Origin of the sequence: Pseudomonas fungipugnans (assembly GCF_029955235.1) — a bacterium.
GTDB lineage: Bacteria > Pseudomonadota > Gammaproteobacteria > Pseudomonadales > Pseudomonadaceae > Aquipseudomonas > Aquipseudomonas fungipugnans.
This window is the reverse complement of record NZ_JARBWL010000001.1, coordinates 3,097,521-3,155,191: the sequence shown is the minus strand read 5'-3', so window position 1 is coordinate 3,155,191 and position 57,671 is coordinate 3,097,521. Positions and strand designations below refer to the sequence as shown.

Sequence of the window (57,671 nt, the reverse complement as noted above, 5' to 3'; positions counted from 1 at the left end):
AGCGTTTTGGGCGCGACATGATAAGCAGGTTGGGGCGACAGGCCAAATCGGCGGTGACGAATGTTTCACTTTTGCGGGGGTATGCTTGAGTGGAATGATCAGTTGGATTGCTGTGGTGATTGATCTGGCCCCTTCGCGGGCAAGCCCGCTCCCACAGGGTTTTGGGTTGGGCCCAGCACCAATTCCCTGTGGGAGCGGGCTTGCCCCGGGCGGCGTTCCGACGAAGCGATCTGACGAACGAACCAATTCATCACTGGCGGTCTAAAATCCCACATTCGACGCCCTCATTCCCCAAGGAACCCGACTACGTGAAATCCCTCCTTGCACTGCTTTCCCTCGTGGCCCTGCCGGTCCTGGCCGCCGAGCCGACCCTGTACGGGCGCTACGAATACATCGCGCTGCCGGAAATCGGCGGCGAAGTGCTCAAGGCCAAGATGGACACCGGCGCCCTGACTGCGTCGCTGTCAGCCAAGGACATCGAAACCTTTAGCCGCAACGGCGAAGACTGGGTGCGTTTCCGCCTCGGCACCAAGGACGGCGGCAACAAGGTCTATGAACACAAGGTCGCACGAATCAGCAAGATCAAGAGCCGCGCCGACGAGGGTGACGATGACAACGGCACCGAAGTCGCCAAGCGCCCGGTGGTCGATCTGGAGCTGTGCCTGGGCAACGTCAAGCGCACGGTTGAGGTGAACCTGACGGACCGCAGCAGCTTCAATTATCCGCTGCTGATTGGGGCCAAGGCGCTGCGTGAATTTGGCGCGGCGGTGAATCCGGCTCGACGGTTTACGGCGGACAAGCCGGATTGTTGAGGTGCTGTGAAGTAAACAGCAGTTCATTAGCGGCGTATTCGACCCATGTTGCCTGACAGGACATCCTGACCGCCAAAGCCTGTCGAGTCTGCTTGCTCTGCTAACATCCGCTGCCATTCTGCCTCCACTTGTGCTGGGGAAAGTTGTGGTTGCGGAGCGCTGCTCATTGTTCCTCGAGAGGGGTCGGTAGTCCCTCGCGTAAGGGTGGATTCGGTGGGGAGTAACCTGACGCGAGGTCCGTTCATTCCACCATTGCCATACATTGTTTGGCCCGGCAGGAAAGTGTCTGGCGTTCGTGCAGATCTCGAAATATCCTGGAAACGGTGACCGGGACTGGCTGGTACGGGGGAGGGTAAATCGATCTCCAAATGAACGGCGTGATAATTGACTTGCTCGGTTGGTACTCTCGTTAGAGTCGGTGTCTGACTGGCCAACGAAGTAACGTTTGTTGATGACGAAGTGGCTGTTTTTGACATTTTTGGCAGGGCTTGAGGGCCTGCTGATATCACAGTTGTTGTGTGTGTTGAGACTTTAATTGATCGACTGAACGTTACTGCCTCTGATACGCGATATGAGGCCCGTCGCACTGTGCCAAACGGAAGCTTTGGCCCAAGATGCCCACTCGGATCACTGCGATTGACCGGATCCCCACCACAATACGCATACGCATTCACCCCACCCTCCCCAAACGGACTCCAACTGTCCGGGCTGTTGAACCGCATCAACACCGGATTGAACTGCCGATACCCCTTGCCCAAATGATAATGCCCGGTCACCGGGTCCGGCCGTTCGCCGTTGAACCCCAGCAAACTGAGCAACCCATTCCCCTGTGGCCGATGACCATAGGGCGAATAGGCGAAGGGATTGGGCTGGGTGGCGTCGAGCGCATTCAACGCCGAGCGCTGCTGATCGGTCGCCAGCAGCGTGGTGTCGAACCTGCCGCTTTGGGCCTGGCGTTGCGCCAGCAACTGGTCTTCATGTTGAAAGACGCTGGTCTGCACCGCGCCTTGTACTTCAGTGGCCAGGCGGCTTTTGCAGTAAAAGCGTTGGATGTCGGCCTGCGCGGATGGCTCGCAGTCGGCCAGGCGATCCAGCGGGTCGTAGCGGTAGCGGCACAGTATGGTTTCGCGAGGTGAGTCAGGCATTGACATAGCTCCGTGCACGTCCAAAAAGACGGACCTCCAGCATCCGAGCTTTTTCAGCCGTTGCCTACTATCAGAACTGCTAGGGATTACAGACCGCGCCGCCAATTTGCATACCCTGCGATTGACGGCGATTGCCCCTTGGTTCACCGTTCGCCCCACTTAACTGCCGGGCTCGGACGTCATGCCTCATATTCTGATTGTCGAAGACGAAGCGGCGATTGCCGACACCCTGATTTTCGCCTTGCAGGGCGAAGGCTTTACCACGTCCTGGGTGAGCCTCGGCGCGGTGGCGCTTGAGCATCAGCGGCAGACGCCGGCTGACCTGATCATTCTCGACATCGGCCTGCCGGACATCAGCGGCTTTGAAACCTGCAAGCAACTGCGGCGTTTCAGCGAGGTGCCGGTGATTTTCCTCAGTGCCCGTGATGGCGAGATCGACCGCGTGGTGGGCCTGGAAATCGGCGCCGACGATTACGTGGTCAAGCCGTTCAGCCCGCGAGAAGTGGCGGCGCGGGTCCGGGCGATTCTCAAACGCATGGCACCGCGAGTGACGGTGGCGGATGTTCCTTCGGCGATGTTTCGTATCGACATCGAACGGGTGCAGATCAGCTATCGCGGCCAGGTGCTGACGTTGACCCGCCACGAGTTCCGTCTGCTGCAATGCCTGCTGGAACAACCCGAACGGGTGTTCAGCCGAGAACAATTGCTCGATGCGCTGGGCATCGCTGCTGATGCCGGTTATGAGCGCAGTATCGACAGCCATATCAAGAGCGTGCGCGCCAAGCTGCGGCTGGTGAGCACCGACGCCGAACCGATCCAGACTCATCGCGGCATTGGCTACAGCTACAGCCCGAGGCACAGCTGATGCCATTGGGGATCCGCATCTTTCTGGTCTATGCGCTGTTCATCGGCCTGACCGGTTACTTCGTGCTCAGCACCGTGATGGAGGAAATCCGCCCCGGCGTGCGCCAGTCCACCGAAGAAACGCTTGTGGATACGGCCAACCTGATGGCCGAGATTCTGCGCGACGATTTCAAGACCGGCACCCTTAACCAGAATCACTGGCCGCAACTGCTCAAGGCCTATGGCGAGCGGCAACCGAACGCCACTATCTGGGGCTTGCCGAAGAACCAGGTTAACCACCGTATTTACGTTACCGACGCCAAGGGCATCGTGGTGCTGGACTCCAGTGGCGAGGCGGTGGGGCAGGACTACTCGCGCTGGAACGACGTTTATCTGACCCTGCTGGGCGAATACGGTGCGCGTTCCACCCGCAGCGACCCGAACGATGCGAACTCTTCGGTGATGCACGTCGGCGCGCCGATTCGTGACAACGGTCAGATCATCGGCGTTGTCACCGTGGCGAAACCCAACAGCTCGTTGCAGCCTTATATCGATCGCACCGAGCGACGATTGCTGATTTATGGTGCCGGGTTGATCGGCCTCGGCCTGCTGTTCGGCGCGCTGTTGTCCTGGTGGCTGAGCGCGGCACTGCGACGGTTGACGGTGTACGCCCAGGCCGTCAGCGAAGGCCGCAAGATCGAGGTGCCGCACTATCGCGGCGGCGAACTGGAGCAACTGGCCACGGCGGTGGAGCAGATGCGTACTCAGCTGGAAGGCAAGGCCTATGTCGAGCGCTACGTCCATACCCTGACCCACGAACTGAAAAGCCCGCTGGCGGCGATTCGCGGTGCCGCGGAGTTACTGGAAAGCGATATGCCGTTGGCGCAACGCCAGCGGTTTGTCAGCAATATCGACAGTGAAAGCGCGCGGATGCAGCAGTTGATCGAGCGGTTGCTGAATCTGGCGCAAGTCGAGCAACGGCAAGGGCTGGAGGCGCGTGTAACCGTGCCATTGGCAGCGTTGGTCGACACCTTGCTGGATGGCCAAGTGGCGCGGATTGAAGGCAGGCAGTTGCGGGTTGAGCTGCTGATTCCAGATGACCTGGAGGTGCTGGGCGAGCCGTTTCTGCTACGTCAGGCACTGGGTAATCTGCTTGAGAATGCCTTGGACTTTACCCCGGTTGGCGGGCTGCTGCGTTTCAGTGCCGAGCGGGTGGGGGAGCAGGTTGAGTTCACGTTGTTCAACCAGGCTGAGGCGATTCCTGATTATGCGTTGCCGCGCTTGAGCGAGCGCTTTTACTCATTGGCGCGTCCGGACAGCGGGCGTAAAAGTACCGGGCTTGGGCTCAATTTTGTCGAGGAAGTGGTCAAGCTGCATAAGGGTGAGTTTCGCATTGGCAATGTCGAGGGTGGGGTGCAGGTCAGGTTGCGCCTGCCTTAGGACCGACCTGCTCGCGAAGCGGCTCGCGCAGACTCCACACAAATCCCACATTCGCGCCACAGATCTCCCACACACACCTTTCAAACTCTCCCCCATTCGAACAGGGAGAAACCCATGAACCGCAGCCTGACCCTAAAACTCGGGGCGATTGCCCTATTGATTCTGCTACTGCTGATCCCGTTGCTGATGATCAACGGCATGATCCAGGACCGTCAGCAGCGGCGCGACGGCGTGCTCGAAGACATCGCCCGCAGTTCCAGCTTCAGCCAGCAACTCAGCGGGCCGCTGATGGTGGTGCCGTATCGCAAGGTGGTGCGCACCTGGAAGCTCAACGAGAAAACCAACGAGCGTTATCAGGAAACCGGCGAAGAGCGCGGGCGATTGTATTTTCTGCCCGAACGTTTCGAACTCGACGGCGAGGTGAAGACCGAGCTGCGCTCGCGTGGCATTTACGAGGCGCGGCTGTTTCACGCGGACAATCGAATCAGCGGGCATTTTTCGTTGCCGGAGCAGTTGGGCATCAAGGAAAACTTCGCTGACTATCAGTTTGATCAGCCGTTTCTGGCGGTGGGCATCAGCGATATTCGCGGCATCGAAAATGCGTTGAAGCTGGAGCTCGATGGTCAGCAGCTCGACTTCGTGCCGGGTACCCAGGTGGGCTTGCTGGGCGAGGGCGTGCACGTCACGTTGCCGGCGCTGGACACCACTCACGCCACTGAATTGAACTTCGCTTTCAATCTGACCCTGCAAGGCACCGGTCAGTTGCAGGTGCTGCCGGTGGGCAAGACCAGCAACGTCTCGCTGAGCGCCAACTGGCCGCACCCCAGCTTCATTGGCAACTACCTGCCGGCCCAGCGTGAAATCACTGAAAAGGGGTTTAGCGCCAACTGGCAGACCTCATTCTTCTCCACCAACCTGCAAGAAGCGCTGAGCAGCTGTGTGTCCGGTGGCGGTTGCGAGGCGTTCAATGGCCGCAGCTTCGGCGTTAGCTTCATTGACCCGGTGGATCAATACCTGAAAAGCGACCGGGCGATCAAATATGCGCTGTTGTTCATCGTCCTGACGTTCGCCGGTTTCTTTCTCTTCGAAGTACTGAAAAGCCTGGCGGTGCACCCGGTGCAATACGCCTTGGTGGGCGTGGCCCTGGCGTTCTTCTATCTGTTGCTGCTGTCGCTGTCCGAACACATCGGCTTCGCCCTGGCGTATCTGCTGTCAGCCAGTGGGTGTGTGTTGTTGATCGGGTTCTATGTCTGCCACGTACTGCGCAGCGTGCGTCATGGCTTGAGCTTTTCGGCGGGGCTGGCAGCGTTGTATGGCCTGCTCTACGGCTTGTTGAGTGCAGAGGATTATGCGTTGTTGATGGGCTCGTTGCTGCTGTTCGGGGTGCTGGGTGTGTTTATGGTGCTGACTCGCAGGCTGGATTGGTATGGCATTGGGCAGAAGGCGGCCAAGCCGCTGGAATTTGATACGGGAGCGGTGCAATGAGCCGGTCGTTGGGGTTGCGTGAGGATCAGCGGGTGGGCACTGAGTTGGCGATGCTGATTGCCGGGTTGTTTCCTGTACGTCGACTTCAGTATTCGGCCCTCTATATGCGCTTTTCTACTGCGTCATTGCCCCGTACGACCTGTTTTCACTCACCTTGAGGTGTTTATGCTGTTCTTAATTTGGCGGCGCTCTCCTGCCAGAATTTCACATTGAAATATGGGGTGTCAGCCCCATCGCGCAGACCTGTCAAATACGAAATCTCGTTACTTAAATCATTGGTGTTGGTAAGTAGGTCTTGTTTTAAGTTTCGCACGCCGGTTTCGTCAAGGTATTTGATATAGGGGTTTTCCGAGAATAACAGTTCCTCGCTGACGTTCTTGTTTTTCAGAAGAACCCTAAGTCGTGATTCTTGCTGCTGCAGATACAGCAGTTTGTCCTCTGGCGGATCGATTTCTCTGAACGCAATGGTCGGCTTTTCTGGAAGTAAAGTGTCGAGCATAAGCCTTTCGGGGGTTACGCCTTTGGCGTCGGCGAGTATTTTAAATTTTTTCGATCCGCCGAAAAGTTCGGTTGTTTTGTTTATGGTTGCGTCGAATTGGATCTTGGGATAGCCGGAACGTCTCATGAGTAACTGGGTATTTCCGAATACATCATCAAAAATAGGCGCGGGGATTCGAATATGTCCCGTCGGGTCTCTCCGGTTAATCGGATCCCCCGCACAATACGCATACGCATTCAACCCGCCATCCCCAAACGGACTCAAACTGTCCGGGCTGTTAAAGCGCATCAACACTGGGTTGAACTGCCGATAACCATTACCCAAATGATAGTGCCCAGTCACCAGGTCCGGTCGTTCACCGTTGAACCCGAGCAGGCTGAGCAGGCCATTGCCCCGCGGTCGATGGCCATAGGGCGAGTAGGCCAGGGGATTGGGCTGATTCGCGTCGAGCGCGTTCAGCACTGAGCGTTGCTGGTCCGTCGCCAGCAGCGTGGTGTCGAGCCTGGCGTCGCCGACTTGCTGTTGCGCGAGCAACTGGTCTTCATGCTGGAAGAAGCTGGTCTGTACCGCGCCTTGTATTTCGGTGGATAAACGGCTTTTGCAGTAAAAGCGTTGGATGTCCGGCTGCTGCGGGGGTGAGCAGCTATGCTGGCGATCCAGGGCGTCGTAGCGGTAGCGACACAATACGGTTTCGCGGGAGGAAGTAGGCACTGGCTGAGCTCCGTTCAAGGTCCGATTAACGAGGCCTTTAGCATCGGAGATTTGCGAGCCGTTGCCTACTAGCAGAACTGCTAGGGTTTTGGGCGTTGGCGGTTCAAACCTTGGGCAGGGTCGCCAGCATTGAAGCGCGCTGACTCACCTCAAAAAACCACGCAGCCAATTGCGGATTCGCCTCGCGCCATTGCAGGTCTGGATGGCGCAAGTCCAGATAACCCAAGGCGCAGGCCACGCTGATCGCCGCCACATCGAAATGGCTGGTCAGCTCGGCAATCGCGTCTTTTTCGAGCATGACCAAGGTGCGTCGGATCTTGTCGCGCTGGCCGTCGAGCCATTCGTCCCATTGTTTTTCAGGGGCGCGCAGGGCGACTTCGTAACGAATCAGCACTGCCGCATCCATGATGCCGTCGGCCATGGACGCCAGGGTCAGGCGGCGCCAGCGGGCCGAGCCGTCCCGTGGGATCAGCGGGTTGCCGACGTGTTGGTGATCGAGGTAGTCAAGTATCACCCGGCTGTCGTGGATGACGTTGCCGTCGGCCAGGCGCAGGGCCGGGATCTTGCCCAGGGGGTTGTCTTCATTGAGGGCCAGATCCGGACTGACCGGGCTGAGCACACTGCTTTGCAGCGCCACGCGGTCCTGTTGACCGGTTTCATGCAGCAGCACCAGGACTTTGCGGACGAAGGGCGACAGCGGGTTGTGGAACAGGGTCATGCTCGGGGCGGACATGGCAGCGTCTCGGTCGGTGGCAGTGTGGGGCAGCATAGCGTGTTGCCCTGATAGCTCAAGATCAGAAAACACACTGATGCCACAGCGGTTAGTGGCGTTGCAGGAGGCCGCGCAGGGCTAGGACGGCCGGAATGCCCAAGCCAACCCAGCTCAACGCATCCCACACACCATCCCCCAACAATGCCGCGAACAACCCGGCGGCACTGAGCAGGCCAATCACCGCTGGCGTCGCAAAGACCTTCCAGAAGTTTGACTGACGTGGCCTCATGCTGGCACCTGCGTCTTGGTGAGTACAGGTTTGGCGGCCTTGCGCCGTACTACCCACAAATACACGCCGCTGCCGAGCACGATGATGGTCAGCCCATCCAGCGTCGCCCAGAGGATTTTCATCGGCATGGCGCCGTAGTCGCCAAAGTGCAGCGGTTGCGACATGCCCATGGCGTCCATGTACCACGGCCGCTCGGCCACGGCAGTGACCTGCAGGGTGGCGGCGTCGATCAGCACCGGTGTGAGCAGGTGCGAAGTCAGGTGGGTGCTGCCTTTCATGAACACCGCGTAATGGTGCTCGCTGGAGAAGCGTGTGCCGGGAAAGGCGATGAAATCCGGCTGCATGCCCGGCGCGACTTCCTTGGCAATGTCGAGCAATCGCGTGGCCGGTGCCAGCTGCGTCAGCGGCGGCGCGTCACGGTACGGCGCGACCATCGCGCTAAGGCTGTCGGTGCGCCATGCGGCAATGATCAGGTCGGCGCAGGCGCTGATCACGCCGGTTACACCGACCACCAAAGCCCAGGTCAGGGTCACGACGCCAATCAGATTGTGCAGGTCAAGCCAGCGCAACCGGGTGGATTTGTCCTGGCGCACGGTGGCGAATTCCAAGCGACGCATGAACGGCAGGTACAGCACCGTGCCGGAAACGATCGCCGCGACGAACATCAACCCCATGAACGCCAGCAGCAACTTGCCCGGCAGCCCGGCGAACATGTCGACGTGCAGGCGCAGCATGACCATCATCAAGCCGCCGTTGGCCGACGGCATTTCCAGCGCTTCCCCGGTGCGGGCGTCGAGCATGAACGTGTGCGACGAATTCGGCTCGGTGCCGGCGGTTTTCGCCATGATGGTGACAACGCCGTTCGGATCATCGTCCTCCCAGCCGAAGTACTGCATCACCTCGCCCGGCCGGTGTTTTTGCGCCGCCACGACCAGCTGCTGCAAATCCAGCTGGGGCGTATCGGCCGGCATCTGCTTCAGCTCGGCGGAATCGCCCAGCAGGTGGTCGATCTCGTGATGGAAGATCAGCGGCAGGCCGGTCAGCGCCAGCATCAGCAGGAACACGGTGCAGATCAGGCTGGTCCAGGTGTGGACGAAGGACCAGCGGCGAATTGTTTTACTTTTCATTTCATGGCCTTCAGAAAAACCAAAGCCGTCCACGAAGGACGGCCTTGATCTTGGGGCGTGTTATGTCAGGAAATTACCACTTGTAGGTGGCACTGGCGACGACACTGCGCTGGTCGCCGTAGTAGCAGTAGAAGCCGTCGCAGGTGGAGATGTAGTCCTTGTCGAACAGGTTGGTGGCGTTGACGGCAACGGACGCGCCTTTGAGGCTGTTGTCCAGGCGGCCGAGGTCGTAATGCACCGAGGCGTCGAACACGGTATAGGCGTCGGCCTTGCCCAGCCAGGTGTTGGCCTGATCGCCATAGGTGTTGCCGGTGTAGCGCACGCCGGCACCGACACCGAAGCCGTCCAGCACGCCGGTGTGCCAGGTGTAGTCGGTCCACAGTGAGGCTTGCTGGTTGGGCATCAGTTGCAGGCGGTTGCCAGCGAAGCTGCCTTTCTGTACTTCGGATTTGGCCAGGGTGTAGGCGGCGATGACCTTGAGGTTGTCGGTCACGTCGGATACGGCTTCCAGCTCCAGGCCTTTGACTTTCACTTCGCCGGTCTGGCTGGTGATCGGCACGTCATTAACTGTCGTGGTGACCGAGACGTTTTTCTGGGTCAGGTCATACACGGCGGCGCTGAGCAGGGTGTTGCTGCCTGGCGGCTGGTACTTGATGCCCAGTTCCCATTGCTTGCCTTCGGTCGGCTTGAACGAGTCGGTCGGCGAACTGCTGGCATTGCTGGTTGGCTGGAATGACTCGGCATACGACAGGTAAGGCACGAACCCTGAATCGAAGACGTAGCTGATCGCCGCGTTGCCGCTGAATTTCTTGTTGCGATCGGTGTTGGTCGCGTCGCCCTTGTTGAAGTAGGTGGTGGCGGTGTGGATCCAGTCTTCGCGACCGCCGAGGGTCAGGCGCCATTGGTCGAGGGCCATCTGGTCCTGCACGTACAGGCCGGTCTGGTTGGTCTTCTGGTTGTAGTCGTAGTACGCGGTGGAGCGCGCCGGACGCTCGATCGGCTGGCCGTAGATCGGGTTGAGGACGTTGGTCTTCAGGCCGTCACCGTAGATCGAGGTGTAGCTGGAATCGCTGCGCTGGTGATCCAGACCGATCAGCAGGGTGTGGCGGATGTCGCCGGTGGCGAAATCGCCCTGGAAGTTGTTGTCTACGGCGAACTGGCCGATGTTTTCGTCAACGCTGGTGGAGGTGCGGTTGACGTTGCCCTGGTCATCAACTTGGGTAAACGGATACGAACCGACGGTCAGCGCCTGGAAATCCAGTTCGGTCTTGGTGTAACGCAGGTTCTGCTTGAACTGCCAGACATCGTTGATGCGGTGTTCAAACGCGTAGCCCAGCGCGTAGTAGGTACGGTCGTAGTACTCCCAGTCCGGGTCGCCCAGGTTTTTGTGATGAGAGATGTCGCCGAACGGCATCTTGATCTTGGTGCCCTGCACCGGCAGGAACTGGCTGGTGATGCCGGTATCGTCGCGGGTGAATTGCGTCAGCACGGTGAGTTTGGTGTCTTCGTCGATGTTCCAGGTCAGGCTCGGCGCGATGTTGTAACGCTTGTTGTCGATGTGATCGATCTGCGTGTCGCTGTCACGCAGCACGCCGCTCAGGCTGTAGAGGAACTGGCCGGCATCGTCGATCTTGCCGGTGCTGGCGAAGTTGATCTGGCGATAGTTGTCGCTGCCGTATTGCAGCTGCACTTCGTTGCTCGACTCGGCCGTTGGACGGCGGCTGACCATGTCCAGCAGCCCGCCTGGCGGGGTCTGGCCGTAGACCGAAGAGGCCGGGCCGCGCAGCAGGGCAAGGCGGTCCAGGTCCCAGGTTTCAATTTTCGGCATGGCGTACACGCCTTTTGGCAGCGGCAGGCCATCGAGGAACTGGGTCGGTTCGAAGCCGCGTACGCGCAACCAGTCGGAGCGGGTGTCGCTGCCATAGCTGCTGGCGACGATGCCGGGCATGTAGCGCACAGCGTCATCGAGGTTCTGTACCTTGCGGTCGTCCATCTGCTGGCGCGTGGCGACGGAAATCGAACGTGGCGCCTCGACCAGGGCGGTGTCGGTCTTGGTGCCTGCCGCAGTGCGAGTGGCGACATAGCCGTCCACCGGGCCCCAGGCGCTTTCAGTGGTGCCGGCGCCGATGATCGCGGTTTCCGGCAGGACCATCGCCCCTTCCGGCACGGCCACCAGGCTGTAGGTGCCGGTGCTGCTTTGTTCCAGTTGCAGGCCGGTGCCGCGCAGGGCCTGACGCAAGGCGCCGGTAGCGTCGAATTGACCGTTGACCGGGGCTGAGGTCTTGCCGGCCGCCAGCGACGGGTTCAACGACAGGGCGAGGCCGGCCTGGCTGGCGATCTGGTTCAGCGTGCTGGCCAGTGGCGCAGCCGGCAGGTCGTAGGCGCGAACGCTGGATGCCTGTTCGGCGGCGATCAGTTGGCTACTGATCAGCGGGGTGCAGAAGGCAATGGCGACCGCCAGCAAGCTGGGGCGCAACAAGGTGTCGAGCGAACGGGACATACAGCGGCTCCTGAATGGAAATACTTCTCAATTGCCTGTGAGCCGGACGAGAATGGGAAAGTGATAGGGCTGGATGAAAATAATTTCGATTCAGCAGGGGAATGGGGTTCAGACTGCTCAGCCTCTGTGTAACTGATGGCCTCTTCGCGGGCAAGCCCGCTCCCACATTGGATCCCAGGTGTTCATAAATCAGGTGTCCACTGGAGATCCCCTGTGGGAGCGGCTTGCCCGCGAAGGCGGCTTATCTGGCGCTATAAACCTCAGCGTTTGTTATCAGCCTTGGCCACCGTCACCCACCACGCCGTGTGCTGTTCAATCTGCACCGGCAAGGTCGGCAGCAGGGCGCTCAGCGCCTTGTCGGTGTCATTGAGTGGAAAGCTGCCGGTGATGCGCAATTCGGCGACTTCAGGCGCGACGCCCAGATGCCCACGACGGTAGCGACCCAGTTCGTGCACCAGGTCTGCCAGCCGTGCGTTTTCCATCACCAGCATGCCGCGGGTCCAGGCGTCGGCGCCCGGATTGAGGGCGACGATGGTGCCCAGGCCATTGTCGCGCATCAGCACCTGCTGGCCTTCGCGCAGAATCTGCTCTTCCTGGCTAGCGTGCGGATGGGCCGCCACCGCCGATTTCAATACGCTCAAACGTGTGCCGTCGGCTTCACGCCTGACCAGAAACGTTGTCCCCAGCGCACGCATGCTGCCTTCGCGGGTCTCGACGATAAAAGGCCGGGCATCGCCATGCCCGGTCTCGACGAGGATTTCCCCTTCCTGCAAGACGATCCGTCGTTGTTTCTCGTCGAACCGCACATCCACGGCGCTGTGGGTGTTGAGGTTGATCAGCGTGCCGTCGGTCAGCCTCAAGGTGCGCTGCTCGCCAGTGGCGGTGCGCTGGTCGGCCAGCCAGTAGTCGACGGGCAGATAATGCTCGCCGGCAAACAGTGCCAAACCGATCACCGCGACCACGCTGGCCACGCCGCTGCCGAGCTTGCGTACGCGACGGCGAATGCTTTCTCGCGATTGCAGCAACGCGGTGCGCGCCGGGCCGCTGGCCACGCTGAAACGCTGGTCGAGCATGCCCAACTGACGCCAGGCACGGGCGTGTTCTTCGTGGGCGGCGTGCCATTTGGCGAACTCTTCGCGTTCCACCGGGCTGCTGGAATCCAGGGACAGTTGCCAGGCAATCGCCGCGTCCAGTACCTGCGCCGACACCGGTTTGGAACTGACGGGGCTCATACCGGCTCACCGTACAACGCGATGTAGCACTGGCGAATGCCTTGAGCCAGATACTGGCGTACACGCGGCACCGACACGCCCAGACGTTCGGCGATTTCGGCATGGCCGAGGCCGTCGAGGCGGTTATAGAGGAAAGCAGCACGGGCTTTGCTCGACAGTTTGCCGAGCAGGCGGTCGATGGCCTTGAGGTCTTCGAGGATCAGTTGCTGCTCTTCCACCGACGGTTGTTCGCCTTCGGGGATCAGCATCAACTCGCTGAGGTAGGCCTGTTCCAGCGCAGCGCGGCGGAAATAGTCGAACAGCAGGCCCTTGGCGATCGCCACCAGAAACGCCCGGGGCTCGCGCGGTTCCTTGAATTCATCCCGGCCCAGCAGCCGCACGAAGGTGTCCTGGCTCAGATCTTCGGCCCGTTGCGGGCAGGCCACGTTGCGCCGCAGCCAGGCCAATAGCCAACTGCGATGGTCGCGATACAACGCACCAACGAGCTCACTGTGGGGGCTTGGGACTGACGACACGCGGCATCACCGTTTGGGAAGTATCGTGTCTGTTGACGTTTGGTGGCGCCCGCGACGCAACTCATTTGGCGTACAACGTGGCCGCCACCAAACGTCAACAGACACAGGTTAACGAGAATTGTTCGCGATTGTGACAGAGGCAGGGAGGGTAAGCAATTGGCGTTGGTCGGGTGAATGTGGGTGTACATACCCCACAGGAATCTCGCTTGGCTGATGGGCAATAGGACAAGTGCCGCGCCACAGCAGGCCTCGGGTCATTTGAGTCTTTGCAGGTACTTAGAAAGAAGGCGCCTGTTGCCGCCGTTTCCACTGGCTCAACCGCTGCTGCAAATACAACGGGCTATGAATCTGCTGTTGCCGCGCCCGGCTGAACAGGATCAGCGCCAGCTCCGCCGTGGCCAGGGCGTCGGCACTGGCGTTGTGGCGTTCGAACACTTCGAGCTTGAACCAGTTGATCCAGTCGTCCAGCCCGGCCTCGCGCAGGCTGGCTTGCGGGCACAGCAGCGGTGCCATGGCCGCGACATCGAGAAAGGCATGCTGCAACTTGAAGCCCAGGTGATCTTTCAGGGCCCGCCCCAGCATGTGTTGATCGAACGGCGCATGAAACGCCAGCAGCGGGCTGTCGCCGACAAACTCCATGAACTCCAGCAGCGCCTGCACCGGGTCGCTGCCGGCAGCAATCGCACTCGGGCCCAGCCCGTGAATCAACACACTCGGCGCCAGTTTCAGGTCGGTGCATTGCAGCGTGCGTTCGAACTGCTGGCTGAAATCGATTGCGCCGTCTTCGATGACGACGGCGCCGATAGACAGCACCCGATCCTTGTTCAGGTTCAGCCCGGTGGTCTCCAGGTCCAGCACCACCCAACGTTGTTCACGCAGGCTGCACTCATTGAGTTCGGTCACGACGGGCAAGCGTTGCAATCGCAGTTGCTGTTCAGCCCCCAGCACCGGTGTGGTCGGGCGCAGCCAGGAAAACAGGCTCATAGCTGATACCGCAACGTCAGGCTGTTTTGCAGACGCTGAGCCTGGCGCAGGGATTCACGCAGGATGCGCCGGTCCAGATGGTTGAGGCTGTCGGGATCGACGCGGTTGGAGTAGGGCAGGTTGTGCCGGGTCTGCAACTGATGTTGCTGCATGCGGGTTTGCTGGATGAAGTGATACGCCTCTTCGTACGCGGCGCCATCCAGCCGTTCGATGACCTCTTTGGCCACCAGTTGGCGGAAGCGCTCCTGGGTATTGTTGACGTCGATGCCGTTGGCCAGCGCCAGCAAGCGGGCGCCATCGACGAAGGGGGTCAGCCCTTGCACCTTGAGATCGAGAGTGGCTTTCTCACCGTTTTTACGCGCCAGCACAAACTCACGAAAACGCCCCACCGGTGGTCGGTTGCGCAGGGCGTTGTCCGCCATCATGCGCTGGAACAGGCGGTTGTCGCCGATCTGCGCCAGAATCCCCTGGCGCAGTTGCGCGCAGCCTTGCTCGTCACCCCATACGACGCGCAGGTCAAAATAGATGCTCGAAGCCAGCAGGTTCTCCGGCGTTGCTTCGCGGATAAACGCCGCAAATCGGCGCGCCCATTCGGCCCGGGACAAACACAGCTCGGGGTTGCCGGCCATGATATTGCCTTTGCACAGGCTGAAGCCGCACAGCGCCAGGCTCTGGTTGATCTGCTGGGCGATGGGCAGCAACTTGCCGCGAATCTCGGCGGCCTGGGCCGCATCTCGGGCCTCGAACAGGATGCCGTTGTCCTGATCGGTATGCAGCGTCTGCTCGCGGCGGCCTTCGCTGCCAAAACACAGCCAGCTGAACGGCACACCGGGATCGCCTTTCTCGGCGAGGGTCAGTTCGATCACGCGGCAAACCGTGTGATCGTTGAGCAGGGTGATGATGTGGGTGATCTGCGTCGATGAGGCTCCGTGGGCCAACATGCGCTCCACCAGTTGGCCGATTTCGCCGCGAATCGCAATCAGGTTTTCCAGCTTCTGCGCGCTGCGAATGGTGCGGGCCAGATGAACCAGATCCACCCGTTGCAGGGAAAACAGATCGCGTTCCGAGACCACGCCGCACAGCCGCTGTTCCTTCACCAGGCAGACGTGGGCGATGTGGCGTTCGGTCATGGCAATCGCGGCGTCGAACGCGCTGTGGTCCGGCGTCAGGAAAAATGGCGCGTGGGTCATGTGCCGTTCGATGGCTTCGTTGAAGTCGCTGCTGCCGTTGGCCACGACCTGGCGCAGATCGCGCAGGGTGAAAATCCCCAGCGGTGCTTTTTGCTCGTCCACGATCACGATGCTGCCGACCTGTTGCTCGTGCATCAGCGTCACCGCCTCGCGCATCGGTGTGAGCGGGCTGCACGTCACCGGATGGCGCATGGCCAGTTCGCCCAGGCGGGTATTCAGCGAGTATTGGGTGCCGAGCGTTTCCACGGCTTTTTGCTGGACCTGCTGATTGACCTGATCCAGCAGACTGCTGACGCAGCGCAGGGCGAAGTTACGGAAAATGTCCGACAGCGAAAACAGGCGGATGAAGGCCGGTTTGTTCAGTTGCAGACAGAAGGTGTCTTCGCCAGCCAGGTGTTCGGTGCGGGTTGCCCGTTCACCCAGCAGCGCAGCGAGGGGGAAGCACTCGCCGGTAGTGATTTCGAACACGGTTTCAGTGCCGCCCTTGGCCGCGTGCGCACGTTCGCCCACCACCCGGCCCTGTTTGACGATGTAGAAGTGTTCCACCGGGCCGTCGGCAGGTTTGATGATGCTCTCGCCGGGCGCATAAAAACGCAGTTGGCATTGCTCAACCAGAAACGCCAGGTGCGCGTGTTCCATTTGATTGAAGGGCGGGAAGCGTTGGAGAAATTGCAAGGTGCCCTGGATGTTCTGCAACACCGCCGTTTTCCCTGCCTGGGTGAAGGCGTCTGCTTTACTCATGACATTACCGCAGTCTTTTTTGAATTGTTGTGGTCGGGTCGTTTCAGCCATGGTCGACCCCCGCGGCCGGGGTGCCCATTGGACGTAAGTCTAGGTCGGGGGTGTGTTTGGTGATGTTTCAGAGATGCCTTACACATCCAGTCGGAAATTCCCTCATTTGCCCCCTTGGAAAAATATCCGACGAAGTGCACATTGAAGGTCTGCTTAGCGATGTCTGACCACTGTGCTAGGGGATTGAATTGAAATCGTAGAGAAAACCATGTCCGACCACGATATTTTGAGCGACGCCGAGCGCGAGGCGCTCAGTGCCGTCATGCAGGAACCCGATTTGCCACCGCAACGGGTATTGATCGTCGATGACGACAAAGACGCCCGCGAACTGTTGTCCGAGATTCTCGCGCTGGACGGTGTGCACTGCATGACAGCGGCCAGTGGCGAGACAGCGCTCAAGATGCTGGAGACAAAACCTTCCATTGGCCTGGTCATTACTGACTTGCGGATGGGGCATGTAGGTGGGCTGGAGCTGATCCGCCAGGTACGCGAGTCGGTGCGGGCGGCACTGCCGATCATCATTGTGTCCGGCGATGCCGACGTGAAAGACGCGATTGCGGCCATGCACCTGAGCGTGGTGGATTTTCTGCTCAAGCCTGTTGATACGATCAAGTTGCTGGGGCTGGTAAAGCGGGAATTGGGAATGGAGCCATAACTCAGGCCTGTCAGGCGCGCGCCTGCCTCTTCGCGAGCAGGCTCGCTTTCAAAGGGGGACTGCATTCGCAAACAAAAAAAAGCCCTGATCGCAAGATCAGGGCTTTTTCGTGTCCGGCATCAGCGATCAGTTACAGGCCATTGGCAGCCTTGAACTCGCGACGACGACGGTGCAGCACCGGCTCGGTATAGCCGTTCGGCTGTCGGGAGCCTTCGATCACCAGTTCGACCGCCGCCTGGAAGGCGATGTTGCTGTCGAAGTTCGGTGCCAGCGGGCGATACAGCGAGTCGTTGGCGTTCTGACGGTCAACCACCGGCGCCATGCGCTTGAGGCTTTCCATCACTTGCGCTTCGGTAACGATGCCGTGGCGCAGCCAGTTGGCGATGTGCTGGCTGGAAATACGCAGCGTCGCACGGTCTTCCATCAGGCCGACGTCATTGATGTCCGGTACTTTCGAGCACCCCACGCCCTGGTCGATCCAGCGCACCACATAACCGAGAATGCCCTGGGCGTTGTTGTCCAGTTCGTTCTTGATCTGCTCTGGCGTCCAGTTCGGGTTGACGGCCAGCGGGATGGTCAGGATGTCGTCCACCGAGGCGCGAGCACGTTTGGCCAGTTCGGCCTGACGAGCGAACACGTCGACCTTGTGATAATGCAGCGCGTGCAACGCAGCCGCAGTCGGCGACGGCACCCAGGCGGTGTTGGCGCCGGCCAGCGGGTGAGCGATTTTCTGTTCGAGCATCGCTGCCATCAGGTCAGGCATGGCCCACATGCCTTTACCGATCTGCGCGCGACCTTGCAGGCCGGTGCTCAGACCGATATCGACGTTCCAGTTCTCGTAGGCGCCGATCCACTTTTCAGCCTTCATGTCGGCCTTGCGCACCATCGCGCCGGCTTCCATGGAGGTGTGAATCTCATCGCCCGTGCGGTCGAGGAAGCCGGTGTTGATGAATACCACGCGCTCGCTGGCCGCCTTGATGCAGGCCTTGAGGTTGACCGTGGTACGGCGCTCCTCGTCCATGATCCCGACTTTCAGCGTGTTGCGTGGCAGGTTCAGCACCTCTTCGATGCGGCCGAACAGCTCGTTGGTGAACGCTGCTTCTTGCGGGCCGTGCATCTTCGGTTTGACGATGTAGATCGAACCGGTGCGGCTGTTCTTGCGCGAGTTATTGCCGTTGAGGCTATGGATCGCTGCAAGGCAGGTCAGCAGACCGTCGAGAATGCCTTCCGGTACTTCGTTGCCGTCTTTATCGAGAATCGCGTCGATGGTCATCAGGTGACCGACGTTGCGCACGAACAACAGCGAACGACCGTGCAGGCTGAGTTCCTTGCCATCGACGCCGGTGTAGGTGCGGTCGGCGTTCATGGTGCGGGTAAATGTCTGGCCGCCCTTGGAAACTTCTTCTGACAGATCGCCCTTCATCAGACCAAGCCAGTTGCGGTAGATCACCACCTTGTCGTCGGCATCGACGGCGGCAACCGAGTCTTCGCAGTCCATGATGGTGGTCAGCGCTGCTTCCATCAGGATGTCTTTGACGCCGGCAGCGTCGGTCTGGCCGACCGGGGTGCTGGCATCGATCTGGATTTCGAAATGCAGGCCGTTGTTCTTCAGCAGGATCGCGGTTGGTGCCACAGTGTCGCCGTGGAAACCGATCAGTTGCGCATCGTTGCGCAGGCCGCTGTTGCTGCCACCTTTGAGGGCGACAACGAGTTTGCCGTCAACGATCTTGTAGCCGATGGAATCGACGTGAGAGCCGGCTGCCAATGGCACGGCTTCGTCGAGGAAGGCGCGGGCGAAGGCAATGACCTTGTCGCCGCGAACCTTGTTGTAGCCTTTGCCTTTTTCCGCGCCGCCCGCTTCGCTGATCGCGTCGGTGCCGTAGAGCGCGTCGTACAGCGAACCCCAGCGGGCGTTCGAGGCATTGAGGGCGAAGCGGGCGTTCATGACCGGCACGACGAGTTGCGGGCCGGCCATGCGGGCGATTTCGTCATCGACGTTTTGCGTCGTTGCCTGGAAATCGGCCGCTTCTGGCAGCAGATAACCGATGTCTTGCAAGAAGGCTTTGTAGGCCACGGCATCGTGCGCCTGACCGGCACGGGACTGGTGCCAGCCATCGATACGCGCCTGGAAATCATCGCGTTTGGCGAGTAGGGCTTTGTTCTTCGGCGCCAGGTCATGAATGACCTTGTCGGCACCGGCCCAGAACTGATCGGCGGTGAGGCCGGTTCCGGGAATGGCTTCGTTGTTCACGAAGTCGAACAGGACTTTGGCGACCTGCAGGCCACCGACTTGAACGTGTTCAGTCATTGCTTGCCTCACTCTGCTCAGCTATTTCGCTTTTCAGCTCTTCAATTTTGACAATGAAGCCTCTGGCCATTTAAACCACAAACCCGTCCGCCAGTACATGCCCTTGCGGGCGGCTGGGTTCGGTCCAATCAACGGCTTGGAGGCCTTGCTGACGGGGCTTTCAGGGTTGCGATTGTGCCGGTGGCAGACATCGATCCAACGTTATGTAGTGCGCGCTGCGGCATACTACATGATGAATTGCGCTTGTGAAAATCAGACTAATTACGTCGTTCTGCGACCCCATGACGCATTGCAGTCACGTCGGGGCACGGGATGTTCTCAAAAAACTATTGGATTGTTCCAGTTAAATATAAAAAGTTGTACACGATTTGTGGTTTCAGTCGAATCGGTGGCGCTCCCATTCGCGAGCAGGCTCACTCCCACAAGGTCATGCGCCATCCCTGTGGGAGCGAGCCTGCTCGCGAAGGCGCCAATCCAGTCAGCATTGAATCCAGGCCAGCCCCAACCCTTGCCTATACTTGCCCTTCCATAACAAAAGTCATGACAAGAGGGCTGCGCCATGGACCATCTCGTACTCACCGTCTTTGCGCCTGACAAACCGGGCCAGGTCGAGCGCATCGCCCAATGCATTGCCGAACACGGCGGCAACTGGCTGGAGAGTCGGATGTCGCGCATGGCCGGGCAGTTCGCCGGGATTCTTCGGGTGGGTGTGCCAGCCGAAACTTACGACGAATTAGTCGATGCCTTACAAGCATTGTCGGCACAGGGCATTCGGGTGTTGATCGCCGAGAGCGGGATCGAGCAGTCCTGTACCTGGAAGCCGATCGCCATGGAGCTGGTAGGCAACGACCGGCCGGGGATCGTGCGCGACATCACTCGTCTGCTGAGTGAGCAGGGCGTGAACCTGGAACGCCTGGTGACTGAAGTGCGTCCGGCACCCATGAGCAGCGAGCCGTTGTTCCATGCCGAAGCGATTCTCGCGGTGCCGCTGACCTTGTCACTGGATGTGTTGCAGTCGCGACTGGAAACCCTGGCCGATGATTTGATGGTCGAGTTGGTGCTGCGCAGCGATCCCTGACAGGTTATCCAGATTAAACGTGCACCTGCCTGTGGATAACCTGTAGAGACAGCCCGCCAGCCCACGGCCGCCGGGCCTCTTCAGGTTCTGATCAAAAAACCATCAGTTTCAACAAGTTGCGCACAAATGGCGGGGATCACGCTGTGGATAACCTTGGGAAGGATCGATACAAGCCACGAAGTGCGTGGCTTGTAGAGGTTTGTACGTTTTTTGATCAGGCGCGGCGGCGCAGATTTATCCACGCATCGACGCTGTAAACCGCCAGACCGGCCCAGATGAACATGAAGGCCATCAGGGTACTGGACGACAGGTGTTCATCAAACAGCAGCACGGCTTGCAGCAACACCAGAGTCGGTGCGAGGTACTGGAGAAAGCCCAATGTGGTGTAGGGCAAATGCCTCGCAGCGGCGTTGAAAGATACCAGCGGTATCAGGGTCACTGGCCCAGCGGCGACCAGCCACCAGGCTTCGGACGAGGTCCAGAACTCGGATTGGGCACTGGCCGCTGTGGGATTGACCAGCAACCAGGCGATCGCAATCGGCACCAGCATCCAGGTTTCCACCACCAGCCCCGGCAACGCCTTGACCGGTGCCTGTTTGCGGATCAAGCCATAGAAACCGAAGGTCAGCGCCAGCACCAGCGACACCCACGGCAGACTGCCAACCTGCCATACCTGTTGCGCCACGCCGACCGCCGCCAGCCCCACCGCGACCCACTGCATGCGCCGCAGGCGTTCGCCGAGGATCAGCATCCCCAACAACACGTTCACCAGTGGGTTGATGTAGTAACCCAGGCTGGCTTCGAGCATGCGCCCGTTGTTCACCGACCAGACATAAGTCAGCCAGTTGGCGGCAATCAAGGTGCCGCTCAGGGCCAGGACAGCCAGCCGTTTCGGGTTGTCGCGCAGCTCACTCCACCAGCCCGGGTGTTTCCAGACCATCAACAGCAAGCCGCCGAACAGCGCAGACCAAAGCACCCGGTGGATGATGATTTCAACGGCGGGCACCGAGGCGATGGCTTTGAAGTAGAGGGGGAACAGTCCCCAGATGATGTAGGCACTGAGGCCCAGAATGTACCCGCGACGCGGGTTGGCGGCTTGCATGCAGAATCCTTGCTTGGGCAACTGACAAAGAGGGGATTGTAAGGAGATTTGTCAGCGAATGCCGTACCTGAATGGGTAGCGCATTGGTGAAACACCGACATCCAATGTGGGAGCGAGCCTGCTCGCGAAAGCGCTAGATCAGTCAACAATGACGTTGAATGTGAAATCGTCTTCGCGAGCAGGCTCGCTCCCACAGGGTTTGTTGGGGATCAAGGAAATTGGGCAATTCAGAACAACTTCAGCGGCTCTTCATTGAGCGCCGACAACTGTTCACGCAACGCCAGCACCTGATCGCCCCAATACCGCTCACTGCCGAACCACGGAAAACTGTGCGGGAACGCCGGGTCATCCCAGCGCCGTGCCAGCCAGGCGCTGTAGTGCATCAGGCGCAGCGCTCGCAGCGGCTCGATGAGTGCCAGTTCTCGCGGGTCGAAGTCGTGAAATTCGTTGTAGCCGTCCATCAGTTCCGACAACTGTCCCAGGCATTCCTGACGATCCCCGGCGAGCATCATCCAGATGTCCTGCACCGCGGGCCCCATGCGGCAGTCGTCCAGATCGACGATGTGGAACATCTCGTCGCGGCACATCATGTTGCCGGGGTGGCAATCGCCGTGCATGCGGATGTTCTGGTGTGGCGTGGCTTTGTAGACTTCTTCCACGCGCTTGAGCAGGTCGCGGGCGACGGACTCGTAGGCTGGCAGCAGGCTTTTAGGAACGAAATTGCCTTCGAGCAAAGTGTTCAGCGAATCATGGCCGAAGTTCTTCACGCCCAACGCTTCGCGGTGTTCGAACGGCTTGGTGGCGCCGACGGCATGCAGGCGACCCAGCAGTTGCCCCAGGCGATACAGCTGATCAAGATTGCCCGGCTCCGGCGCACGGCCGCCACGGCGGGGAAACAGGGTGAAACGAAACCCGGCGTGCTCATGCAGGCTGGCACCGTTGTGAATCATCGGCGCCACCACTGGCACATCGCATTCGGCGAGTTCGAAGGTGAACTGGTGTTCTTCCAGAATCGCTTCGTTGGTCCACCGCTGCGGACGATAGAACTTGGCGATCAGCGGCTCGGAGTCTTCGATGCCGACTTGATAGACGCGGTTTTCATAGCTGTTGAGCGCCAGAATGCGTGCGTCGCTGAGAAAGCCGATGCTTTCGACGGCATCGAGCACGAGGTCTGGGGTGAGGGTTGCAAACGGGTGGGCCATGCTGACTCCTGCGCGCAGCAGGCTGCCGCGTCCGGCCAAGCATGGTAGCGCAGACGGGCCGTCTTTAGGGCCTGACCTTGAGGTGAGTGGCGTTTGGACTGACGCTTTCGCGAGCAAGCCCGCTTCCACAGTGGATGTGTGAACACATAACCTGTGGGAGCGAGCCTGCTCGCGAAGGGGCCCGATCAGGCGCCGACGATCCCGCCATCTTCACGCGTAATCGCCATTACCGAAGACCGCGGCTTGCCGTTCGGTAAATGCTCTGGGAACGTCGAACCCCCGTTCTCCCCCGGATGCTGAATCCCGACAAACAGGGTCTTCTGATCCGGCGAAAAACTGATCCCGGTCACTTCACAGCCTATCGGCCCGACCATGAACCGGCGGATTTCACCGCTCACCGGGTCGGCGCAGAGCATCTGGTTATTGCCCATGCCGGCAAAATCACCGGTATTGCTCGAATCGCCGTCAGTCAGAATCCACAACCGTCCGGCCTTGTCGAAGCCCAGACCGTCCGGGCTGTTGAACATGTTCTGCGGAGTGATGTTCGACGAGCCGCCCTTCGGCGTACCGGCGTGAACACCGGGATTGCCGGCCACCACAAACAGGTCCCAGGCGAAGCTTTTAGAGCCGTGATCGTCGCGCTCGGTGCGCCAGCGCAGGATTTGCCCGTAGACGTTTTTCGCCCGTGGGTTCGGGCCGCCGACCGGTTGACCGTCCTCGCCGCGTTTGGCGTTATTGGTCAGGGTGCAATAGACCTGGCCGTCCTTGGGGCTGACCACGATCCATTCCGGGCGGTCCATGCGTGTGGCGTTCACCACGCTGGCGGCCAGGCGGGCGTGAATCAGCACCTGGGCCTGATCGGCAAAACCACTGCTGGCATCGATGCCGTTCTTGCCATGGGTCAGCTCGATCCACTGGCCCTGGCCCTTGGGGTGATCGGCGTTGCCGTCGCCGGCGTCGAAGCGCGCCACATACAAGGTGCCATGGTCCAGCAGGTCACGGTTGGCCTTCGGATTGCGGTGGTTGATCCTGTCGCGGCTGACGAATTTGTAGATGAACTCGCCGCGTTCATCGTCGCCCATGTACACCACGGCGCGACCGTCATCGGTCTCGGCCAGGGCGGCGTTTTCATGTTTGAAACGGCCCAGGGCGGTGCGTTTGACCGGGGTCGATTGCGGGTCGAACGGATCGATTTCCACCACCCAGCCGTGACGATTGAGTTCGTTGGGGTTTTTCGCCAGATCGAAGCGCGGGTCATGTTGATGCCAGTTGATCTCGCGGCTGGCGGCGGAGGCACCGTAGCGTTTTTGTGCGGCGTCGAAGGTTTGCCCGGCGTTGCTGCTGCCGAAGCAATCGGTGAAGTTCTCTTCGCAGGTCAGGTAAGTGCCCCACGGCGTCTTGCCATTGGCGCAGTTCTGAAAGGTGCCGAGGACTTTCTTGCCGCGCTTGTCGGCGCTGGTTTTCAGCAAGTCGTGGCCGGCAGCGGGACCGCTCAGACTGATTGGCGAATTGCCATGAATGCGCCGGTTGTAGCGCGAGCCCTGTACGAACGCCCACTGCCCACGCCGGCGCTGCACTTCGATCACCGACACGCCTTCGCAGGCCAGCGCCTTGCGCACGTCTTCGGCCGATTGCGGCATGCCGCCATGGGGGTAGAGATAGCGATAGTTGGTGTATTCATTGTTGATCGCCATCAGTGCGCGATCGTGGTCGCCGGGAAAGGCGAAGAGGCTCATGCCGTCATTGTTGTCGCCGAACTGGACTTCCTGGGCGGCGGCGGTGCCGTTGCCACTGGGATCGAACGCGGGACCGTTTTTCTGCAGGGGCTGACCCCAACTGATGAGGACCGAAGACGTGTAGCCGGGTGGCAAGGTGAGGCTGTCACTGGTGGCCGCCGGGATGCTGTTGAACCCCAGCAATTTGCTGTTGCCGGCACTGACGCTGGCGGCCAATACGCTGCGGCTCAGCAGGTTGCCACCGAGGAACATTGCCGCGCCGCACAAGGCGCCTGCACTGATGAAACCGCGACGGCTGAGGCCGACCATTTGTTCCAGATCGGTGGGTTGGTTGTCTTCTAATAGGCTCACATCAGGCTCCCTGCGGGTTTTTGCAGTCACCTTAATGAGCGTCAGTGAACGTTTTGTTTCACAGCGGTGTGCCCAGCAGCACGTTGGAGGGCGAGAACTGCACTTGCACCGGTTGGTCGACCGCCAGGCCCCGGGTCCTTAATTGCAGCGGTTCGGCCAAAGCGCAGAGCGTCTGGCCGTTTGGCAGGCCGATGCGCACCTCGCTGGGGCCGTCTTCAGCGTCGAGAATCTCTTCGATGATGCCCTTCAGGCAATTGTTGCCAAGTGTTGCTGGTTGCTCGATGGCCACCAGATCGAGCCAGCCGGCCTTGATCAGCGCGACCACTTCGGTGCCGGTTTGCAGCTCCAGGCGCAGGGTGCTGTCGTGGGTGATTTGCGCGACGATGCTCAGGCCTTCGGCCAGCCCCAGCTGGATCCGGTCATTGCGCCCCACGGTTTCAATCGCCATGACTTTGCCATGCAACTGATTGCGGGCACTGGTCCTGAGCATCAGCCGGCCCAGCAGGTCGAGGTCGCTGGCGTCTTCGGCGGCTTCCAGCACCTGGGCCTGCAAGGCTTGCAGCTTTTGATAGAGGCGCAACACCCGCTCACCTTCGCTGGACAACCGGGCGCCGCCACCGCCCTTGCCGCCGACGCTGCGTTCCACCAGCGGTTTTTGCGCGAGGTTGTTCAACTCATCGATGGCGTCCCACGCCGCTTTGTAACTCAGGCCGGCGCTTTTCGCTGCGCGGGTGATCGAGCCCTGTTCGGCAATGTGTTGCAGCAGGGCGATGCGCTGCGGACGACGGACAATGTGTTGGGACAACAAGGTGGGCAAGGACATGGCGAGGCGCTTTGTGCTGTGACGATGGAGGGACGTTGGCGGCTTGGGGCGTGGGAGTCAAGTCAGCCTGATTCTCAGCAACTGAAGTGCAGTCCTTGTGGGAGCGAGCTTGCTCGCGAACGCGGTGTAACAGTCACCGATGTTCTTTCTGATACAGCGCATTCGCGAGCAGGCTCGCTCCCACAGAGGATGTGCCCATTTGTCAGACCGTGTCCCCGGGTTTGGGCGTGCGGGCCAGACAATAAACGTCGACCCGTTTGGCGCCGGCGTCCATTAAGAGGCGTGCCAGGGCGTGAGCTGTCGCACCCGTGGTCAGTACGTCATCGACCAGCGCCAGATGACGGCCCTTTACGTCGGCCTCTGGTTCGAGGGCGAAGGCATGACGCAGGTTTTTCTTTCGAGCCTCGGCATTCAGTTCCTGTTGTGCACTGGTGTCCTGAATCCTTAGCAGCAACTGCTCATCGCAAGGAACGCACAGACTGTCACCTAGCCATCGGGCCAGCATCGCCGCTTGATTGAAGCCGCGTTGGCGCAGGCGTTTGGCGGCGAGCGGCACCGGGACCAGTGCATCGGGCCGGTCAAGGTCTTCATCGAAGCGATGTTGCAGCGATTGTGCGAGAAGTTCGCCGAGCAGGCGGCCAAACGGCCACTTCGCATTGTGTTTGAAGCGGGTGATGAGTGTGTCCACCGGGAAGCTGTACGTCCAGGGTACGATCACGCGCTCGAAAGCCGGGGGTTGTTGCAGGCATTGGCCGCACGTCAGACCCGCTGCGGGCAAGGGCAGGGCGCAGGTCTGGCAGTGATCGCCGAGCCACGGCAATTCGGTTTCGCAAGCCATGCAGATCGGCGTTTTGTTTTCAGCGGGCTCTGAACACAGCAAACAATGTTGATCATTGTTTAACCAGTTGTAAACCTGTCCTACGTATCGTGGTTGACAGCGCATCGCTCTTCCTTAAATATGCCGAACATCCGTGTCGCGTCTGTGGGTATTCCATTCCCCAGCCGCCTGCCAAGCATAAACAAGGAAACACCCATGAGCGCCAGCACCACTGCAACCCTGCGTCATGACTGGTCTTTGGCCGAAGTCAAAGCACTCTTCGTTCAGCCATTCAATGACCTGCTGTTCCAGGCGCAGACGGTGCACCGCGCGCATTTCGACGCCAATCGCGTCCAGGTTTCGACACTGCTGTCGATCAAGACGGGCGCCTGCCCGGAAGATTGCAAATATTGTCCGCAGTCCGGTCACTACAACACCGGCCTGGAAAAAGAAAAGCTGATGGAAGTGCAGAAAGTCCTCGAAGAGGCTGCTCGCGCCAAGGCCATCGGTACGACCCGCTTCTGCATGGGCGCGGCGTGGAAACATCCGTCGGCCAAAGACATGCCTTATGTGCTGGAAATGGTCAAAGGCGTAAAGGCCCTGGGCCTGGAAACCTGCATGACCCTGGGTCGCCTCGATCAGGACCAGACCGAAGCCCTGGCCCAGGCCGGCCTTGATTACTACAACCACAACCTCGATACCTCGCCTGAGTTCTACGGCAGCATCATCACCACGCGTACTTACAGCGAACGTCTGCAAACGCTGGCGTATGTGCGTGATTCGGGGATGAAGATCTGCTCCGGCGGTATTCTCGGCATGGGTGAGTCCCTTGATGACCGTGCCAATCTGCTGATCCAGTTGGCCAACATGCCTGAGCATCCGGAATCGGTGCCGATCAACCTGCTGGTGAAAGTCGCCGGTACGCCGCTGGAAAATGCCGAGGACGTCGACCCGTTCGACTTCATCCGCATGCTCGCCGTTGCGCGCATCCTGATGCCACAGTCTCACGTGCGTCTGTCCGCTGGCCGTGAAGCAATGAACGATCAGACCCAGGCCCTGGCGTTCTTTGCCGGTGCCAACTCGATTTTCTACGGCGACAAACTGCTGACCACCGCCAACCCACAGGCCAACAAGGACATGCAACTGTTCGAGCGCCTGGGCATCTTGCCGGAAGCCGGCGAAGGGCACTCCGACGAAGTGCATCAGGCGGCTATCGAGCAGGCGCTGGTGGAGCAGAAGAGCAGCGAGCAGTTTTATAACGCGGCTGTTTAAAGCTTTCCTGATCCTGCTGAAGCAATGCAAGACCCTGTGGGAGCGAGCCTGCTCGCGAAAGCGATCTGACAGTCGGCATTGATGTTGGCTGTGAGGACCTCTTCGTCGCAACGTCGCCCGGACCCGGCTCGCTCCCACAAGGTAATGCGATCACTTCCGAATTCTGATCCACGAGGCCTGCATGTCTTTCGATCTCGCCGCACGCCTTGCTGCCCGTCGTGCCGAAAACCTCTATCGCCAACGCCCACTGCTCGAAAGCCCGCAAGGCCCGCAAGTGGTGGTCGATGGCCAGCCGTTGCTGGCGTTCTGTAACAACGACTACCTGGGCCTGGCCAATCACCCGCAAGTGATTGAAGCCTGGCGCGCCGGTGCGTCCCGTTGGGGCGTCGGTGGCGGGGCCTCGCATCTGGTGATCGGTCACAGTGGACCGCATCACGCACTGGAAGAAGCCTTGGCCGACCTGACCGGCCGCCCTCGTGCGTTGCTGTTCACCACCGGTTACATGGCCAACCTCGGCGCCGTGACCGCATTGGTCGGGCAGGGCGATACGGTACTGGAAGACCGGCTCAATCACGCCTCCTTGCTCGATGCCGGTTTGCTGTCCGGGGCGCGCTTCAATCGCTATCTGCATAACGATGCGGTCAGTCTGGCCAAACGGCTGGAGAAGGCGACCGGCAATACCCTGGTGGTCACCGACGGCGTGTTCAGCATGGACGGCGACGTCGCCGATCTGCCGGCGCTGGCTCGTGAAGCCAAGGCCAAAGGCGCGTGGCTGATGGTTGATGACGCCCACGGTTTTGGTCCGCTGGGCGCCAACGGTGGCGGGATCGTCGAGCATTTTGGTTTGAGTCAGGACGATGTGCCGGTGTTGGTCGGCACCCTCGGCAAGGCATTCGGTACGGCAGGTGCGTTTGTGGCCGGCAGCGAAGAGTTGATCGAAAGCCTGATCCAGTTCGCCCGTCCTTACATTTACACCACCAGCCAACCACCTGCGCTGGCCTGCGCAACGCTGAAAAGCCTCGAACTGCTGCGCAGCGAGCACTGGCGCCGTGAACACCTGAAAACGTTGATCCGTCAGTTCCGCCATGGCGCGCAGCAGATTGGGCTGGAGTTGATGGACAGTTTCACGCCGATCCAGCCGATCATGATCGGTGATGCCGGCCGTGCCGTTCGCTGGTCGCAGATGCTCCGTGAGCGTGGGCTGATGGTGACGGCGATCCGTCCACCGACCGTGCCCGCTGGCAGCGCACGTTTGCGCGTGACCCTGACCGCCGCCCACAGCGAGGCGCAGGTGCAGCTATTGTTAGAGGGACTGGCCGATTGTTTTGCGCAACTGGGACCGGAGCCAAGCCATGCGTAATCGACTGATTCTGCTGCCGGGCTGGGGCCTCGGTGTGTCGCCGCTGGAGCCGTTGGCGGCAGCATTGCAAGGCCTGGATGAACACCTGCGGGTCGAGATCGTGCCGTTGCCCGAGCTCGAATCGAGCGATCTTGAAGAGTGGCTGGATGAGCTGGATTCGATCGTGCCTCAGGACGCCTGGCTCGGCGGCTGGTCGCTGGGAGGCATGCTCGCTTGCGAGTTGGCGGCGCGGCGCGGCGATCGTTGCTGCGGCTTGCTGACACTGGCGAGCAATCCCTGTTTCGTCGCCTGGGCTGGCTGGACCAACGCCATGCACGAGGATGATTTCAATGCCTTCCTCAACGGCTGCCGATTGAACCCTGATGTGACGTTGAAGCGCTTCAGTCTGCTGTGTGCACAAGGCTCTGCCGACCCGCGCGCGCTGGCCCGACTGTTGCTGGCTGGCGCGCCGAAAACGCCGGCCTCAGTACTGCTTGCGGGCCTGGATCTGTTGGGAAAACTGGACACACGCCGGGCCTTGAGCGGTTTTCAGGGACCACAGTTGCACCTGCTCGCCGGCCTCGACGGGCTGGTCCCGGCTGAAGCGGCCGGGGAGTTGCTGGCGTTGTTGCCGGATGTCGAAATCGGCCTGATCGAACAGGCCAGCCACGCGTTTCTTCTGGAAGACCCCCACGGTGTGGCGGGGGCGATCCAGGCCTTTTTGCATGAGTTTGGTGATGACTGATTTATCCCTTCCCAACCTGCCCGGCAGCTTGCCCGACAAGCGCCAGGTAGCGGCCTCTTTTTCCCGCGCGGCGGCCAGCTACGACAGCGTCGCCCAATTGCAGCGTGATGTTGGCAGCCAATTGCTGAGCCGTTTGCCGCCGGCATTTTCGCCTGAGCGCTGGCTCGATCTGGGCTGCGGCACCGGCTATTTCAGCCGTGCGCTGGGCGAGCAGTTTCCAGCCGCTGACGGGCTGGCGCTGGACATCGCCGAAGGCATGCTCAATCACGCCCGGCCATTGGGCGGTGCTGCGCATTTCATGGCCGGGGATGCTGAGCGCCTGCCGCTGCGCGATGCCACCTGCGATCTGATCTTTTCCAGCCTGGCGGTGCAGTGGTGTGCGGATTTCACCTCGGTACTCAGTGAAGCGTTTCGGGCCCTCAAGCCCGGTGGTGTTTTTGCGTTTGCTAGTCTGTGTGCAGGCACGTTGTACGAACTGCGCGACAGCTGGCGTGAGGTGGATGGCCTGGTGCACGTCAACCGCTTCCGCGAGTTCGCCGCTTACCGGCAATTGTGCGCGGCCAGTGGCTTGAATGTCGTCAGCCTGCACAACGTTGCTCATGTCTTGCATTACCCGGACGTGCGCAGCTTGACCCATGAGCTCAAGGCCCTGGGTGCGCACAATCTGAACCCCGGTCGGCCCGGCGGTTTGACGGGGCGGGCGCGGATCCTCGGGCTGATCGAGGCTTACGAGCGGTTTCGTCAGGCACAGGGACTGCCGGCGACTTATCAGGTTGTCTACGCCGTATTGGAGAAACCTCTATGAGTGCAGCCTATTTCATTACCGGGACCGATACCGATGTCGGCAAGACCACCATCGCCGCGGGTCTGCTGCACGCTGCGCGTTCGGCGGGCATGAGTACGGCGGCTGGCAAGCCAGTGGCGTCCGGCTGCGAGGTGACCCCCAAAGGCTTGCGCAATGCCGATGCGCTGGCGTTGTTGGCACAGTGTTCGTTGCCGCTGACCTACGCTCAGGTCAATCCGGTGGCCTTCGAGCCAGCCATCGCCCCGCATCTGGCGGCGCGTGAGGCGGGTGTGGCGTTGACGGTGCAGTCGTTGCTGGTGCCGATGCGGCAGGTTCTCGACATGAACGCGGACTTCACCTTGATCGAAGGCGCGGGTGGCTGGCGGGTGCCGCTGGCGGACCAGGACAACCTGTCGGACCTGGCCATGGCGCTGGGGCTGCCGGTGATTCTGGTGGTGGGGGTGCGCCTGGGCTGCATCAATCATGCGCTGCTGAGCGCCGAGGCGATTGCACGCGATGGCCTGCAGCTGGCGGGTTGGGTGGCCAACATCATCGACCCGAAGACGTCGCGGCTGGAAGAGAACCTCGCGACTCTGGCCGAGCGTTTACCCGCGCCTTGCCTGGGCCGCGTGCCGAAACTCAAATCGGTGACCGCCGAGGCAGTGGCCGAGCATCTGCAACTGGATCTGCTGGATTAATGTTTTTGCCTATGACAAGGCACTGTGCCATTAGTGTTTTTGTCGGGTGTTTTTCGTGTGCGTCTGCTTCAATGAACGCTGTTGATCCTTTGCAAGGACGAGTTCTCCCATGGAAATCTCAGGTAACACCGCTTTTTATGCCGGTCTGAGCACTATTCAGACAGGGCAGAACCGTGTCGATCAGGCTGCCAGCCAGATCGCCAATACCACCATCGACCGTTCGGAAAAGAGTCAGTCTTCCGATGCTCAGGTTGATCGTCTGCGCTCGGTAGACCGTAGTCAGCAATCTGACCTGGCCAGCAATGCGGTCGAGATGACCCAAGGCAAGTTTCAAGTGGAACTGGGCGCGAAAGTCGCCAAGGCTTCCGATGAAATGCTGGGTACGCTGATCGACACCTACGCCTGATTCGTTCGCTGTATTTGCCCCCTTGACGCCGCGACTCTTCGCGGCGTTTTTCTGCGTAAGTCCTTCTTCCTCAACTAATCTTTTCTACACACCCTGTTGCTCTTCTAGCAGGCGGTGCGCTGCTGCGCGGCGGATAGAGGACGGCGCGATGACGAACGGCAAAAGATCGGCGCTTGACAAGATTTGGGCGTAAACGTATGTTTCAAACAACTGTTTGACCGTCACAACAAATCAATGCGGTCGTTCATTCCCGGTTACATCAGCAGAGGTTTATCGCTATGCCTGACTACAAGGCCCCCTTGCGTGATATTCGCTTCGTTCGTGACGAACTGCTCGGCTACGAAGCGCACTATCAGAGCCTCCCGGCTTGCGCAGACGCAACTCCGGACATGGTTGACGCCATTCTCGAAGAAGGCGCCAAGTTTTGTGAACAGGTGCTGGCGCCGCTGAACCGCGTGGGTGACACCGAAGGCTGCACCTGGAGCGAGTCCGGCGTTAAAACCCCGACCGGCTTCAAAGAAGCCTACAAACAATTCGTTGAAGGTGGCTGGCCAAGCCTGGCTCATGACGTGGAACACGGCGGCCAGGGCCTGCCGGAGTCTCTGGGTCTGGCGGTCAGCGAAATGGTTGGCGAAGCCAACTGGTCGTGGGGCATGTACCCAGGGCTGTCGCATGGCGCGATGAACACCATTTCCGAGCACGGCACGCCTGAGCAGCAAGACGCTTACCTGACCAAGCTGGTGTCCGGCGAATGGACCGGCACCATGTGCCTGACCGAACCGCACTGCGGCACCGACCTGGGCATGTTGCGCACCAAGGCCGAGCCTCAGGCTGACGGCTCGTACAAGGTTTCCGGCACCAAGATCTTCATCTCGGCCGGTGAACACGACATGGCCGACAACATCGTCCACATCGTGCTGGCGCGTCTGCCGGATGCACCGGCTGGCACCAAAGGCATTTCGCTGTTCATCGTGCCCAAGTTCATGCCGAACGCAGACGGTTCGATCGGCGCTCGCAACGCGGTCACCTGTGGTTCCCTGGAACACAAGATGGGCATCCACGGTAACGCGACCTGCGTGATGAACTTCGACGGCGCTACCGGTTTCCTGATCGGCCCGGCGAACAAAGGCCTGAACTGCATGTTCACCTTTATGAACACCGCTCGTCTGGGCACTGCGCTGCAAGGTCTGGCGCATGCCGAGATCGGTTTCCAGGGCGGCCTGAAATATGCGCGTGATCGCCTGCAAATGCGTTCGCTGACTGGCCCGAAAGCGCCGGAAAAAGCCGCTGACCCGATCATCGTGCACCCTGACGTACGTCGCATGCTGTTGACCATGAAAGCGTTCGCCGAAGGCAACCGCGCGATGGTTTACTTCACTGCCAAGCAGGTCGACATCGTCAAGTACGGCGTAGACGAAGAAGAGAAAAAGAAAGCCGATGCACTGCTGGCGTTCATGACGCCAATCGCCAAGGCCTTCATGACCGAAGTCGGTTTCGAATCCGCCAACCACGGCGTGCAAATCTACGGCGGTCACGGCTTCATCGCCGAGTGGGGCATGGAGCAGAACGTTCGCGACAGCCGCATTTCGATGCTGTACGAAGGCACCACCGGTATCCAGGCACTCGACCTGCTGGGCCGTAAAGTGCTGATGACTCAAGGCGAAGCGCTCAAGGGCTTCACCAAGATCGTCCACAAGTTCTGCCAGACCAACGAAGGCAACGAAGCGGTCAAAGAGTTCGTCGAGCCCTTGGCTGCGCTGAACAAGGAATGGGGCGAGCTGACCATGAAGGTCGGTATGGCCGCCATGAAAGACCGTGAAGAAGTCGGCGCGGCGTCGGTGGATTATCTGATGTACTCCGGTTACGCGTGCCTGGCCTACTTCTGGGCAGACATGGCGCGTCTGGCTGCCGAGAAACTGGCTGCCGGCACGACCGAGGAGGCGTTCTACACCGCCAAACTGCAGACTGCGCGCTTCTACTTCCAGCGCATCCTGCCGCGTACCCGCACTCACGTTGTCACCATGCTGTCGGGCGCCAACAACCTGATGGACATGAAAGAAGAAGACTTCGCACTGGGCTACTAAGCCTCAGGCGGGACCTTCACAAGCCGCTGCTCTTTCGGGGCAGCGGCTTTTTTGTGCTTGAAACAATGCCCCTTGCCGCAGGGATAAATATTCCCCACTAAAACGCTAAGAAATCCCCGTTTCCTGCCGTTACAGAGGCTGCGATGTGACACGCGTCACACTGTATGTGCTTAACTGCTGCAAATGCAGGCACAATGCCATCTTTGTCTGCCGGGTCGGAGCTCTTACCCCTTGCCGCGTTCTTCTGCTTTACGCTTCAGTCATTTCCTGCCGTCACTACTGCTGTTGCTCGCTGGGCTTGCGGCTGCCTATATCAAAGAACTCAACGTATTCTTCACCTCGCTGTTCAACGTGCTGCCGACCCTGGTGCTGTTGCTTGGCGGTGCTTACTGCGCGGTTTACCGACGTCAGCGTGAATTGTTTCTGATGGTCACGGTGTACATCGCCTACTTCCTGCTCGACACCCAGACCGACTACTACCGTGACAACGGCAAGGTGCGTGAAGACGCGGCCGTGGTCTTCCACCTGTGTTGCCTGCTGTTGCCGTTATTGTTCGGCTTGTTTGCGGCATGGCAGGAGCGCACGCATCTGTTTCAGGACATGGTGGCGCGCTTTGCCGTGTTGCTGGCCTTTGGCAGTGTCGCACTGGGGCTGGAGCAAAGTTACCCACAGGCGTTGCTGATGTGGCTCTCGGAGATCCGCTGGCCGGCGCTGCATGGCGCGTGGATGAGCCTGATCCAGCTGTCCTACCCGGTATTCATTGCCTCGTTCCTGTTGCTGGCCTGGCAATACTGGCGCAACCCGAGGCCTTTGCACGCCGCGCAACTGGTCGGGCTGCTGGGGTTGTTCTGGATGCTGCCGAAGACCTTCATCCTGCCGTTCACCCTGAACATCATGTGCAGCCAGGTGATGCTGATGATCGCGGCGGCGGTAGCGCACGAGGCCTATCAAATGGCGTTCCGCGACGAACTCACCGGCCTGCCGGGCCGTCGTGCCTTGAACGAGCGCATGCAGCGGCTGGGGCGCAATTACGTGCTGGCGATGAGCGACGTCGACCATTTCAAGAAATTCAACGACACCCATGGTCATGATGTCGGCGACCAGGTGTTGCGCCTGGTGGCCAGCAAGCTGTCGAAAATCAGCGGCGGCGGCAGGGCGTATCGCTATGGTGGTGAGGAATTTGCCCTGGTGTTTGCGGGCAAGACCCTTGAAGAGTGCATGCCGCATCTGGAAGTGATCCGCGAGTCCATTGCGAGCTACAACATCCAGTTGCGCAATCCGGACAGCCGCCCGCAAGACGATCAGCAAGGTCGCCAGCGTCGGGCCGGGTCTGGTGCTTCCAGTGTGTCGGTTACTGTCAGCATCGGCGTCGCCGAGCGGCTGGAGCAACGCACGCCGGAACAGGTGCTCAAGTCCGCCGACGAAGCGCTTTACAACGCCAAGGGCGCGGGGCGAAATTGCGTGATAGCGTTCGGACAGAATCGCCGTGGCGCGGTGCGCATGGACGCCGCTGCAGGTTAAGGGCTACTGCGATAGCGCCTCGGCCGGGCGCTAACCATCCAGATCAATCTCCAATGACTAAAAATAACAATTAAGTCACGAGTTGACCCTATGTGTCGTAAAAGTTGTTGAGGTACACTCGGACCCAACAAAAGCACTTTTCCTACGAATCACCTGTATAGATCTTGCGAGGTTTGCCATGGCTGACTACAAAGCGCCCCTGCGCGATATGCGCTTCGTCCTCAATGAAGTGTTCGAGGTCGCCAAACTTTGGGCAGAGTTGCCGGCACTGGCCGACACGGTTGACGCAGAAACCGTCGAAGCCATTCTCGAAGAGGCCGGCAAGGTCACCAGCAAAAGCATCGCGCCCCTGAGCCGTGCCGCTGATGAGGAAGGTTGTCATTGGGCGGACGGTGCGGTCACCACGCCGGCCGGTTTCCCACAGGCCTATCAGACTTATGCTGAAGGCGGCTGGGTCGGCGTTGGCGGTGACCCTGCCTACGGTGGCATGGGCATGCCCAAGGCTGTTTCGGCGCAGGTCGAAGAAATGGTCAACTCCGCCAGCCTGTCGTTCGGCCTGTACCCGATGCTGACCGCCGGCGCCTGTCTGTCGATCAACGCGCACGCCAGCGACGAACTGAAAGCCGCGTACCTGCCGAACATGTACGCTGGCGTCTGGGCCGGCTCCATGTGCCTGACCGAGCCTCACGCCGGGACGGACCTGGGCATCATCCGCACCAAGGCCGAACCTCAGGCCGACGGTTCCTACAAAGTCAGCGGCACCAAGATTTTCATCACCGGTGGCGAGCACGACCTGACCGAAAACATCATTCACCTGGTGTTGGCCAAACTGCCGGACGCGCCAGCGGGGCCCAAAGGCATTTCGCTGTTCCTGGTGCCCAAGTTCATGGTCAATGCCGATGGCAGCCTGGGCGCACGCAACCCGGCGAACTGCGGTTCGATCGAACACAAGATGGGCATTCAGGCATCCGCGACGTGCGTGATGAACTTCGACGAAGCCGTGGGTTATTTGGTCGGCGAGCCGAACAAAGGCCTGGCAGCGATGTTCACCATGATGAACTACGAGCGTCTTGGCGTCGGTATCCAGGGCCTGGCCACCGGCGAGCGCTCGTACCAGAACGCCGTTGAGTACGCCCGCGACCGCCTGCAAAGCCGTTCGCCGACTGGCGCGCAGAACAAGGACAAGGTCGCTGACCCGATCATCGTCCACCCCGATGTGCGTCGCATGCTGCTGACCATGAAAGCCTCGAACGAAGGCGGCCGTGCGTTCTCCACCTACGTGGCAATGCAACTGGACACGGCCAAGTTCAGCGAAGACGCCACCACCCGCAAACGCGCGGAAGACCTGGTGGCGTTGCTGACCCCGGTGGCCAAGGCGTTCCTGACCGATCTGGGTCTGGAAACCACGGTTCACGGTCAGCAGATTTTCGGCGGCCATGGCTACATTCGTGAATGGGGCCAGGAGCAACTGGTCCGCGACGTGCGCATCACTCAGATTTACGAAGGCACCAACGGCATTCAGGCACTGGACCTGGTGGGACGCAAAATCGTCGGCAGCGGCGGTGCGTTCTACAACCTGTTCGCCGACGAGATCCGTCATTTCACCGCAACGGCCAGCGCCGATCTGACGGAGTTCACCAAGCCGTTGAATGACGCGGTCACCACCCTCGACGAACTGACCGCATGGGTGCTCGACCGAGCGAAAAACAATCCGAATGAAATCGGCGCTGCCTCGGTCGAATATCTGCAAGCCTTTGGCTACGTGGCCTACGCCTATATGTGGGCACTGATGGCGAAGGCGGCTTTTGGCAAAGAAGCGCAGGATGATTTCTACGCCAGCAAGCTGGGCACCGCGCGGTTCTATTTCGCGCGTCTGTTGCCGCGTATTCACTCCTTGAGTGCGTCGGTCAAGGCGGGGAGCGAATCGCTGTTCCTGCTGGACGCGGGGCAGTTCTGACAATGTAACGTCATGTAAGCATTCTCTTACGTGACGTACTGCTTTTCTCCCCTATCCGCTCATTGGATCCAGAGCTAATCTACTTCACATGGACGTCGCGCAGGAAGCGCAAAGCAACAACACGGACACGTAGGATTCTGCCAGGATGGCGGAGTGAAATGGATGTCAGGGAAACAGTCTGCAAAGCCCCGCTTCGGCGGGGTTTTCTTTGTCCGCAGAAAAGTGCTCAGCTTATGGCGTCGAGATTCTGCGAGCCATTCAAGCGCTCATCGGGGCCATTCATCACCTCTTCAAGCAGCGTGCGCAGCAAGGCCAGCGAGGCTTGTTGGCGCTGCACATCGCGACACACCAACCCGACCTTCAACGGCACCCGAGGCTCCGTCAGCGGCTTCCACAACAACGTCTGGTTACCGAGCGCCTTTTGCGAACGCCCGGGAAGCACCGTTGCCAATCGGGTGTGGGGCAAACTGTCGAGAATCCCCGCCATGTTGTTCAGCTCGGCCTGCACTTGCGGGCGCCGTCCGAGGCTGGCCAGTTGTGTTTGCCAGATCTGCCGCACCTGAAACTCTTCGCCCAACAGCAACATCGGCAATTCGGCGGCCTGGCTCATGGAGACTTTCTTGAATTCGCGCAACGGATGATCCGCCGGGATGACCAGCGTCAGTTCATCTTCGTACAGCATCACGCCATGCAACCCCGGCTGACGGGGCGGCAGGTAGCTGATGCCGATGTCCAGCGAACCATTGAGCAAGCGCCGTTCGATTTCCAGCCCTGTCAGCTCGTAGATTTGCACCACCAGATGCGGCTGCGCCTTGCGCACCCGTTCGAGCATTTGCGGCACCAGACTGGTGTGCACGGTCTGTAATACGCCGATGGCCAGGGTGCGCAGTGCCTGACCCTTGAAATTGCCCAGCGCTTCCCGCGCCCGTTGCAAGCCGTCGAGTAATGGCAGCGCGTGGTTGTACAGCGTATGCGCGGCCAGGGTCGGCAGCAGTCGTTTGCTGCTGCGTTCGAACAGGGTCACGTCGAGGTTCTGTTCCAGGTTACGGATCTGTTGTGACAGCGCTGGTTGAGAGATCGACAGACGCTCGGCGGCCCGGCCTACATGGCCTTCTTCGTAGACCGCGACGAAATAACGCAGTTGCTTGAAATCCATAAGTGATACTTATCGAAAATGCTTTGAAATCGAAATGGCCCAGAGGCCGGCGTGAGCCTAGTCTAACCGCATTCACAAGGCTTACAGGGCCGAAAAGCGCGATGAATACGGTTAATGTCGAAGGTGTTTACATAGGCAAGACAAAAAACCTCAATGGGGGGGTTTTTGGATGAATCTGTTCAAATCGCGTCGCCATTCGCCCAGCCTTGATGACCTGGTCATGGATCACTCCCGGCCTTGCGAACACCTTTGCAGTGACTACCTGATGCCTGGCGTGGAACGGCCGCAGCAGGTTTTCGTACGAGGGCAGGGCTCGTGGTTGTGGGACAGCGAGGACCACGCCTATCTGGACTTCTCCCAGGGCGGTGGTGCCAACAGCCTCGGTCACAGCCCATCGGTGCTCCTCGAGGCTATTGCGAACCAGGCCCGAAGTTTGATCAATCCCGGTTTCGGTCTGCATAACCGAGGCATGCTCAAGCTTGCAGAGCGTCTTTGCGAAAGTACCAGGAGTGATCAGGCCTGCCTGCTCAACAGCGGCAGCGAGGCCTGTGAAGCGGCGATCAAACTGGCCCGCAAGTGGGGTCAACAGCATCGTGGCGGCGCGTGCGGGATCATCGTCGCCAGCAATGGCTGCCATGGCCGTAGTCTGGCGACGATTTCAGCGTCGGACAGTTCGACCCTGACCAACCGATTCGAGCCGCAGTTGCCGGGTTTCAATCATGTGCCCTTCAATGATCTGCCGGCACTGCACGCAGCGGTGGATTCCCGCACCGTGGCAATCATGCTGGAGCCGATTCAGAGCGAAGCCGGGGTTATCCCGGCGAGCGAGCATTACCTCAAGGGCGTCGAGCGGTTGTGTCGCGAACTCGGCATCCTGCTGATTCTTGATGAAGTACAAACCGGCATCGGCCGCTGCGGTACGCTGCTTGCCGAACAGTCCTACGGCGTGCGGGCCGATATCGTCGTACTTGGCAAAGGCCTTGGCGGCGGTGTGCCCCTGGCGGCGTTGCTGGCGCGGGGCAAGGCCTGCTGTTTTGAGGTCGGTGAAATGACCGGCACTCACCACGGCAATGCGCTGATGACGGCTGCCGGGCTGGCAATTCTCGACAGCGTGCAGGACAGGGGGTTTCTCGATCACGTCGAGCAAACCGGGCAGTACCTGCGCGACGGTCTGCTGCGCCTGGCCCACCGTTACGGCCATGGCCAATTGCGTGGGCAAGGACTGCTGTGGGGACTGACCCTGTCGGAAGACTCAGCCGATGCCGTAGTCAACGCCGCGCTGAACGAAGGCCTGTTGCTCAACGCGCCGCGACCCGATTGCCTGCGTTTCACCCCGGCCCTGACCGTCAGCAAATCCAGCATCGATGAAATGTTGCTGCGCCTGGCCCGCGCCTTCTCCCGCGTGCGCACCGCGCAACTGCAATGCCGCAAAGGCATTGCCGTCTGACCGGACCCGCCCACACGCATTCCCGAACCGTCTCGCGGTAATAACGCATCGCCCCACGCCTGATCTTTTTAGCGTGGGGCGTTTTTTTGTTCCTGCGTTTTGCCAAAGGCACGTTGGTGCTTGAGCGGGAGCTGGATCAGTGGCTTTTTAAAAGGACCGGCATGGAATGCAGGTACGAGTAGAGCGGGATTCTGCGCTTCGAAAAATATACCACTGGGTGGTATACATAATGGAAGGGATGCCTGTGGCTTCAAGACTGTTCAAGACGCAAACGTTTTGCGACTGATGCCAGTAAGGCCTGGATCAGTGACGAGGAGCTTCGGGAGGCATTTTCGCAAATGCTGGCCGGGCAGGCGAGATGGACATCCAGCACTTGCTGGATATGAAAGAGTTTGTGGAGATATCACATGAGTAAGAAATTCAAACGTGAGCTGTCAGAATCGATTCACGAATCGGCCAGTGCCTTGTTTGCCATCGGTGCAATCAGCAAGGCGACCATGCGAAGATTCGATAAGCACCCCGGAAGCGATCCCGGCCGAGCAGATCAAAGCCCTGCGCGAGCGCAACAATGTCAGCCAACCCGTGTTTGCGCGTTATCTGAACACCAGCGCTTCGACGGTCAAGCAATGGGAGGCCGGAGACAAGCATCCCAGCGGGATGGCGCTGAAGTTGCTGAGCATCGTGCAGAAGCACGGTCTTGAAATCCTGGCCTGAAAAGCCGCACTGAACCCTGACCAGCGGCGCGGGTCGATTAGTTGTGTGGCTCGTGTGAGCCAACGTCAATCAGGAGCTGCCCTATGGATTTCATTCGTATCATCATCGCCATTCTGTTGCCGCCCCTGGGTGTGTTTCTGCAAGTCGGTTTCGCCGGGGCGTTCTGGCTGAATATCCTGCTGACGTTGTGCGGGTATATTCCGGGGATCGTGCATGCGGTGTATATCATCGCCAAGCGCTGAGATTAGCGGCGTCAGATAGACAGCTTTCGTCGGAACGCCGCCCGGAGCCGGCTCGCTCCCACAGGTGACGTGCAAATTTGAAATCGCGTTAATCCTGTGGGAGCGAGCCGGCTCGCGAATGCGGCACCGCGACTCATGCACGGTGCACCGGCGTCAGTCCCCCAGCTCCATCACCCGCCGATAAAACAACCACTCCTGCTCCAGCGCATGCGCCTGATTGGCGGCCTTGCGAAACCCATGGCGTTCATCGTCGTAGTAGTGAGCTTCGACCAGAATCCCGTTGTCCTGTAACGCCGTGACCATGTCGCGTGTCTGTTGCGGCACCACCACGGCATCCAGTTCGCCCTGAAAGAAAATCACCGGCACCGCGATGTTGCTCGCATGCAGTAGCGGCGTGCGTGCGGCGTAGCGTTCGGCGTCTTGCAGCGGATCGCCGATCAGCCAGTCGAGATAGTCGCCTTCGAACTTGTGGGTCGCCTGGCCCAGGGCAACCGGGTCGCTGACGCCATACAGGCTGGCGCCGGCGCGAAAAACCTGCCGGAAGGCCAGCGCGCACAGCGTGGTGTAACCGCCGGCGCTGCCGCCACGAATAAACGCCTTGTCGCCGTCGATCAGCCCGCGTTCGGCGAGATGGCTCACCACTGCACAGGCGTCCTGCACGTCAACGTCGCCCCAACTCAAATGCAACGCCTGGCGATACGCGCGGCCATAACCGCTGCTGCCCCGGTAGTTCAGATCGGCCACGGCAAAGCCGCGGTGCGCCCAGTATTGAATACGCGGATCAAGGATCGGGTAGCAGGCCGAAGTCGGGCCACCGTGGATAAACACTACCAGCGGCGGCCTGGCTTCGGTGCCCATCGCCGGGTAGAAGAAACCGTGTGCCTCGCCGGAACCGCTCGGGTAACGCAGGGTTTGCGGACGACTGATCTTCTCTGCGGGCAGAGGCGCCGCGCCACCTGCCAGGACCTTGACCTCCCGGCTGTTGCGGTCGATGGCAATCACCGCCGAAGGGCTGATGGGCGATGCCGCGATGCAATAGATGAACTGCTCATCGAGTGCCAGGTGGCGAAAGCGCGTGTAGTCGCCGGTCAGGTCCTGATCGGCACCGCTGCAAAGGCCCAGGCGACCGAAACCGTCCAGCGTCCAACTGGCCAGATAACGCTCTTCGCCCAGCGGCAACCAGGTGCAGCCGCCCAATTGCCAAGGCGCTGGGCCGTGGTCGGCAGCGGCACTTGGCAGCGGTTCCAGTCCGTGTGCCGAAACGGCCCATGGCTGCCAGAAACCACCGCGATCCGTCAGGCAGTACAGTCGACCATCGGCGTCGTAGCGAGGTTGTTGCAGTGACTCTTGAACACCCTCCCCGGCAATACACCTGATGTGGGCAAGCGTGCCGTCAGACTGGCGGTCGGCAAGCATCAGCCGCGTGGCGGTCCAGGGTTGATCGGGGCGGCTCCACTCGATCCAGGCCAATTGCCGGGCATCAGGACTCAAGGTGGGAGCGGCATAGAAATCAGCGCCTTCGGCCAGCAGGTGGCGTTGGCCGTCTACAAGATCGATGGCCACCAGGCGATGGCGTTCACCCTGTTCCTCAACCGCCAGAACCTGCCCGTTGCCAAACTGCAGATCGCCATAGCGCTTTTCGCCCGAGGTCAACGCCACAGGTGCTTCGCCAACCAGCGATTGCCGGTACAACTGTTGATCCGTCTCGTTGACGAAAACAACCTCGTCATCTGTCAGGCAAAACGCGCCACCACCATATTCGTACACCCGACTGCGCACACTGAAGCCCGGTGGTGTCAGGCAGCGGGCCTGGCCATCACGCCAATGCCAGATCCGGCACGCGGCGTCCTGAGGGCGGTACTCATTCCAGAACAGGCCTTGGGAGCCGAGCAGCAACTCGGCGAAATCAATGCTGGATGCGACGGCTCGGGTGGCGCTCAAAGGTTCAGCCTTTGGCGATGAGGCGTGAGTTTCGTTCATTGCGAAAGGCCAACTGTTCAATGGTCAGGGCGGCGTGTTCGGCTTCTTCGCGGGCCTTGAGAATCACGCCATGATGTTCCGACTTGCTGCACACCGGGTCGGCATTGCTCGCGTCACCCGTAAGCATGAACGCTTGGCAACGGCAGCCGCCGAAGTCCTTTTCTTTTTCGTCGCAGGAGCGGCACGGCTCGGGCATCCAGTCATAACCGCGAAAGCGGTTGAAGCCGAACGAGTCGTACCAGATGTGCTGCATGCTGTGATCACGCACGTTGGGAAACTGCACCGGCATTTGCCGCGCGCCGTGACAGGGCAGGGCGGTGCCGTCCGGAGTGACGGTCAGGAAGATGCTGCCCCAGCCATTCATGCAGGCTTTCGGGCGTTCTTCGTAGTAGTCCGGCGTCACGAAAATCAGTTTGCACGGATGCCCTTCGGCCGCAAGTTTGGCGCGGTATTCGTTGGTGATACGTTCAGCGCGAACCAGTTGTTCCTTGGTCGGCAACAGCCCGACACGATTGAGCTGCGCCCACCCGTAGAACTGGCAGGTGGCGAGTTCGACGAAGTCCGCTTCCAGGGCGATGCACAGCTCGATGATACGATCGATCTTGTCGATGTTATGCCGATGGGTGACGAAGTTCAGCACCATCGGGTAGCCGTGTGCTTTTACCGCACGGGCCATTTCCAGCTTCTGGGCGAAGGCCTTTTTCGAGCCGGCCAGCAGGTTGTTCACTTGCTCGTCGCTGGCCTGGAAGCTGATCTGGATGTGGTCCAGGCCGGCCTTCTTGAAGTCGCTGATTTTCTGTTCGGTCAGGCCGATGCCCGAGGTGATCAGGTTGGTGTAGAAGCCCAGCTTGCGGGCCTCGGCGATCAGTTCGGCGAGGTCCTGGCGCACCAGTGGTTCACCGCCGGAAAAGCCCAGCTGCGCTGCACCCATTTCCCGTGCTTCGCGAAACACCTTGATCCATTGTTCGGTGCTCAGCTCTTTGCCTTGCTCGGCGAAATCCAGTGGATTGGAGCAGTACGGGCATTGCAGCGGGCAGCGATACGTCAGCTCGGCCAGCAGCCACAGCGGCAGGCCGATCTCGGGTTTTGGCGGTAACTTGACCGACGTGGAATCAGGCAAGTTCGATCCAGTGCTGAGCACGGGCAACCTCCATGAATTGCTCGATGTCTTCACCGAGCTCGGGCACACCGGGGAATTTGGCGTCCAGTTCGGCGATGATCGCCGCGACATTACGCTCGCCGTCAATCAGGCCGCCGATCAATGCGGCGCTTTCGTTGAGCTTGATCATGCCTTCGGGGTAGAGCAGTACGTGGCCTTTTTGCGCCGGTTCGTACTGGAAGCGGTAGCCCTGACGCCAGGTCGGGGTCTTGCTGCGATCAAAACTCATAACGCGATTCCTTTGTGCCAGACCCGTTGCCCGGTCACGCTGTGGTACGGCGGGCGGTTCAGTTCGTAAGCCATGCTCATGGCATCGAGCATGCTCCAAAGAATGTCCAGTTTGAACTGGAGAATTTCCAGCATGCGCTCCTGGCCTTCCCGGGTGGTGTAGTGTTGCAGGGTGATCGCCAAGCCGTGTTCGACATCACGTCGGGCCTGACCCAGGCGCGTGCGGAAATATTCGTAGCCGGTCGGGTCGATCCATGGGTAATGCTGCGGCCAGCTGTCGAGGCGCGACTGGTGGATCTGCGGTGCGAACAGTTCAGTCAGCGAGCTGCTGGCGGCTTCCTGCCAATTGGCTCGGCGGGCGAAGTTGACGTAGGCGTCGACGGCGAAACGCACGCCCGGCAGCACCAGTTCCTGGGAGCGCAACTGATCCGGGTCGAGGCCGACCGCTTGGCCCAGACGCAGCCAGGCTTCGATGCCGCCGTCTTCGCCGGGGGCGCCGTCGTGGTCCAGCAGGCGCTGAATCCACTCGCGGCGGATCTCGCGGTCCGGGCAGTTGGCCAGGATCGCGGCGTCCTTCAGCGGGATATTCACCTGATAGTAGAAGCGGTTGGCGACCCAGCCCTGAATCTGCTCACGGGTCGCCCGGCCTTCGTACATCGCCACGTGATACGGGTGATGGATGTGGTAATAGGCGCCTTTGGCGCGCAGCGCGGCTTCGAATTCGGTGGGGGACATTGCGGTGTCAGTCATTTCGGTTCTCCGCGAATAACCGGGGGATTCTTGGGTGTTCGATCTGCCCTCATCGCGAGCAAGCTCGCTCCCACAGGGACTGTGGTAACCCGATCCAATGTGGGAGCGGGCTTGCCCGCGATAGACCGCGCAGCGGTCTCGGCCTCTTACAAAACTATACTCATGCCGTCATACGCCACTTCAACATCACGGCGAACCAGCTCCGCGCGTTCCGGCGAATCTTCATCAAGAATCGGGTTGGTGTTGTTGATGTGGATAAGCACCTTGCGCGGCTTGGGCAGCTGTTCCAGTACTTCGAGCATGCCGCCGGGGCCGTTCTGTGCCAGATGGCCCATTTCGCGGCCAGTGCGGGTGCCGACGCCACGGCGCTGCATTTCGTCGTCGTCCCACATCGTGCCGTCCACCAGCAGGCAATCGCTGGCGGCCATGATCTCCAGCAGCGGCGCGTCGACCTTGCCCAGACCCGGCGCATAAAACAGCTTGCCGCCGGTGCTGAGGTCTTCAACGATCAGGCCGATGTTGTCGCCCGGATGCGGGTCGAAGCGGTGCGGCGAGTAGGGCGGCGCAGCGCTGCGTAGCGGCAGCGGAGTGAAACGCAGGTTCGGGCAGGCCGGGACGGTGAAGCTCTGGTCGAGTTCGATGCGGTTCCAGGCCAGCCCGCCGTTCCAGTGGGTCAGCATGGTGAACAGCGGGAAGCCGGTGCTCAGGTCTTCGTGGACCATGTTGGTGCACCACACCTGATGTGGGCAGCCTTCGCGCAGACTGAGTAGCCCGGTAGTGTGGTCAATCTGGCTGTCCATCAGGATGATCGCGCTGATCCCGGTATCACGCAGGGCGCGGCCCGGTTGCATCGGGGCGAAGCCCTGCAGTTGGGCGCGGATGTCCGGCGAGGCATTGCACAGGACCCAGTTCACGCCGTCATCGGAAATCGCGATGGAGGACTGAGTACGCGCCTTGGCGTTCAGGCTGCCGTCGCGAAAGCCTGCGCAGTTCACGCAGTTGCAGTTCCACTGCGGAAAACCGCCGCCGGCGGCGGAACCTAGAATCTGGACAAACATGACCGCTCCATCATTTCAACGCTGAAAATAAAAACGCCCCGGCGAGCCGAGGCGTTGCACTGCATTTTCCACCGCAAGGGCAGAAATTAACGGCTTGCGAAATACATGGTGACTTCAAAGCCGATACGCAGGTCGGTGTAAGCAGGTTTGGACCAGGCCATGGGAGTGCTCCTTTCGGGTGGGTGGGACAGCGCAGATCTATACATATAGTCCACCTCCAGCCGGAGATGTTCCAGATAGTTAGGTGGCTATGTTACTCAAAATTACAGAGTGGTGGCCCGCGAAACTTTGAAAAAGCTAATTGCAGCGCCGGTAAAGATCATTTTGTCACTTGCCAGGGTGTCGCGGGGCTGCCTGCGTTGGCCAGAACGTGCCAGCCACCTTCGGCCTGATTCAGTCGTCGTGCTGCGAGGAGCAATGTGGATCGTTCGACGTGCAGAATCGCCTCGGGCAGTCGCGTCAGATAATCCGACGAGTGGCCGGCCAGTTTGCCCTGCCAAAGCAGCTCTGCCGCTTGGGCGTTGGGTAGCGTGCTGAGGGCAAATTGATCGGCCAGCGCTTGGCGCCGGCTGTTATAGCTGGCGTCATCGAGGCCGTTGATCAACTCGGGCAAGCCGTTCAAGAAGTATTCAATGTGTTGAAGAATGGTTTGCGGTACGACACTCGGTGATTGCACGCCGAACAGCAGTCCGGTCTGGCCATGAATCTGGCGCAGCCCGCTGAACACGGCGTAACCGAGTTGCAGTTCAACACGCAGGCGCTGGTAGAACGGTGTCTGGCACAGGTGGCCGAGCAGGCGCCAGGCGGCTTCATCGGCCAGCGTGCGGGTGGGGGCCGGGCAGAACAGCAGCAGTGCCTGTTCGCTGGAGCTGCATTCGACATTGCTCCACACATGCTGCGAGTCGATGGTCGGCGCTGGGGGCAGTGCATTGTCCGCTGCGCCGGGAATGCGACTCAGCGCCAGGCCTATGGCCGCTTGGGTCTGCGCCGAAAGGCCAAGCGCCAGACCGTCCCAACGTGCACCCGACCACAGGTGTTGCACGTCGTCCGAGACGGCGCCGGTGCATTGAAGGCAGCGCTCAGGTAACGCCTTGAGCAGCAGCCGGATCGGGATCAGCGCGGCACTTGCCGGTTGCTCCCGTGAGACACCGACATTGGCTGCCGTCAGCGTTTTCAGTGCATGTTCGAGGACGGTCGGCATCGGCTCTTGCAGACCAATCATGTTCAGCAGCCATTCATTGCCCGATGCACTGAAGGAAAAATCCACTGCGGCTTGGCGAGCGTCTTCACGCAACGTTTGCAGAGCGCTTTCCAGGCTTGCCTGAAGATTATTGTCGGGCGCCGAATCGAGGCGCCAGCGCAGATAAATCGCCCCCTCATCGGTGTTATCCGGCATTGCTTGGCTGAACTGCATCGGCGACTGCTCGCGTCGATGGCGTGAGCGATCCTGAGCAAACGTGCGCAAACCACGGTGAGCGCTGGTCTGCCCGCGTATCAAACCGGCGTTGGCGGTGGGGGTTGGCGCCTGCAAAAACGGGTTGGGCGTCGGTAGATGCCAGGCGTCGTTGAAGTTATCCACAGCGCCGATTTTTTTCAGGATGTCCTTGAGGGCTGAGACGCCCTGCTCAGACAAGCCGATCTCCAGTTGCTCGGCATCCAGACGCGCCAGTTGCAAGGCGCTGCTGACCTGCTGCCGGCGTAGTTGCAGGGCGACGTACTCGTGGCGCAGCTCGGGCCAGTCCTGTTGTGCGGCGAAGAAGCTCAGCCAATCAAGCAACTGCTCGCGGATCACTTGTGCGCAGGCGTCAGTCAGAAGGCTGCACTCAATATGCAGAACGGCCTGTCCGGCGAACTGGTAGAGCGGTGTGGCTTTCAAACCGTCGGCCAGCCCGTGCGCTCGCCATTCGGCCAGCAGTCCGCCAGGTTTGGCGCAATTGAGCCAATGGCAGAGGAATGCCAGCGCTTGGGGCGATGTGTCGGGCAGCGACTCGAAGGTGAACAGCAAATTCAGTCGGCGTTCTGCGACCTGTTGATAACTTTCGTCCGGCGTCGCCATCAACGAGACGGGTCTGCTCTGGCAAATTTTTGCTCCGGCGGGGAGTGCGGCGGCAAACTGTTCGGCCATTGCCTTCAACTCATCAAGGCTCTGCGGCCCTGCCAGGCTCAGGGTCATTTGCCCGGTCTGATAAAACTGCTGATGAAAGTCCTGCAAGGCTTGCTGAAACTGCGCCTGCGCCACGGGCAGGCTGTCACGGTTGCCAGCATGAAATCCACGCAGCGGATGAGTCGGCGAGAGTCCGTCGAATAGTGCCAACTGTCGTTGAGCTTCGGCATCCTGAGACCACGCGACAAATTCCGCGTGCAGCACTTCCCGTTCGCGCAACTGATCATCCAGATTCATACGCGGATGCGCGAGCATGTCTGACAGACGCACCAACCCACCGGCGAACGCCTGCTGTGGCAGTTCGAAAAAGAAGTCGGTGCTGCGTTCGCTGGTACGCGCATTCACCTGCCCGCCGTGACCTTGCACGTAGGCCATCAGTGCTCGTTCAGTGGGAAAGCGTGCAGTACCGAGAAACAGCAGGTGTTCCAGAAAGTGCGCCAGACCGGGCCACGCCAGCGGCACATCATGACTGCCGGCAGCGACCCGCAATGCGGCGGCGCAGCGCTTCAGATTCGGGGCATGACGCAGCGTCACCCGCAGGCCGTTGGCCAGGGTTTCAGTGTGAGGGCGAGGGTGATTCAGCGCGGGCATGAGCACTTCCAGAACAGGGAAGTGCCAATGCTAGCGGATTAAGGGGTATCAGCGCTTGTTCAGCTCGCCATAAAGCTCTGGGCGACGGTCGAGGAAGTAGCGATTGGCGGCGCGGGAGTCGACCATCAACTGGCGATCCAGCTCACCGACTATCAGTGCCTCATCCAGACCTGCCTGGGCGATACGGCTGCCATCCGGGGCGGCGATGCTGCTTTGGCCGCAGTACTGGATGTCGCCTTCGTGGCCGCAGTAGTTGGCGTAGGCCACATAGCACTGGTTTTCGAAGGCCCGGGCGCGGACGGTGACGTCGGCGATGAAGTCGTACGGCACCATGTTGGCCGTTGGCACCAGGATCAGCTCGGCACCGGCCAGGGCCAGGCGCCGCGCGTTTTCCGGGAATTCCAGGTCGTAGCAGATCAGGAAGCCGAGCTTCCATCCATTGAGCTCCACGATGGGCAGCTCATGTTCTCCAGCGCTGAACATGGAGCGGTCCAGGTCGCCGAACAGGTGCGTCTTGCGGTAGTTGCACAGGCGCTCGCCGTGGGCGTCGATCAATTGCACCGAGTTGTAGATGTGCCCGTCTGCCGTGCGCTCGGGGTAGCCGTAGGCAATGGCCAGCCCCGCCGCCTTGGCGATGCGGCCGATCTGCTGCGCCCACTCACCGTTGTAGACCTCGGCCAATACGCTGACCGCCTCGCTGCCGATGTTGTAGCCGGTCAGGAACATCTCCGGCAGCACCAGCAGGTCGGCGCCTTTGGCCTCCAGCGCCACTTGATGCAGGCGCTGCAGGTTGGCGGCCGGTTCAAGGGGCAGCGGTGGACATTGGTAAAGGGCTACGCGCATTTCGGATTCCTCTTACTCGGGCAGGGCGATCGGACCGATCTCGTTGAACACATCTCCTGGACCCGGGTTTTCGGCGTGAGTTTCACCGCCGAAGTGTTTCATGATGCCCCACACGGCATTGAGCGAGGTCTGTACCGCGCCTTCGACCCAGGCTGGGGTCCACGAAACGTCGTCGCCAGCGATGAAAATTCCGCGTTGTTCAGCCGGCATATCGTCCTGCATGAAGTGCGCGTACATGCGCTGGTTATAGCGATAGTGGCCGGGCAGGGCGCCCTTGAAGGCACCGAGGAAGTGCGGGTCTGCTTCCCACGAAACAGTGATCGGATCGCCGATGATCCGCGCGGCGATGTCGACTTTCGGGTAGATCTTTTTCAACGCATCGAGCGCCAGCTTCACGCGTTTTTCGACGGGATGCGGCAGCATTTTCAGCGCATCGCTCATCCACGAGTACGACAGGCAAATCACCCCGGGCTTGTCGTCGCCGTTGTCGAACAGATAAGTGCCACGCGTCAGGCGGTCGGTGAGGGTCATGCTCATCAGGTCGCGGCCGGTTTCCGGGTCCTTGTCCTTCCAGAATGGGCGGTCGACCATCACGAAGGTCTTCGACGACTGCATGTAGCGGGTGCGGTCCAGGGCCATCCACATCTTTTGCGAGAACAGGGTTTCGTCACATTCGATCTGGGTGGTCAGCAGCCAGCTCTGGCAGGTGGTCAACACGGCGGCATATTCGCGGGTATCGCCCCAGTTGTCGGTGACGGCAAAACGACCGTCCGCAGCGTGGGCGATTTTCTTCACGCCGGTGCGCGGTGCACCGTTGTGCAGGGAACTGAGGCTGGTGCCTTGCGGCCAGTGCACGCAACGCTCCGGCACGTGACGCCAGATGCCCAGCGGCACCTGTTCCACACCGCCGACCACCAGGTGCTGGTGGTCGTCACAGTTGGTCATCACGACGCGGAAGATTTCCAGCATCGAGTTGGGGAAGTCGGAGTCCCAGCCGCCGGTACCGAAACCAACCTGACCAAACACTTCGCGGTGATGGAACGACAGCTTGGCAAAGGCTTTGGAGGTGGCGACGAAATCGTAGAACGTACGGTCGTCCCACAGCGGCACCAGGGTGTTCCACAGCGCCTTGAGACGTGGCACGTCACGGTCGCGGATCGCTTGCTGGATGTCGGAGAACTGCGAGCCGGCTTCCAGCGCGTCCGCCCAGGCATCAGCCACTTCCTGGAACAATGCAGGAAGATCGGCGAGCTTCTGTGCGTAATGGGTTTTGCCTTCGATGTCGATCACGGTGCTGCCCGAGGCAGGCGTCAGCGGATTCGGGAAGGGCTTGGTTTCGAGGCCGAGCTTGTCGACGTAGTGATAGAACGCGGTGGACGATACCGGGAAGCGCATGCCGCCCAGTTCGGCAATGATGCCTTCGGCGCCATTGAACGCCTGGGAGCGCAAGCGACCGCCCATTTTCGAGGCTTCGTAGACGACCGGCTTGAGGCCCAGTTTCATCAGTTCGTAAGCCGCCACCAGCCCGGCAATACCGCCGCCGACAATGGCCACCTCGGCCCCGTGGTTGTGCGCCGGAATGCTGCCCAGGCCGGCCGGGTGCTCGATCCAGTCGTCGAAGGCGAAAGGAAAGTCCGGACCGAAAATGGTGACCGGTTTTTTACCGTCTGCAGGATGGCGATTATTCTTGTTCATGGCGGACCTTGCTGGCGACCCGACGCGGGATGCGCGTCTGAGTATAGGAAAAGATGGCAGCCATTCTAGAGAGCGCAGAACACGTTAATAAGACGCAATGTGTCGTCATTTTGCCAGTTATTTGATCAATATGACGAAGCATCGCTGCACACCGTCAGTGTGGGAGCCAGGCTGGCCCGCGAAGAGGCCCTCTCAGACACCATAGAATGTCGGTCAGAAAATCTAAACCGGCTGCCCCCGATCAATCTTGCTACTCAAAATAATCGAAGTCGTGGTCTTCTCCACCCCATCCACGCTGCCAATCTGATCCAGCAACTGATCCAGTTGCTCCGGCGAGTCCGTGCGCAGCCACGCCACATAATCAAATTCGCCACTCACCGCACACAACTGCTGCACCTGCGCCATCGCACTGAGCCGGCGCACCACTTCCTTGCCCGAGCGCGGCTGCACGGTGATCCCGACATACGCCTGCAAGCCGCCATCCACCACACGCTGCCCGAGGCGCACGCCGTAACCGGTAATCACCCTGGCTTTTTCCAGCCGCGCCAACCGCGAAGTCACGGTGGTTCGGGCGATGTCCAACTGCCGAGCAAGCATGGCCACGCTTTCGCGGGCATTGATCTGCAGGGCCGCAATCAGTTGGCGGTCGATTTCATCAAGAACGGGCGCGCGAGTGTCAGGCAAAACGTCGTCTCCAGCGGGATGGATCAATGGGGTGGCATGTTACAGGCACGGCCCCACATCGTTCGACTGATTGCTAAAAGCTGAAACGCAGACACGAAAAAGCCGCGCATAAAGCGCGGCTTTTTTGTTTGGTGGGCCCACACGGACTTGAACCGTGGACCAAAGGATTATGAGTCCTCTGCTCTGACCAACTGAGCTATAGGCCCTCAGTAGGGGCCGGATTATAGCGACGGTTTCTCGGCAGTGCTATCCGAAAAGTCTGAAATGGCTATACGAAGAAACGTCGCGGCAAATTCGTCGGGAGGCAGGGGCAGGCTGACGATGTAGCCCTGGATCTGTTCGCAGCCTTCAAGGGCGAGGAATTTCTGTTGAGCCTGGGTTTCGACGCCTTCGGCTATGACGGTGAATTGCATACTGCGGCCCAGGGCGATGATCGCACGCACGATCGCCGCGTCATTGGGGTCATCCGGCAATCCACGGACAAATGACTGATCGATTTTGAGGATGTCGAGAGGCAGGCGTTTCAGGTAACTCAAGGACGAATAGCCGGTGCCAAAGTCGTCGATGGCCAGTTGTACGCCTAGCTGTTTGAGTTGGTGCAGCACCGCCAACGCTTCTTCAGCCTGGCTCATGATGAAGTTTTCGGTAATCTCCAGTTGCAGAAAACCTGGCTTGAGACGGTTGTCCTTGAGCAGTTGTTCGATGCGCCCCAGCAGATTTGGTTGGCGCAGCTGGGCACCGGCAAGGTTGACTGACAAAGGACCCGGTGACTCGTAGAGCTGATTCCATTCGAACATCTGTCGGCAGGCGGTTTCGAGGACCCAGTCGCCTATTTGCAGGATCATGCCGTTTTCTTCGGCCAAGGGAATGAAGTGTTCAGGCGGTACGTCGCCGAAGGTCGGGTGGCGCCAACGGATGAGCGCTTCGGCACCTACCAGCCGGTGGTCGTCCAGGCTGATTTTTGGCTGGTAGTACAGGAACAACTCATCACGCTCGATGGCGCGGCGCAATTCGTGTTCCAGCGCCACGCGTTCGCTGGCCTGGGCGGTGAGGTCGCGGGTGTAGCTCTCGACCCGGTTGCGGCCCTTGGCCTTGGATCGGTACATCGCCGCGTCAGCGTTTTTGACCAGCGTGGCGACGTCGTTACCGTCCTTGGGATACAGGCTGCTGCCAATACTGGCGCTGATGAAAAACTCATGCTCGCCGGCCTGGAACGGCGCCGCGAAGCAATTGAGTAGCTTGGTGGCGATGTTATCGGCATCGCTGGCTTGTTGCAGGCCAGGCAGCAGGATGATGAATTCATCGCCCCCCAGTCGCGCGACGGTGTCGATGTCTCGTAGCTGCTCTTTCAAACGCACCGCGATGCCTCGCAGCAACAGGTCGCCCACCGGGTGGCCGAGGCTGTCGTTGATGTGCTTGAAGCGGTCCAGATCGAGGAACAGCACCGCGCCCTGGCCTCCGTGTTCTTGCTGGCTATTGAGCGCGGCGAGCAAACGGCTTTCAAACAGTGTGCGGTTCGGCAGCCCGGTGAGTGGGTCGTGGTGGGCCTGGTAGTCGAGCTTGGCCTGGGCGTGCTTGAGGCTGGAGATGTCGGCGAACACCGCGACAAAATGGGTGATGAAGCGGTCGCGGTTACGCACAGCACTGATGGTCAGCCAACTCGGATACAGCTCGCCGTTTTTGCGCCGATTGGAAATCTCGCCCTGCCAATGCCCTTCGGCGGTCAATTGATGCCACATGGCCGCGTAGAACGCGCTGTCGTGCAAGCCGGAAGCGAGCAGGCGAGGGGTGTGGCCCAGCGCTTCGCTTTCGCTGTAACCGGTGATTTCAGTGAAGGCCCGGTTGACCGCGCTGATGTGCTGCTGGGTGTCGGTGATCAGCACGCCCTCGGCAGTGCTCTCGAACACGGTGGCGGCCTGTTGCAGTTTCTCCTGCATAAGGTGGCGCTCGGTGATGTCGCGGGCGATGGTCAGCATGCAGTCTTCATCGCCGATCGGCAGCGGCCGACTGGACACCTCGCACAGGCGGATTTGCCCGTCATTGCGGCGAATATGGCAACTGAAGTCGCGGACGAAGCCATCGCGGTGGAGCAGGTCGAGCATCTGTTTGCGTTCGTTGAGGTTGACCCAGATCCCCAGGTCCAGCGCCGAGCGGTCCACCGACATGGCGCTGTTGAATCCGGTAATACGGCTGAATCCTTCGTTGACCTCGATCAGCAGGCCATCACTCTGGCGCGACAGTAGCAGGCCGTCGGGGGAGGCGTGGAAGGCCTTGGCGAATTTCTCTTCGGAGGTTTGCAGTTGTTGTTGGGTTTCCTTGAGCTGACTGATGTCGCGCACCACGACCACCAGCGCCGGGGTGGTATCAAGGTCAAACGGCTCGGCGGAAATCAGCCCGGTGAAAACGTGGCCGTTGTTGCGGCGAAAGGGCATCTCCAGGTTGCGGATGCTGCCGGCCTGCAAGCGTTGCAGCAGACCCGGCCCGACGCCCGGAATACCCCAGATATTGAGGTTGGTGGCCGTTTGCCCGATGACTTCGCTGGCGGTCAGGCCGATCTGCTCTTCGAAGGCTTTGTTGACCTCCAGCAGACAGCCGTCGGACAGTCGTGCTATCACCAGAATGTCCGGGCACTGCTGAAACACCGAGGCGAACTTTTGCTCGGACAGGCGCAACGCTTCTTCGGTGTGTTTGGTTTCGCTGATGTCGATCATCAGCCCGCGCATCACCGGCTCATGACCGTGCTCGATCAAACTGACGATGTCGCGGACCCACAGGCAGCGGCCATCGGCGGTAAGTACCCGGTAATCGAGGCTGTGATCGCGCCCGGCCAGCACTTCGTGATCGCAGAACGTTTGTGCGCGGATCAGGTCGGCGGGGTGGATGATGTTGCGCCAGAAGCCCGGGATCAACCAGTGAGACAAGGGATAGCCGAGCAGGCCTTCGGCGTGGGGCGATACGTAGCTGTAGGTGAAGTCGCTGATCCGCGCTTCCCAGGCAATGGCTTTCAGGCTCTCCACCAGTCCGCGATAGTGATATTCGCTGCTGCGCAGTTCCTGTTCCAGGTCGATCCGGCGGGTGATTTCCGAGCTCAGTCGGCGGTTGATGCGGATGACGACGATCAGCACGATCACCAGTAGCAACAAGCCCGGCAGGCCATAGATCAGCAGGTCGGACCAGAATGTCCGGTGGTCCAGCACGTTACCGACCCAGCGCTCCTGAATGGCGCTGATTTCATTCGGGGTCATGTCGGCCAGGACTTTGTCCAGAATGCCCACCAGCACCTTGTTATTCGGTGGTACGGCCATTGCCAATTGATAGCGGTAGGGCGTTTCGCCACTGACGTAGAGTCCTTCAAGTTTTAGCTGGCGCAGGCTCCAGACGCTTGATGCGAGGTCGCCTACCACCGCGTCCACTTCACCGGTGGCCAGCGCCTGCAGGGTTGAGCTGACGTTGGGCATCGCCACCAGGTTCAAGTCCGGATGGCGGGTGCGCAGCAGTTCGTGGGGCGCGTAGTTTTCGACGACGGCAATTTTCAGCCCGTACAGGTCTTCGATCTTGCGTGGTTGGGCGCCGCCGACGTGGGCCAGGATGACAATCGGAAAGTCCAGATAGGGCCTGGTAAACGACAGGTACGTCTGGCGCTCCGGGGTCGACATGATACCCGGTAGCAGGTCCAGCTTGCCTTGCTTGACTTCTTCCAGGACGACGGTCCAGCTGACCGGCTCGATAGGGGTCAGCTTGATATTCAGGCGTTGGCGGATCAGGTTGATGTAATCGGCTGCCAAGCCCTGGTAACGGCCTTCTTCGTCGCGGAACTCGAATGGCGGCCAGGACGCATCGACACCCAGGCGCAAGTCCGGGTGAGCCGCCAGCCAGCTACGTTCTTCGTCAGTTAGAGTCAGCGCGCCAGCCGTTGCGGTCCAGGTCATCAGCGACAGCAAAAAAAGCACGGTCGGCAGTCTGGGCATAACGGTCTCGTTATGGCTCGGGGGAATGTTTCGAGTGTAGACGGGCAATTCGGAGGGGGTGAAGCGCGGGGGATTTAATCTGTATAAAGCAAAACCCCCGGCCTGGGCCGGGGGTTTTGTGATCACTCGTCGAGGAAGGAGCGCAAATGCTCGCTTCTCGTCGGGTGGCGCAGCTTGCGCAGCGCCTTGGCTTCGATCTGACGAATCCGTTCACGGGTCACGTCGAACTGCTTACCAACCTCCTCGAGGGTGTGGTCGGTATTCATGTCGATACCGAAGCGCATGCGCAGAACCTTGGCTTCACGGGCAGTGAGGCCGGAGAGAACTTCGCGAGTCGCTTCTTTAAGGCTCTCAACAGTGGCGACATCGATTGGCGACTGCATGGTCGAGTCTTCGATGAAGTCACCCAGGTGGGAGTCTTCGTCATCACCGATCGGGGTTTCCATGGAGATCGGCTCTTTAGCGATCTTCAATACCTTGCGGATCTTGTCCTCAGGCATTTCCATGCGTTCGCCCAGCTCTTCCGGGGTCGGTTCGCGACCCATTTCCTGCAACATCTGCCGAGAAATTCGGTTGAGCTTGTTGATCGTCTCGATCATGTGCACCGGAATACGGATGGTGCGGGCCTGGTCGGCGATCGAGCGAGTGATCGCCTGACGGATCCACCAGGTGGCATAAGTCGAGAATTTGTAGCCGCGACGGTATTCGAACTTGTCTACCGCTTTCATCAAACCGATGTTGCCTTCCTGGATCAGATCGAGGAATTGCAGGCCGCGGTTGGTGTACTTCTTGGCGATGGAGATCACCAGACGCAAGTTCGCTTCAACCATCTCTTTCTTCGCGCGGCGGGCCTTGGCCTCACCGATCGACATGCGACGGTTGATGTCCTTGATCTCGGCGATCGTCAAACCTGTTTCGGTTTCCAGTGCGGTCAGCTTCTGCTGGCAACGAATGATGTCCGGCTGCAGGCGACCAATGGCTTCAGCGTATTTGCTTTTGCCTTTGGCCAGTGCGTCGGTCCAGCTTTCGTCGACTTCATTGCCCGGGAACTGGCGCAGGAAGTCGGCACGCGGCATGCGGGCATCACGAACACACAATTGCATGATCGCGCGCTCTTGCTGACGCAGACGATCCAGGGCACCACGAACACGCTCGACCAGGCCTTCGAATTGCTTCGGTACCAGTTTGATCGGCATGAACAGCTCGGCCAGCGCCAGCAGCTCGGCGATAGTCGCCTTGTTGCTGCGGCCGTGCTTTTTCAGCGCCTTGCGGGTGATTTCCATCTGATCGGAGACAGCGCCGAAACGCTGTGCTGCGATGACCGGATCCGGACCGCTTTCGGCTTCTTCTTCGTCGTCGGTGGCTTCGGCATCATCGTCGTCGGTGTCGTCGTCAGCTTTAACGGCTTTCGGATCGATCGGCGGCGGTACTTCGGCAGCAGGCGGCGCAATGCCGTCGTCCGGGTCGATATAACCGCTCAGGACGTCGGACAGGCGGCCACCTTCGGTGGTGACGCGAGTGTATTCGGACAGAATGTGGTCGACCGTGCCAGGGAAGTGCGCAATTGCGCCCATCACTTCGCGGATACCCTCCTCGATACGTTTGGCGATTTCAATTTCGCCTTCACGTGTGAGGAGCTCTACCGTACCCATTTCGCGCATGTACATGCGCACTGGGTCTGTGGTGCGACCAATGTCGGTTTCGACCGCTGCCAGCGCTGCTGCAGCTTCTTCCGCTGCGGCCTCGTCGGTATCGGCGTCGGCCAGCATAAGGGAATCCTTATCTGGCGCAACCTCGAATACGTTGATCCCCATGTCATTGATCATGCGGATGATGTC

The 57,671-nt window shown here is 60.2% G+C and carries 46 protein-coding genes, 1 tRNA gene and 1 pseudogene (1 of these 48 only partly in view); 18 read left to right on the top strand and 30 right to left on the bottom strand.

Translation table 11 applies throughout. From position 1 onward, the window contains the following. The first annotated feature begins 308 nt into the window (after nt 1-308). Nucleotides 309-812: a retropepsin-like aspartic peptidase RloA2 gene (gene rloA2 / locus POF45_RS13370; protein WP_259497161.1), complete on the top strand. Its 504-nt coding sequence runs from the start codon at nt 309-311 to the stop codon at nt 810-812. 26 nt (nt 813-838) lie between these two features. On the opposite strand, the gene POF45_RS13365 is transcribed toward rloA2, so the two are convergent. Continuing rightward, nucleotides 839-1,957 carry an RHS repeat-associated core domain-containing protein gene (locus POF45_RS13365; RefSeq protein WP_282315839.1) on the bottom strand — a complete coding sequence of 373 codons (1,119 nt, stop codon included), beginning with the start codon at nt 1,955-1,957 and terminating at the stop codon, nt 839-841. 181 nt (nt 1,958-2,138) lie between these two features. On the opposite strand from POF45_RS13365, the gene creB reads away from it, so the two are divergent. The 3 genes from creB (at nt 2,139) to creD (ending at nt 5,725) form a co-directional block, all read left to right on the top strand. Continuing rightward, nucleotides 2,139-2,822, top strand: a complete 684-nt coding sequence (gene creB, locus POF45_RS13360) for a two-component system response regulator CreB (RefSeq protein WP_282315837.1) — start codon at nt 2,139-2,141, stop codon at nt 2,820-2,822. Next, on the top strand, nt 2,822-4,240 hold the full coding sequence (gene creC / locus POF45_RS13355; protein WP_282315836.1) for a two-component system sensor histidine kinase CreC: 1,419 nt from the start codon (nt 2,822-2,824) through the stop codon (nt 4,238-4,240). Before creB ends, creC begins: the two co-directional genes overlap by 1 nt. A gap of 114 nt (nt 4,241-4,354) precedes the next feature. Beyond that, a complete protein-coding gene (creD, locus tag POF45_RS13350) occupies nt 4,355-5,725 on the top strand; it encodes a cell envelope integrity protein CreD (RefSeq protein WP_259497157.1) in 1,371 nt (456 codons plus the stop codon). Nucleotides 5,726-5,888: 163 nt separating this feature from the next. Here creD and POF45_RS13345 read toward each other — a convergent pair whose 3' ends face one another. From POF45_RS13345 to POF45_RS13305, 9 genes are all read right to left on the bottom strand, one after another. Continuing rightward, nucleotides 5,889-6,935 (bottom strand): RHS repeat-associated core domain-containing protein, encoded by a 1,047-nt coding sequence (locus POF45_RS13345; protein WP_282315835.1) that lies wholly within the window; start codon nt 6,933-6,935, stop codon nt 5,889-5,891. Between the two features lie 103 nt (nt 6,936-7,038). Further along, complete coding sequence (locus tag POF45_RS13340; RefSeq protein WP_259497155.1) at nt 7,039-7,668, bottom strand: glutathione S-transferase; 630 nt, start codon at nt 7,666-7,668, stop codon at nt 7,039-7,041. An 88-nt stretch (nt 7,669-7,756) separates the two neighbouring features. Continuing rightward, nucleotides 7,757-7,936 carry a hypothetical protein gene (locus POF45_RS13335; RefSeq protein ID WP_259497154.1) on the bottom strand — a complete coding sequence of 60 codons (180 nt, stop codon included), beginning with the start codon at nt 7,934-7,936 and terminating at the stop codon, nt 7,757-7,759. Then, nucleotides 7,933-9,063 carry a PepSY-associated TM helix domain-containing protein gene (locus tag POF45_RS13330; protein WP_282315834.1) on the bottom strand — a complete coding sequence of 377 codons (1,131 nt, stop codon included), beginning with the start codon at nt 9,061-9,063 and terminating at the stop codon, nt 7,933-7,935. Before POF45_RS13330 ends, POF45_RS13335 begins: the two co-directional genes overlap by 4 nt. 73 nt (nt 9,064-9,136) lie before the next feature. Further along, nucleotides 9,137-11,563, bottom strand: coding sequence for a TonB-dependent siderophore receptor (locus tag POF45_RS13325; protein WP_282315833.1), 2,427 nt, complete (start codon nt 11,561-11,563; stop codon nt 9,137-9,139). A gap of 260 nt (nt 11,564-11,823) precedes the next feature. Further along, entirely contained in the window at nt 11,824-12,795 is a 972-nt protein-coding gene (locus POF45_RS13320) for a FecR domain-containing protein (protein WP_259497151.1), read from the bottom strand. Then, nucleotides 12,792-13,310, bottom strand: a complete 519-nt coding sequence (locus tag POF45_RS13315) for an RNA polymerase sigma factor (protein WP_259497150.1) — start codon at nt 13,308-13,310, stop codon at nt 12,792-12,794. Before POF45_RS13315 ends, POF45_RS13320 begins: the two co-directional genes overlap by 4 nt. Before the next feature lie 276 nt (nt 13,311-13,586). After that, nucleotides 13,587-14,294 carry a 3'-5' exonuclease gene (locus tag POF45_RS13310; RefSeq protein WP_282315832.1) on the bottom strand — a complete coding sequence of 236 codons (708 nt, stop codon included), beginning with the start codon at nt 14,292-14,294 and terminating at the stop codon, nt 13,587-13,589. After that, entirely contained in the window at nt 14,291-16,225 is a 1,935-nt protein-coding gene (locus tag POF45_RS13305; RefSeq protein ID WP_282315831.1) for a DUF294 nucleotidyltransferase-like domain-containing protein, read from the bottom strand. Before POF45_RS13305 ends, POF45_RS13310 begins: the two co-directional genes overlap by 4 nt. A 259-nt stretch (nt 16,226-16,484) precedes the next feature. Here POF45_RS13305 and POF45_RS13300 point away from each other — a divergent pair, with 259 nt between their 5' ends. Then, on the top strand, nt 16,485-16,931 hold the full coding sequence (locus POF45_RS13300; RefSeq protein WP_259497147.1) for a response regulator: 447 nt from the start codon (nt 16,485-16,487) through the stop codon (nt 16,929-16,931). 130 nt (nt 16,932-17,061) lie between these two features. On the opposite strand, the gene POF45_RS13295 is transcribed toward POF45_RS13300, so the two are convergent. Beyond that, entirely contained in the window at nt 17,062-19,239 is a 2,178-nt protein-coding gene (locus POF45_RS13295; RefSeq protein WP_282315830.1) for a malate synthase G, read from the bottom strand. A 559-nt stretch (nt 19,240-19,798) separates the two neighbouring features. Here POF45_RS13295 and POF45_RS13290 point away from each other — a divergent pair. Further along, nucleotides 19,799-20,317 (top strand): glycine cleavage system transcriptional repressor, encoded by a 519-nt coding sequence (locus POF45_RS13290; protein WP_259497145.1) that lies wholly within the window; start codon nt 19,799-19,801, stop codon nt 20,315-20,317. 214 nt (nt 20,318-20,531) lie between these two features. Here the strand turns inward: POF45_RS13290 and rarD are convergent, their stop codons facing one another. The 5 genes from rarD to POF45_RS13265 form a co-directional block, all read right to left on the bottom strand. Then, on the bottom strand, nt 20,532-21,419 hold the full coding sequence (gene rarD, locus POF45_RS13285; protein ID WP_259497144.1) for an EamA family transporter RarD: 888 nt from the start codon (nt 21,417-21,419) through the stop codon (nt 20,532-20,534). Between the two features lie 227 nt (nt 21,420-21,646). Then, nucleotides 21,647-22,621, bottom strand: a complete 975-nt coding sequence (locus POF45_RS13280; RefSeq protein WP_054616850.1) for a serine/threonine protein kinase — start codon at nt 22,619-22,621, stop codon at nt 21,647-21,649. A gap of 185 nt (nt 22,622-22,806) precedes the next feature. After that, nucleotides 22,807-24,708: a PhoX family protein gene (locus POF45_RS13275; protein ID WP_282315829.1), complete on the bottom strand. Its 1,902-nt coding sequence runs from the start codon at nt 24,706-24,708 to the stop codon at nt 22,807-22,809. A gap of 58 nt (nt 24,709-24,766) precedes the next feature. Next, complete coding sequence (locus POF45_RS13270; protein WP_259497142.1) at nt 24,767-25,531, bottom strand: TOBE domain-containing protein; 765 nt, start codon at nt 25,529-25,531, stop codon at nt 24,767-24,769. Between the two features lie 202 nt (nt 25,532-25,733). Next, nucleotides 25,734-26,474: a ComF family protein gene (locus POF45_RS13265; protein WP_282315828.1), complete on the bottom strand. Its 741-nt coding sequence runs from the start codon at nt 26,472-26,474 to the stop codon at nt 25,734-25,736. 90 nt (nt 26,475-26,564) lie between these two features. Here POF45_RS13265 and bioB point away from each other — a divergent pair, with 90 nt between their 5' ends. The 9 genes from bioB to POF45_RS13220 all read left to right on the top strand — a co-directional run bounded on the left by bioB (nt 26,565) and on the right by POF45_RS13220 (nt 37,154). Beyond that, nucleotides 26,565-27,620: a biotin synthase BioB gene (bioB, locus tag POF45_RS13260; RefSeq protein ID WP_259497140.1), complete on the top strand. Its 1,056-nt coding sequence runs from the start codon at nt 26,565-26,567 to the stop codon at nt 27,618-27,620. 181 nt (nt 27,621-27,801) lie between these two features. After that, the gene (gene bioF, locus POF45_RS13255) at nt 27,802-28,980 is read left to right on the top strand and encodes an 8-amino-7-oxononanoate synthase (protein ID WP_282315827.1); all 1,179 of its coding nucleotides are present in this window, start codon (nt 27,802-27,804) and stop codon (nt 28,978-28,980) included. Further along, nucleotides 28,973-29,704 carry an alpha/beta fold hydrolase gene (locus POF45_RS13250; RefSeq protein WP_259497138.1) on the top strand — a complete coding sequence of 244 codons (732 nt, stop codon included), beginning with the start codon at nt 28,973-28,975 and terminating at the stop codon, nt 29,702-29,704. Before bioF ends, POF45_RS13250 begins: the two co-directional genes overlap by 8 nt. After that, on the top strand, nt 29,697-30,509 hold the full coding sequence (gene bioC, locus POF45_RS13245) for a malonyl-ACP O-methyltransferase BioC (protein WP_282315826.1): 813 nt from the start codon (nt 29,697-29,699) through the stop codon (nt 30,507-30,509). Before POF45_RS13250 ends, bioC begins: the two co-directional genes overlap by 8 nt. Beyond that, entirely contained in the window at nt 30,506-31,186 is a 681-nt protein-coding gene (gene bioD / locus POF45_RS13240; RefSeq protein WP_259497136.1) for a dethiobiotin synthase, read from the top strand. The genes bioC and bioD overlap by 4 nt, the downstream gene beginning before the upstream one ends. Nucleotides 31,187-31,295: 109 nt before the next feature. Continuing rightward, nucleotides 31,296-31,592 (top strand): pyrroloquinoline quinone biosynthesis protein PqqE, encoded by a 297-nt coding sequence (locus POF45_RS13235; protein ID WP_259497135.1) that lies wholly within the window; start codon nt 31,296-31,298, stop codon nt 31,590-31,592. A gap of 278 nt (nt 31,593-31,870) precedes the next feature. Beyond that, nucleotides 31,871-33,676, top strand: coding sequence for a phenylacyl-CoA dehydrogenase (locus POF45_RS13230; protein WP_282315825.1), 1,806 nt, complete (start codon nt 31,871-31,873; stop codon nt 33,674-33,676). Between the two features lie 231 nt (nt 33,677-33,907). After that, on the top strand, nt 33,908-35,197 hold the full coding sequence (locus POF45_RS13225; RefSeq protein WP_259497133.1) for a GGDEF domain-containing protein: 1,290 nt from the start codon (nt 33,908-33,910) through the stop codon (nt 35,195-35,197). Nucleotides 35,198-35,375: 178 nt separating this feature from the next. Continuing rightward, complete coding sequence (locus POF45_RS13220) at nt 35,376-37,154, top strand: acyl-CoA dehydrogenase C-terminal domain-containing protein (protein WP_259497132.1); 1,779 nt, start codon at nt 35,376-35,378, stop codon at nt 37,152-37,154. A gap of 226 nt (nt 37,155-37,380) precedes the next feature. On the opposite strand, the gene POF45_RS13215 is transcribed toward POF45_RS13220, so the two are convergent. Beyond that, nucleotides 37,381-38,310, bottom strand: a complete 930-nt coding sequence (locus POF45_RS13215) for a LysR family transcriptional regulator (protein WP_259497131.1) — start codon at nt 38,308-38,310, stop codon at nt 37,381-37,383. Between the two features lie 169 nt (nt 38,311-38,479). Between POF45_RS13215 and POF45_RS13210 the strand changes: the two genes are divergently transcribed. The 3 genes and pseudogenes from POF45_RS13210 (at nt 38,480) to POF45_RS13195 (ending at nt 40,713) form a co-directional block, all read left to right on the top strand. Then, on the top strand, nt 38,480-39,757 hold the full coding sequence (locus tag POF45_RS13210; protein WP_282315823.1) for an aspartate aminotransferase family protein: 1,278 nt from the start codon (nt 38,480-38,482) through the stop codon (nt 39,755-39,757). A 407-nt stretch (nt 39,758-40,164) separates the two neighbouring features. After that, a pseudogene (locus POF45_RS13200) lies at nt 40,165-40,471 on the top strand (helix-turn-helix domain-containing protein). An 83-nt stretch (nt 40,472-40,554) separates the two neighbouring features. Next, complete coding sequence (locus POF45_RS13195) at nt 40,555-40,713, top strand: YqaE/Pmp3 family membrane protein (protein ID WP_007904205.1); 159 nt, start codon at nt 40,555-40,557, stop codon at nt 40,711-40,713. A 153-nt stretch (nt 40,714-40,866) separates the two neighbouring features. Here the strand turns inward: POF45_RS13195 and POF45_RS13190 are convergent, their stop codons facing one another. The 13 genes from POF45_RS13190 to rpoD all read right to left on the bottom strand — a co-directional run. Continuing rightward, nucleotides 40,867-42,693: a S9 family peptidase gene (locus POF45_RS13190; RefSeq protein WP_282315822.1), complete on the bottom strand. Its 1,827-nt coding sequence runs from the start codon at nt 42,691-42,693 to the stop codon at nt 40,867-40,869. After that, nucleotides 42,659-43,813 carry a pyrroloquinoline quinone biosynthesis protein PqqE gene (gene pqqE / locus POF45_RS13185; RefSeq protein ID WP_259497127.1) on the bottom strand — a complete coding sequence of 385 codons (1,155 nt, stop codon included), beginning with the start codon at nt 43,811-43,813 and terminating at the stop codon, nt 42,659-42,661. Before pqqE ends, POF45_RS13190 begins: the two co-directional genes overlap by 35 nt. Beyond that, on the bottom strand, nt 43,806-44,081 hold the full coding sequence (pqqD, locus tag POF45_RS13180) for a pyrroloquinoline quinone biosynthesis peptide chaperone PqqD (RefSeq protein ID WP_259497126.1): 276 nt from the start codon (nt 44,079-44,081) through the stop codon (nt 43,806-43,808). Before pqqD ends, pqqE begins: the two co-directional genes overlap by 8 nt. After that, entirely contained in the window at nt 44,078-44,830 is a 753-nt protein-coding gene (gene pqqC / locus POF45_RS13175; protein WP_259497125.1) for a pyrroloquinoline-quinone synthase PqqC, read from the bottom strand. Before pqqC ends, pqqD begins: the two co-directional genes overlap by 4 nt. 146 nt (nt 44,831-44,976) lie before the next feature. Further along, a complete protein-coding gene (gene pqqB / locus POF45_RS13170) occupies nt 44,977-45,888 on the bottom strand; it encodes a pyrroloquinoline quinone biosynthesis protein PqqB (RefSeq protein ID WP_282315821.1) in 912 nt (303 codons plus the stop codon). Nucleotides 45,889-45,974: 86 nt separating this feature from the next. Next, complete coding sequence (pqqA, locus tag POF45_RS13165; protein WP_080591079.1) at nt 45,975-46,049, bottom strand: pyrroloquinoline quinone precursor peptide PqqA; 75 nt, start codon at nt 46,047-46,049, stop codon at nt 45,975-45,977. A 158-nt stretch (nt 46,050-46,207) separates the two neighbouring features. Then, a complete protein-coding gene (gene pqqF / locus POF45_RS13160) occupies nt 46,208-48,643 on the bottom strand; it encodes a pyrroloquinoline quinone biosynthesis protein PqqF (RefSeq protein ID WP_282315820.1) in 2,436 nt (811 codons plus the stop codon). Nucleotides 48,644-48,691: 48 nt separating this feature from the next. Then, nucleotides 48,692-49,486 carry a carbon-nitrogen hydrolase family protein gene (locus POF45_RS13155; RefSeq protein WP_282315819.1) on the bottom strand — a complete coding sequence of 265 codons (795 nt, stop codon included), beginning with the start codon at nt 49,484-49,486 and terminating at the stop codon, nt 48,692-48,694. Nucleotides 49,487-49,498: 12 nt separating this feature from the next. Beyond that, the gene (locus tag POF45_RS13150; protein ID WP_259497120.1) at nt 49,499-51,181 is read right to left on the bottom strand and encodes a flavin monoamine oxidase family protein; all 1,683 of its coding nucleotides are present in this window, start codon (nt 51,179-51,181) and stop codon (nt 49,499-49,501) included. A 222-nt stretch (nt 51,182-51,403) separates the two neighbouring features. Further along, complete coding sequence (locus POF45_RS13145) at nt 51,404-51,865, bottom strand: Lrp/AsnC family transcriptional regulator (protein ID WP_282315818.1); 462 nt, start codon at nt 51,863-51,865, stop codon at nt 51,404-51,406. Nucleotides 51,866-51,994: 129 nt separating this feature from the next. Continuing rightward, nucleotides 51,995-52,071: transfer RNA gene (locus POF45_RS13140), tRNA-Ile, on the bottom strand. A gap of 15 nt (nt 52,072-52,086) precedes the next feature. Continuing rightward, entirely contained in the window at nt 52,087-55,833 is a 3,747-nt protein-coding gene (locus POF45_RS13135; protein ID WP_282315817.1) for a bifunctional diguanylate cyclase/phosphodiesterase, read from the bottom strand. Between the two features lie 122 nt (nt 55,834-55,955). After that, nucleotides 55,956-57,671, bottom strand: partial view of an RNA polymerase sigma factor RpoD gene (rpoD, locus tag POF45_RS13130; protein ID WP_259497116.1) — the 3' portion only. The gene runs 132 nt beyond the window's last position; only the last 1,716 of its 1,848 coding nucleotides appear in the window; the start codon falls outside the window, past its right edge; it ends in the stop codon at nt 55,956-55,958.

Excerpts from the sequence above, each read along its gene's own strand:
- POF45_RS13230 (WP_282315825.1), top strand. The coding sequence starts at position 31,871 with ATGCCTGACTACAAGGCCCCCTTGCGTGATATTCGCTTCGTTCGTGAC.
- POF45_RS13365 (WP_282315839.1), bottom strand. The coding sequence starts at position 1,957 with ATGCCTGACTCACCTCGCGAAACCATACTGTGCCGCTACCGCTACGAC.
- rarD (WP_259497144.1), bottom strand. The coding sequence starts at position 21,419 with ATGCAAGCCGCCAACCCGCGTCGCGGGTACATTCTGGGCCTCAGTGCC.
- bioF (WP_282315827.1), top strand. The coding sequence starts at position 27,802 with ATGTCTTTCGATCTCGCCGCACGCCTTGCTGCCCGTCGTGCCGAAAAC.
- POF45_RS13265 (WP_282315828.1), bottom strand. The coding sequence starts at position 26,474 with ATGCGCTGTCAACCACGATACGTAGGACAGGTTTACAACTGGTTAAAC.
- pqqF (WP_282315820.1), bottom strand. The coding sequence starts at position 48,643 with ATGCCCGCGCTGAATCACCCTCGCCCTCACACTGAAACCCTGGCCAAC.
- POF45_RS13290 (WP_259497145.1), top strand. The coding sequence starts at position 19,799 with ATGGACCATCTCGTACTCACCGTCTTTGCGCCTGACAAACCGGGCCAG.
- POF45_RS13190 (WP_282315822.1), bottom strand. The coding sequence starts at position 42,693 with ATGAACGAAACTCACGCCTCATCGCCAAAGGCTGAACCTTTGAGCGCC.
- POF45_RS13250 (WP_259497138.1), top strand. The coding sequence starts at position 28,973 with ATGCGTAATCGACTGATTCTGCTGCCGGGCTGGGGCCTCGGTGTGTCG.
- pqqB (WP_282315821.1), bottom strand. The coding sequence starts at position 45,888 with ATGTTTGTCCAGATTCTAGGTTCCGCCGCCGGCGGCGGTTTTCCGCAG.
- POF45_RS13210 (WP_282315823.1), top strand. The coding sequence starts at position 38,480 with ATGAATCTGTTCAAATCGCGTCGCCATTCGCCCAGCCTTGATGACCTG.
- POF45_RS13295 (WP_282315830.1), bottom strand. The coding sequence starts at position 19,239 with ATGACTGAACACGTTCAAGTCGGTGGCCTGCAGGTCGCCAAAGTCCTG.
- POF45_RS13270 (WP_259497142.1), bottom strand. The coding sequence starts at position 25,531 with ATGTCCTTGCCCACCTTGTTGTCCCAACACATTGTCCGTCGTCCGCAG.
- POF45_RS13325 (WP_282315833.1), bottom strand. The coding sequence starts at position 11,563 with ATGTCCCGTTCGCTCGACACCTTGTTGCGCCCCAGCTTGCTGGCGGTC.
- POF45_RS13215 (WP_259497131.1), bottom strand. The coding sequence starts at position 38,310 with ATGGATTTCAAGCAACTGCGTTATTTCGTCGCGGTCTACGAAGAAGGC.
- POF45_RS13330 (WP_282315834.1), bottom strand. The coding sequence starts at position 9,063 with ATGAAAAGTAAAACAATTCGCCGCTGGTCCTTCGTCCACACCTGGACC.
- POF45_RS13320 (WP_259497151.1), bottom strand. The coding sequence starts at position 12,795 with ATGAGCCCCGTCAGTTCCAAACCGGTGTCGGCGCAGGTACTGGACGCG.
- POF45_RS13305 (WP_282315831.1), bottom strand. The coding sequence starts at position 16,225 with ATGAGTAAAGCAGACGCCTTCACCCAGGCAGGGAAAACGGCGGTGTTG.
- creD (WP_259497157.1), top strand. The coding sequence starts at position 4,355 with ATGAACCGCAGCCTGACCCTAAAACTCGGGGCGATTGCCCTATTGATT.
- POF45_RS13150 (WP_259497120.1), bottom strand. The coding sequence starts at position 51,181 with ATGAACAAGAATAATCGCCATCCTGCAGACGGTAAAAAACCGGTCACC.
- bioD (WP_259497136.1), top strand. The coding sequence starts at position 30,506 with ATGAGTGCAGCCTATTTCATTACCGGGACCGATACCGATGTCGGCAAG.
- pqqC (WP_259497125.1), bottom strand. The coding sequence starts at position 44,830 with ATGACTGACACCGCAATGTCCCCCACCGAATTCGAAGCCGCGCTGCGC.
- bioC (WP_282315826.1), top strand. The coding sequence starts at position 29,697 with ATGACTGATTTATCCCTTCCCAACCTGCCCGGCAGCTTGCCCGACAAG.
- POF45_RS13155 (WP_282315819.1), bottom strand. The coding sequence starts at position 49,486 with ATGCGCGTAGCCCTTTACCAATGTCCACCGCTGCCCCTTGAACCGGCC.
- creB (WP_282315837.1), top strand. The coding sequence starts at position 2,139 with ATGCCTCATATTCTGATTGTCGAAGACGAAGCGGCGATTGCCGACACC.
- POF45_RS13335 (WP_259497154.1), bottom strand. The coding sequence starts at position 7,936 with ATGAGGCCACGTCAGTCAAACTTCTGGAAGGTCTTTGCGACGCCAGCG.
- POF45_RS13300 (WP_259497147.1), top strand. The coding sequence starts at position 16,485 with ATGTCCGACCACGATATTTTGAGCGACGCCGAGCGCGAGGCGCTCAGT.
- POF45_RS13135 (WP_282315817.1), bottom strand. The coding sequence starts at position 55,833 with ATGCCCAGACTGCCGACCGTGCTTTTTTTGCTGTCGCTGATGACCTGG.
- bioB (WP_259497140.1), top strand. The coding sequence starts at position 26,565 with ATGAGCGCCAGCACCACTGCAACCCTGCGTCATGACTGGTCTTTGGCC.
- POF45_RS13220 (WP_259497132.1), top strand. The coding sequence starts at position 35,376 with ATGGCTGACTACAAAGCGCCCCTGCGCGATATGCGCTTCGTCCTCAAT.
- POF45_RS13195 (WP_007904205.1), top strand. The coding sequence starts at position 40,555 with ATGGATTTCATTCGTATCATCATCGCCATTCTGTTGCCGCCCCTGGGT.
- pqqD (WP_259497126.1), bottom strand. The coding sequence starts at position 44,081 with ATGAGTTTTGATCGCAGCAAGACCCCGACCTGGCGTCAGGGCTACCGC.
- POF45_RS13310 (WP_282315832.1), bottom strand. The coding sequence starts at position 14,294 with ATGAGCCTGTTTTCCTGGCTGCGCCCGACCACACCGGTGCTGGGGGCT.
- POF45_RS13340 (WP_259497155.1), bottom strand. The coding sequence starts at position 7,668 with ATGTCCGCCCCGAGCATGACCCTGTTCCACAACCCGCTGTCGCCCTTC.
- POF45_RS13280 (WP_054616850.1), bottom strand. The coding sequence starts at position 22,621 with ATGGCCCACCCGTTTGCAACCCTCACCCCAGACCTCGTGCTCGATGCC.
- POF45_RS13235 (WP_259497135.1), top strand. The coding sequence starts at position 31,296 with ATGGAAATCTCAGGTAACACCGCTTTTTATGCCGGTCTGAGCACTATT.
- creC (WP_282315836.1), top strand. The coding sequence starts at position 2,822 with ATGCCATTGGGGATCCGCATCTTTCTGGTCTATGCGCTGTTCATCGGC.